Below are 56239 nucleotides of genomic sequence, written 5' to 3'. Positions count from 1 at the left end.
CCTTGGCCACTCGGCTCATGGCATCTGCGCCGACAAAGATGCCGGCGACGAAGATGGCAGAGGCGATGACGCCGAGCGGATTCAGCATGGCCAGCATAGCGACGACGATGCCCGCGTAGCCGTAGCCTGGCGACAGGTCGAGCGTCAGGTTGCCTTTGAGCCCGGAGACTTCGGAAAAACCCGCGAGAGCGGCCAATCCTCCCGAAAGCAACGCCGTCTTCATCAGAGTGCGGTCGACCAGAATTCCGACAAAACGTGCGCCCTCGGGATTGATGCCGACGGCGCGCATTTCGTAACCGAGAACCGTCTTTTTCATGACGATCCAGATGAGGACGGCCGAAGCAAGGGCGATGATGAAGCCATAGTGCAGGCGCTTGCCCTGGATAAGGCGCGGCAGTTGTGCTTCGGCAATGACCTTCTGCGATTGCGGCCAGCCGAGCCCCATCGGATCCTTGAGCACACCTTCGAGCAGCATCGACACGAACAGCAGGACGATGAAGTTAAGCAGCAACGTTGTGACCACCTCGTCGACGCCGAAACGCGTCTTCAGCACGGCTGGGCCGAGCAGAAGCAACGCGCCTGCGGCCATGACGGCGACCATAATTACCGGGATTAGAACAACCGAAGGCAGGGGCAGTGCGCCCGTTCCCAGCGCCACGGTGACGACACCACCGATGTAGAGTTGGGCTTCTGCGCCGATGTTCCAGAGCTTTGCCCGAAAGGCGACGGCGATCGCCAAACCCGTGAAGATCAGTGGCGTCGCCCGGGTCAAGGTCTCTAGGAATGCGAACTGTGAGCCGGCCGCCCCCTTCGCCACAAGATAGAAGACGGACAGTGGGGAAGCGCCGGCGGCGAGAACCAGTACCGACGTCAGCACCAGTGTGGTGCCTATGGCAGCCAGCGGAAACAGCAAGGTGATCGCCAGGGACAGCGCGGGTTTCGGTTCAAGCCGCATGATCGCCGCGCTCCCCGCTGTGGCCTGCCATCAGTTCCCCCAGTTCCCGAATGCTGCGTTCGCCCCTTGCAGAGGGTGTGGAAAGGCGCCCCTTGAACATAACGAAGATGCGGTCGGACAATGCCAGGACTTCTTCGAGATCTTCCGAAATGAGCAATATCGCGGCGCCCCGATCTCGCGCTAAGAGCAGCATGCGATGAACATAGGCGACGGCGCCGACATCGAGGCCGCGTGTCGGCTGACTTGCCAGGATGACCGCGGGGTCGGCATCAAGGGCCCGGCCGAGAATGAGCTTCTGCATGTTGCCGCCTGAGAGTAGGCGTATGCGTGCTTCGGGCGAAGGGCATTTGACGTCGTAGTCGGCAATGAGTTTCTCTGCGAAACGCCCGGCGGCTTTCCAATTCAGGAAGCCCATGCGGCTGAACCGAGGGCTTCGGTAGCGTTCGGCGATGACATTTTCCGTCACGCTCATGTCGCCGATGCTGCCGATAGCGTGGCGGTCTTCCGGAATGCGGGCCACGCCATGTGCGAGCGCGGCGCGCGGCGACCAGTCGGCGACGTCCCGTCCAGCGATGGAAATGCTGCCGTTGGTGGGACGCCGGATGCCGGCGATAAGGGCAGCAAGGACAGCCTGACCATTACCGGCGACGCCGGCAATTCCGGTGATTTCACCGGCTGTGAGGGTGAGCGATACTTTGTCGAGGCCCGCCCCGTTGTAGGCCGTTGCGGAGACCTGTTCAAGTGCCAGCAGCGGTGCTCCGAGCTTCAGCGGACTGACGTTGGCTGGCTTGACCTCTTTTCCAACCATGAGCGCTGCCAGTTCTTTGCGATCGGTCGAACCTGTTTCGCGCTCACCGACGAGCTGGCCGGAACGCAGAACCAGCACACGATCGCTCACAGCCATCACTTCGTGTAGTTTATGAGAGATAAAGATGATCGACAGGCCTTTGGCGACGAGCAGCTTCAGCGTCCGGAACAGTGCCTCAGTCTCGGCGGGGGTTAAGACAGCCGTCGGCTCGTCCATGATTAGGATTCGGGCTTCGCGATAAAGAGCCTTTAGAATCTCGACGCGCTGTCGCTCGCCGACTGAAAGGCTGGAGACGGTAGCTGTGGGGTCGACGGCGAGGCCGAAATCGGCGGACAATCGCTCGATGCGCCGTCGCGCGGCGGCCCGGTCGAGCCGCAGGCGCCAAATGCTCTGCGTGCCAAGCGCAATGTTTTCCTGCACCGTCATGTTGTCAGCAAGGGTGAAGTGCTGGTGAACCATGCCGACGCCGGCATCTATGGCAGCGCGCGGATCTCCCGGCGGCAGCGGCTTGCCAAATGCCTCGACGGTTCCTTCGTCGGCGACGTAGTGGCCGAACAGAATGTTCATCAGAGTCGTCTTGCCGGCGCCGTTCTCCCCGAGAAGTGCTATGACTTCGCCCTGCTTGAGTTCAAACGAAATGGCGTCGTTAGCCCTGAGTGGGCCGAAGCGCTTGCTGATGCGGGAAAGACGAAGGGCGGTTTTGCTAGACACGTCGGCGACCGGAAGAGGAGTTGTGGGGACTTCCTTTCCCGTCCAAGGAGAGAATGGTCGCTGTTGGCGAAGTGTAATTCCTGGTCCGCCACAGCCGACCACTTCTCCCATGAACGCGAGGAAGGAAGGCTAGGTCGACTTCGGCTCGGCGTCGTTGATCTCGACGGCGAACGAACCGTCCTTGATCATCTTTTCCTTTTCCGCGACCTTGACCTTGATGGCGTCCGGAACCTTGCTCTCAAAGGTGCCGAAAGGCGCCAGTGAACAGCCGCCGTTTTTCATGAAGGAATAGATGCCATAGTCGTCAGCCTTGAACGCGCCGGCCTTCACTTCGCTGATCGCCTTGTCTAGCGTCGGTTCGAAATGCCACAGTGCGGATGCGACAACGGTGTCCGGATAGTCCGCCTGGGTATCGATGACATTGCCGATGGCCAAGACCTTCTTCTCCTTGGCGGCGTCGGACACACCAAAACGTTCGGCATATAGCAAGTCCGCACCCCCATCGATCTGGGCGAAAGCGGTCTCTTTGGCCTTTGGCGGATCGAACCATGAGCCGATGAAGGCGACCTGGAATTTGGTGTCCGGGGCCACTTCCTTCACGCCGGCCATGAATGCATTCATCAGCCGGTTAACCTCTGGGATCGGATAGCCTCCCACCATGCCGATGTTCTTGGACTTCGTCATTGCGCCGGCGACAAGGCCGGACAGATAGGATGCGTCCTGGATATAGTTGTCGAAAACTGAGAAGTTCGGAATAGCGGCGTCGGGCTTGAAGCTCGAGCCCATCAGAAAGGCGACATCCGGGTAGTCTTTGGCAACCGTGCGGGCCGCATCCTCGACGCCGAAGACCTCGCCAAGGATCAACTTGTGACCCGCCTCGCAATACTCACGCATGACGCGCTCGTAATCGTTGTTCGCGGTGTTTTCCGAATAGACATATTCGATGTCACCGCGCTCCTTGGCTGCATTCGCTGCCTTGTGGATACGACTGACCCACTGCTGCTCGACCGGAACGGTGTAGATGGCCGCCACCTTTATCGGATCCGCAGCGAGCAGACGGCCCGGCAGACCCGTCGCCGCCACCACGGCGGAAGCGCCAGCAGCTTTGATCAGGGTTCTTCTGGAAATGGCAAAATTGAAGGAATCGCTTTGCATTAAGTTCCCCTCTGATTGATTGCGCGTTTGGCGCGCGTCTTTTTTACCACTTGGTCAATGTAGGGGAAGTTGGAGTTTGCAGCAATTGGGGTGTGGTACGCCATTCAACCGGATATGACGCAGCTTGCGCGACAAGCTCTGTGCAGTCTGAAGAAAGACGTGTCGCGTCTGAAGCCGCTAACCGATCATTCAACGCGACAAGTTGGAGGCCTCACTTGAAGACCGAGAGCCGTGCGTACTTTGGGCGCAGTTTCGAGCAACCGGTTTCTTGGTTGCGACCTGGGCGAACAAGTTCCAGTGCGACCGGCAAAGCAAGTGTGAGATCGGGCTGAAGTCGATCCACTGCAGCTGTGTCCAACGACGTCTTTCGCGCTTCTCTTTCAATAGCGAAGATGGTCTAAGGTCGTGGCTGGGAGACTTTTGAAGGGGCCAGGTCACCAGGATCATGCGTTTCCAGAGGCATGAGCAGTGGAGCCGGAAACTGGAGCTTCTATCCTGATAAAGAAGCGGAGGCGCGTGAATGTTTCTGATCGACCGTGAACTTGAGGCGCTCACCGTTTTTCGGCGCGAGCTGCACCGGCGGCCGGAAGTCTCGGGCGAGGAGCGGGAGACGGCGGATACGATCGTAAAGGCTCTGGCCGAGACGAAACCGGATGCGGTGATCACAGGTCTTGGCGGGCACGGAGTGGCGGCGATCTATGAGGGCCGAGAGCCAGGGCCGACGGTGATGGTGCGTGCCGAGCTCGACGGGTTGCCGATCGAGGAGATCTCGGAGATCGGCCATCGTTCGAAGATCAAGGGCAAGGGGCATCTCTGCGGCCATGACGGACATATGACGATTCTGATGGCGCTGGCCAAAGGGCTTGGACGCGAGCGCGCGGCGAGAGGCCGCGCGATCCTGATGTTCCAGCCGGCGGAGGAGAACGGCGCGGGTGCCGCGGCCGTGCTTGCCGATCCGAAATTTGCTGACATCAAGCCGGATCTGGTCTTCTCGCTGCACAATTTTCCGGGATTACGCTTTGGCCATGCGGCGCTGCGCTCAGGACCGGTAAATTGCGCCTCGCGCGGGATGCGGATCTTGCTTTTCGGCAAGACGGCGCATGCCTCGACGCCGGAGGACGGCATTGCGCCGACCTTTGCGATCGCCGCCTTGCTTTCCGGGCTGACCTCGCTTGGCAACAACGGGCCGCTTAACGAGGATTACACGCTGGTCACGGTGACGCATGCCCGCCTCGGCGAGGCGGCCTTCGGCATCAGCCCCGGCTATGCCGAGATTTGGGCGACGCTGCGCACACTGACCGACGAGCGCATGGCCGATCTTGTGGCCCGTGCCGAGGCGCTGGTTGCGAAAGAGGCCGGTGCTGCCGGCTTGAAGGTGGCGATCAGCTACGAGGACGTGTTCCACCAGTGCGGCAACGCGGACGCCGCCGTAAGCGCGCTGGAGCGCGCTATGGACGAGGAGGGCGTCAGCCACGATCGCGGCGAGGGCGTGCTGCCGATGAAGGGTTCGGAGGATTTCGGCCTTTTCGGGCGCGTGGCGCCTTCGGCGATGTTCTTTCTCGGCGCCGGCGAGAACCACGCGCGGCTGCACAATCCGGACTACGATTTTCCCGATGACCTGATCGGCATCGGCGCCAAGGTGTTCATGCGGGCGATCCGCAACGAACTGGGGTGAGCGCGCCGGACGGTCGCTTGCACGGCGGGCGCCGTGACGGCACTCTCTCACAGTGCGCAGTTCCGGAGAAGAGCCGTTTCACGTCGCGTCGGATGTGCATAGAGGAGGAGCAGGCGATGAGGCAGTCCAGCATTCGTGTCGCACTTTGCCTAGCGCTTGCCATCGCGGGGATGACCGCCGCTCAGGCGGCGGATACGCCGGCTGCCGACGCTGTTCCTGAGCCGCAGCAGACCGAGAATGCCAGCCTGCAAGACTTCATCAAGGCCAATCCGGATTGCCTGGAATTCACCGATCAATGCTCGCACTGCGTTATCGTTAATGGCATTGCCGAATGCTCGACGGCGGAGATCGCCTGCATCAAACGAGAGAACCAGTGCACGAGGCGGATCGCTAAATGATGCATCCTGCAAATAGGACGTCTTCACGAACTCGTCGCTCACTGATCCCTGAAGCGCGGCGCAAAGGACGCTGCGGAGACGGCGTGCCTCCGATTTCATCGGCGATGTCGAAGGTGGCTCGGGCATGGTCTGGGGCCCGTTGGGGTGGTACTATCCCGAGCTTGATCGCGCCTTGAATTCGTTTCAACGCAGGCCGTACGGAGTTGTAGGAATGTGGAAGCTAGGCTGAGCCCAATTCCGCCAGTCGCTCCTGACATACCAGCTCAACGAGTCGAAGAAGATGCTCCGTCCGCTCTAGAAGCCAACTGAGCCCTTCTTCGGTAATCTCAAAGTGCTTCGCGTAGCGGGCCTTCACATAGGCTTCGTTGAGAATGTTGTACCAGGCGGTAAAACGATGCTGGTCGCGCGGCCAGGCGTCGATCAGCCGCTGGTCGCGATCCTCGGCGAGACCGCGGAGAAACTTGATATTGTGCGACGGTGGGCTGTAATTGGTTAGTGTGAGGAGCAGGCAAGAATAGGCGGTCTCCACTGCCTGGTGCAAATTAAACGCTGCATGATTTCGCTGTTCGTCAGAAATGGCGTACCGTGCCAACTGACAAAAATACTTCGAGCTTGCACATTGTCTCTCGAAATGCTCCCTCGCCACCCTGAGCGCGTCGGCAGGCGAGAGTCGTTTCGGCTCGGCCAGAGGCCGGTCGTCGAGTTCGTAGAGCACGATGCCTTCGCGCTGGATATCAACGAAGAAATACTGTCCGTCCGCAAGGAAGTTGTTCACCTCCCGGGCGCCATGGACGATCAGCCCGACGGGCGTCGAGACTCCTTTGTCCCACATCAATCGGTCGGTCGCCTTCTCCCAGTATTCCGGTTCTGCGAGCTTCTTCGAATTGACGATGACGAGGATATCGTAATCGGAGCGATAGCCCTTCATCGTATGCGGTTCGTCAACAAAGTTGCCGCGGCCGTAGGAGCCGAAGAGGATGATTTTCAGGATCCGACCGCGCTTCTTGAAGTCGGCCGAGCCCCCCTCGAGCGCATCGGCAAACTCCTCGTGGATGATCTCCACGACGCGCGCAAGCTCGCGCTGCTTCTTCTCGGGAAGATGTTCCAGGCTCGTTTTCATACTCAACCGATAGGATAAAGACGATTCGCCGTCTACTGCAGCAATTTATGGGTTTCGTGCTATTAAAAAATAACAAATTGATCTAACTCCGCGATTAATGGATGATATGTGTCCTTGTAGACTGGCTTGCGTGGATGCAGAGGACAGGCGAATGGAAATCCGTCAGATGAGGTGTTTTGCAACCCTGGCCGAGGAGTTGCATTTCGGTCGCGCCGCGGCGACGCTCTCCATGGCACAGCCCGCCCTTAGCGTGCAGATACAAACGCTGGAAAAGGAGCTCGGCGTTCAGCTTCTCATCCGCTCTACGCGTCGTGTTCAACTGACAAAAGCCGGCGAAGTTTTTTACGAGCGGTGCATCAATGTTCTGCGGGAGATCGAAAACAGTTCCGCTATCGTCCGGGCTGTTGCGGGCAAGAATGTCGATCGGATCACCATCGGAACCATATATCCCGCGACCTTCGGTGTCTTGCCGCTTTTTCTGAACAAGCTCGGCAAGCGATTTCCCGATATTCAGATACACGTGAGCAGCGGTTCCACGGATGCAATCATCCGTGACCTGGAGAAGGGCCGCATCAACCTTGGCTTCATCCGGCCTGTCGAAAACATCGGATCGCTCCGTTGGCAGAGCATCGCCAACGAACGATATCTTCTGGCGGTGCCACTTGGCAGCCGGCTTGAGACGGCGGAGACCGTCACAATGGGCGATCTGAAACAGGAGCGGATCATCTCCTTTTCCCGCTCAAATCTATCTTACACGGAAAAGTACTTCTTCGAGCAGTTCAAAAAATTTGGCCTTCTCGATCAGGTTGCCTGTAGTTGCGATGACACGCTCTCCTTGGTTTCGCTGGTCGCGGCCGGGATGGGCGTAGGTTTCGTGCCGGAATGGACCAGAGATTTGCCCCACCAGTCGTTCCGGCTTCGGGAAGTGGAGGGGCTGGATTTTACGATCGGCATGGGGCTTGCTTGGAACAAAGAGGACCCGACCGCGAACCGTGAAGAGATCGTAGAAATTGCCCGCACGCTGGCGGCGGCATCAAGATCCCTTAAAGCTGTGGGCGACGACACCGGAAGAAACAACACCAAGCGCCCTCTGCCGGCGCATGGCGAGTAGATAGGTAGGTGGCAGCGTAGGCCGCCAGAGTTTGGCGACGACGGTGCTTGGACCTTCAAGGCGAGTTGTGACAAGCACAAACTCGCCGACTGCTTCCCAAAAGGTCCAGAATATCGCTGGTCCGAGTATTGTTTCAGTAAGACGAGAGGGCAAAAAAGGAGGAGAAGGTGAAGAGCTGGTTCCAGAAGCTAACTGATGTTTCCACCGTGGCGCGCACCAAGGAGATGTTCAATGAAGCGCTCACCGAGCTCGCGGAAGAACTCGGCTTCGAGTATTACGCCTACCTTAATCTTCAACCAATCGGAACATTCGCCGTTTCGAATTATCATCCCGAATGGCAGGATTGGTACTTCGCCAAAAGCTTCAACGAGATCGATCCTGTGATCCAGATTGCAAGGGCGACGATGAAGGCGTTCACTTGGTCTTCCGAAAATTCAAGGACTGTTAGATCGAGGCGCGTTCGGCAGTTTTATCTGGATGCCGCCGGTTTCGGTATTCGGTCGGGGATCACCATTCCAGTCGCGACTGCGTTCAGGCGTATAGCAATGCTGACCATGGCCTCACACAAGCCTTCCCTCTCGCTGAAAGGGGATGTCGATCCGGTAGCGGCCGCCATGGCGGTCGCCCAGCTTCATGTGCGGATCGAGCAAACGAACATTGAGCCTACAGCAAAACCGAGCATTGCCTTGACCACCAGACAGGCGCTTATGCTCAAGTGGGCGTCCGAGGGCAAATCCATGAGAGTAATCGCCGACATCGAGAACATGAGCTACTGGAACGTAAACTTCCACATGAATAATGCGCGCAGGAAGCTCAATGCCTACTCGCTTCCGCAGGCGACGGCTCTGGCGACGAAGCTAAAGCTGATTTGAAGCTCAGGCGCATCGCTGCCAAGCATCTGAAGTCGAGGTTTTGAGGACTGCAGATGGAACAGCACTGGCGCAAGCACAAGCTGCGACCGCTACTGGAAGAGCTGCGGCGCACGGCCAAGTGAATAAAGTACCTCTTGGGAACTTTCCTGTAAGTGAAAATCGCGATGCAGGCATTCGCCCGACGACCGGCGAAGAGCAGATCTGGATGCCGAGTTGAACTTTCGGCCCCAAACTAACGCCTTCTTGGAAGGTCGCGAAGGCGCTCGAAGTTGCTGCGCCGAGTGGTCAGCGTGCCGGCCGGTTCAACGCCGCCGTCGCATGCTGTCGTTAGTGTCGTAAAAGAATCACTAAGTTCCAGGTTTTTGCTGCTCGGGACTTAACCTCAGGCGATCGAAAACGTCCGGGCAGAACTCAAACTGCCTCGCAGTTCCTCGTCCCATCGAGTTCTTCACAATCGTTTCGGTCAATATGCCCCGCTCAATGAGAGGATCGATTGATTCCGCCACAGCATTGCGCGTCAAACCGGTAATTTGGCTTATATTCGAGAGCGTTAGCTTTTCATGGTTTTGATGCATCATATAGAGCACCGTCATCATTCCGACCTGCTTCAAACGCGATTGCGGCGTCTCTCCCTCAACCGGTTTGTCGAAAACTTCCTGCAGTGCGTAAGCCGAAAACAGCTGGCTCTGCCAATGGGCATTAAGTGCGCTTGTCATTTTTTATACTGTCAGATATATGATTGTAAAAAGCGTCGCGAGATTGCGCCGCTGTTAGGATTGCGCACAATCGCGTTAGTGAAGGTGGTGGCCATGAACAAGTCTCTTACACGGGCATTTGTCACTGCAGCCAGTTTAGCGCCATTCTATCTTGTTTTCGAGAGTAAAGCGCAGGCGGGCGAATGGGGGTGCCAGGTTATCCTGTGCCTTTCCAATCCGAGCGGTCCGACGCAATACGCGGAATGCCGGGCGCCAATCCACAGGCTCTGGCGCGCGCTTGCAAGAGGGCGCTCCTTTCCCACTTGCGGCAGCGTTGGGTTTCAGGCCTCGCGTCCTCGATACGACCCCTATTATTGCAATGACGGTTATCGCCTGACAACGCGGTATGGAGACCATGGGCTCGAAGCCAGTTGTATCTCGGCCACGCCACAGACCGTCTCGAACGCTGAATGCTACTCCAACGATGATCGGATGAACTCATCGGCAGCGTGGCGGCGGAGAGACGGCCGTACACAGTGTCAGCGCTATGTGACGACTCGACCAAACATCCGCCCCCAACCCCATTACATCGACGTGATCATCGACGGGGTTGGCAAGCAACGAGTGTGGTACTGAGCATGCCTGTTGCTTTCCTCGATTTGGCGCAAACGTGCGCACCCACAATTGCAAGCGAGACGCTCGCCGCCATCGTCAGCCTTGAAAGCCGGTTCGAACCTTTCGCCATCCGGGTCAACAGCGGCGCGACACTCTCGGTGCAGCCCACAACCAAGGTCAAGGCGATCGCAATCGCCACGTCATTGGCAGCCGAGCGGCACGACATACAGCTCGGCCTCGGCGGCATCGGCATGGAAGAACTCCGCCAGCTCAATCTTTCGATTTCAGATGCCTTCGACCCATGCCGCAACCTTCGGGCCACGGCGACCATTCTCGATGGGTACTACCGGCTGGCGGTGAAAGCGGGCGCGGACCCGAGCCGGGCCGAACAGGTGATGCTGCACTCCTACTACGGACGAAACGATCCATCTGTCGGGGCGATGGTCAGGTACGATGAGCAGGTCCGCCAGGAAGAAAGCCGGCTCGCCAGCACCATCACCACGCTCATGATCGAAGATGATGGACGGGAGAGGGAGCTCAACGAAGCGCCTCTTGTCGAGGCGATCGGCGATGCACGCAAGGACGAGGCCCTTGCCGATCAAACGGCGTCGGTGCCGTCCTGGGACGTTTTCAGATCGAGACGGAGGTCCTCCGTCCTCGTGTTTCAGAACAGTCATATGGAGGAGAGTGAATGACTTTCAGCGCCCGTATCCACCCGATCGCCGCATCCGCCGTAATGGCAATGGCCATCCTGGCATCCATGGTCGAACCTGCCTTCGCGCAGGCGGCCGGCATCGAGACCGTGCTGCAGAACATCGTCGAAATGCTGACAGGCAACATCGCCAAGCTTCTGGCCGTCATCGCGATCATCGTGATCTGCATAGCCTGGATGTTCGGCTACATGGATCTGAGGCGCGCAGGGTTCTGGATCATCGGCATTGGCGGCATCTTCGGCGCTACCGAACTCGTGAACACCATCGTCGGAAGCTGACGCCATGGCGAGTTTTCGGCCAATCCTTGAGGAAGACACGCTGTTCATCGCTTGCACCCGGCCGGCGATGATCGCTGGCGTGACGATGGAAGCCATGGGCATGAACATCATGCTGACGACCATTCTTTACATCGTCGCCGGCTCGATCGCCTACTTGGCTGTTGGCGTCGTCTTTCACCTCATTTTCCGCGCGCTCGTCAAACACGACCACAACATGTTCCGCATCTTGCTGGCTTGGGTGGACACACGCGGCCGGTCGCGCAACAGCGCCTTTTGGGGCGGAGCGACGCTTAGTCCCCTGAAGCTCGCCCGGAAATACGACGAAAGGGACCTCGGATTTGCCTAGCCTGACCACACTCAGATCTCGCGAACTCGGTCCGGAGACCTTCATCCCCTATGTCCGCCATGTCGACGTGTCGACGATCGCGCTCGATTCCCGGGCGCTGATGGTAATGATCGCGCTTGAAGGCGTCTCTTTCGAGACCGCGGATGTTCTCGACCTGAATGCTCTGCATCGGGACCTCAACACGCTCTATCGGAACATCGCCGACGAGCGGCTTGCCTTGTGGACTCATCTCATCCGCCGTCGCGACAACAGCTATCCGGAAGGCACGTTCACTACACCTTTCTCGGCGGCGCTCAATGATAAGTATCGCGCGCGCATGGTTGGGGAGGACCTGTTTCGCAACGACCTCTATCTGACGATCCTGTGGTCTCCGGCCCGCGATCCGTCCGACAAGGCGGCAAGGCTGCTGGCGCGCTTGCGTCGGGCACGTCAGGCCGGGGCCGAACTCGACGAGGAAGCCCTCAAGCAGCTCCGCGACAAGGTCATCGATGTCACAGCGGCGTTGAAACGCTTCGAACCGCGCGTGCTGTGCCTCTACGAACGTGACGGCCTGTTGTTCTCGGAGCCGAGCGAAGTGCTGCATCAGTTCGTCGGCGGCCGTCGGGAGCCGGTCCCGCTGACGGAGGGGCGTATCGCCTCGGCGATCTACTCGGATCGTGTCATTGTCGGCCGCGAGACAGTCGAGATCCGGCACGAGGCCGAAAGCCGCTTTGCCGGCATGCTGAGTTTTAAGGAATATCCGGCCAGAACTCGGACCGGCATGCTCGACGGTGTGCTCACTAGTCCCTTCGAACTGATCCTGACGCAATCCTTCTCCTTCGTCTCGAAGGCGGACGCCCGCGTGATCATGGGCCGCAAGCAAAACCAGATGGTCAGCAGTGGGGACAAGGCGGCCTCACAGATCGAGGAACTTGATGGGGCGATGGACGATCTGGAGTCCAATCGGTTCGTGCTAGGCGAGCACCACCTGTCGCTTTCCGTCTTTGCCCCATCGGTGAAGGAATTGACCGACAATCTCGCCAAGGCGCGCGCCAGCCTGACCGGTGGAGCCGCCGTCGTCGCGCGCGAGGATCTCGGCCTCGAGGCGGCCTGGTGGGCGCAACTACCAGGAAACTTCCGCTATCGCGCCCGGTCCGGCGCGATCACGTCGCGCAACTTCGCGGCGCTCGCACCATTCCACTCCTACCCGATCGGTCGGAAGCACGGCAATGAATGGGGACCTGCCGTCGCTCTTCTCAAGACGGCGTCGGGGTCACCGTACTACTTCAATTTCCATTATGGCGATCTCGGCAACACTTTCGTGTGCGGACCGTCCGGTGCCGGCAAGACCGTGCTTTTGAACTTCATGCTGTCGCAGCTGGAGAAACATGACCCGCATGTTGTGTTTTTCGATAAGGACAGGGGATCTGATCTCTACGTGCGCGCCGCCGGCGGCACCTATCTGCCGCTGAAGAATGGTGCCCCGACCGGGTGCGCTCCCCTGAAGGCACTGGAACCGACGCCGGACAACAAGGTGTTTCTCACGCGCTGGGTCGGCAGGCTTGTCGGCTCGGCAACACGGGAACTGACGGTGGCCGAACTCCGCGACATCGCCTCCGCGATCGACGGCCTTGCCGACTTGCCGGTGGAGCGCCGGACGATCGGCGCGCTCAGGACCTTCCTCAACAACGCCGATCCCGAAGGCATTGCCGCGCGGCTGCGGCGGTGGGAGAGAGGGGGGCCGCTCGGTTGGGTGTTCGATAACATCATTGAGGACATCGGCTTTGACGGCAAATTCGTCGGCTATGACATGACCGATTTCCTCGACAACGAGGAAATCCGCACGCCGCTGATGGCCTATCTCTTTCATCGGGTCGAGCAACTGATCGATGGCAGGCGCATCATCATCGTTATCGATGAGTTCTGGAAGGCGCTCCAGGATGAAGGGTTTCGCGATCTCGCACAGAACAAGCTCAAGACGATCCGCAAGCAGAACGGGCTTATGCTCTTTGCTACGCAGAGCCCGCGCGATGCGATCGTATCGCCGATCGCTCATACGATCATCGAGCAATGCCCGACGCAGATCTTCCTACCGAACTCCCGCAGTAACCACGCCGACTATGTCGACGGCTTCAAGCTCACCGAGCGGGAGTATGAACTCATTGCACGCGAGCTCTCCGTCGAGAGCCGCCGATTCATATTGAAGCAAGGACACAATAGCGTTGTCGCCGAACTGAACCTCAGCGGTTTCGACGACGAACTTACCATCCTCTCCGGCCGCACCGCGAATGTCGAACTCGCCGATGCCATCCGCACAGAAGTCGGCGACCGGCTCGCGGATTGGCTTCCGATTTTTCAGCAAAGAAGGAGATTGAGCTAATGGCTTTCTATCGAATTCACGGCGCGGCAATAGCCGCGGCGCTCATTCTCTGCGCCGGCACGGCAGCCGGGCAGGGAATCCCGGTGATCGACCGAACCGCGATCGCCAAGCACCTCGAGAGTATCGCCCAACTGAAAGCTCAGCTTGATGCGCTCAACCAGCAGATAGAGCAGGCGCAGCAGCTTTACGGCTCGCTCAACAAGATCACCGACATGGCGGATGTTGCCGGCGTCTTGAACGATCCTGCCGTTCGCAAGGCGCTGCCTGGGGACTTTAACGTCATCGAGGGACTGTTCAAGGGAAGCGCAACGGGCGTGTTCGGCGATACGGCCACAAAATTCCTTGAGGGTAATTCGACCTATCGGACCAGCGCAGAGGACTTCTACGCGCGGGAGCTTTCCCGCATTCAGAACAAGAATGCCGGGCAGATGAGCCTAGCGCAGCATATCTACGATGCCGCGGCCAAGCGCGTCGATGGCATTGACCAACTGCGCGAGAAGATTTCGACAGCGGCTGACGCCAAGGACATAGCCGACCTTCAGGCGCGACTTCAGGCGGAAACAGCTTTCCTCCAGGCCGATGTACTGCGCATGGAGGCCCTCCGAATGGTCCAGCAGGCACAGGCACAGGTCGACGAGCAGCGCGAGGTGGAGGACTGGCGCCGACGCATGGATGCAATGAAAGCTGCACTGCAATGAAGGGCCATATCGTTCTTCTCGCTGTCCTATTGGTCAGTTGCTCCGAGCGAGCCGAACGGACCTACACTGTCGACGAACTCATCGCCGACGAGGCTCTGCTGGCCGAAATCATGGCGGCGTGTGGCACCAACCCCGGTGAATTAGGAAATACCCCGAATTGTCAAAACGCAACGGCTGCAGATTTCAAGGCTAGCTTTCGACGCATGCGAAAAGCGCTTGGAGGCTGAGGCATGTATCAGGTCTTCGCCTTCGTCGACGAGCAGTTCAAGGCTCCGCTGGAGACCTTTATCTCCGACGGAACCTCGAACGTCTCCGAGTGGATCTCGGGCCCCCTGACGGCAGCGGTCACGCTCTACGTCGTGCTTTACGGCTATCTCGTGCTCCGCGGCTCGGTCCAGGAACCCATCCTCGACTTCGCATTTCGGACGATCAAGCTAGCCATCATCGCGACGCTGGTGACGGACGCCGACGAATACCAGACCTACGTCACCGACATTTTCTTCGACGTGTTGCCGCGTGAGATATCGCAGGCACTGAACACCGGCGCGGCGCCGAGCGCTACAACGTTCGACAGTCTGCTCGACAAGGGACAGGATTCAGCCATCGATATCTGGTCCCGTGCCACTTGGTCGTCGAGTATTGTGATGGGTATCGGTGGCGCAATGGTGATCGGCGCGAGCTTCACAGTAGCGGCGATCGGCTACGTTGTATCGCTTTATGCCCGGCTGGCGCTCGCCATCGTGCTCGCCATCGGTCCGATCTTCGTGGCCCTGGCAATGTTTCAGGCGACGCGGCGCTTCACCGAGGCGTGGCTGGGACAGCTTGCAAACTTCGTGATCCTCCAGGTGCTCGTCGTCGCCGTCGGCTCACTGCTGATCACCTGCATCGATACGACCTTCACGGCAATTCAAGGATATACCGACGTGCTGATGCGTCCCACCGCGCTCTGCGCCATCTGCCTCGCTGCCCTCTATGTCTTCTATCAGCTTCCGAACATCGCTTCGGCGCTTGCCGCCGGCGGCGCGTCGTTGACCTACGGCTACGGCGCTGCACGCGACGCCCACGAAAGCACGCTCGCCTGGGCGGCGTCCCATACCGCCCGTGCGGCCGGACGCGGTGTCCGGGCCATTGGTCGAACCTTCAGCTCGAAAGGCTCGGGCTCGTGACGCTTTTCGCACGAACAAGAAAAAGGCTCTTCAGGAATGATCAGAACATTTCCGCTGCTCTGCATGGCGGCTGCCTTAAGCGGCTGCGCATCGCTGACCTATCCGCTCCCAAATTGCGATGGCTATTCGCGCCGCCCCCTCAATCGCCCGATGTGGCAGTGGGAAGACAATAGCAACGTCAAACAGAAACAGTCCTATGCGGGACCGGCGACCTCTCAGTCCGTCGCCACCGCGTATGTCGAAGAGGGTAGGGATTCTTTCGCCTTTGCCCAGTTCGACGTCGACGCCTCCTATCGTCCATGCGGGGGCTGACGCGATGGTCTCCGGCGACGAACTCAAGACATACTTTGACAAGGCGCGGCGCTTCGACCAGGAACGCATGATCCAGGTCGAGCGCTCTTCACGCGTTGCCTGGTCCATTGCCGTCGCGGCAAGCATTCTCGCCGGCGCTTCGATCCTTGCCGTTGCCGGCCTCACGCCGTTGAAATCGGTCGAGCCGTTTGTCGTGCGGGTCGACAATTCGACAGGCATCGTTGATGTCGTCTCGGCGCTGACGTCGACGCCCGGCACCTATGACGAGGCCGTGACGAAATACTTCGCCGCGAAATACGTCCGCGCTCGCGAAGGCTACGTCTGGAGCGAGGCAGAGGAGAACTTCCGCTCAGTCGCGCTTCTCTCGACGCAGCCGGAGCAGGCTCGGTTCTCGGCCCTCTATCGCGGCAGCAATCCGGCGTCGCCGCAGAACACCTATGGGCGCGGCGCCACCGCACGCATCAGCATCGCATCGATCTCGCTGATAAATTCGCATGTCGTCTCCGTCCGCTACATGCGCACCATCACCCGCGGGGAAGAAGTCCGGACAACCCATTGGGTTGCGACGCTGACGTTCTCCTATGCAAACGCGCCGATGTCGTCGACGGATCGGCTGGTGAATCCGCTCGGTTTTGCCGTCAGTGAATACCGAGCCGATCCGGAGGCCATCAACTGATGCGGACTATTTTCATTGTTACTCTCCTCCTTACGGCGTCCGCCTCAACGGTATTTGCACTCGAAATTCCGCGCGGCGCAGCGCAGGACAGTCGTGTCCGCTTTGTCGATTACCAGCCCTACAACATCACTCGCATCATCGGCTCATTGCGTTCTTCGGTCCAGGTGGAGTTCGCGGCCGACGAGGAGATCGCCCATGTTGCGCTCGGCAACAGTGTAGCCTGGGAGGTCGCACCGGCAGGAAACATCCTGTTTCTCAAACCGCGGGAAAATCAGCCGGTCACCAATCTCTCTGTCGTCTCCACTCGGCGCGACGGCTCGACCCGAAGCTACCAAATGGAACTGATGGTGCGGGACGGAAAAGTGGAGGTGGGTCATAACACCTACTTCTACGTCAAGTACCGCTACCCGGCCGATGAAGCGCAGCGGCGCCGCCAAGCTGCGGCGGCGCGAGAGATCGCTGCTCAGTCGAAGGAGGCCGACAATGTCCTGGCCATTCATGAGGGCTATGGTGCTCGGAATTGGCGTTATTCGGCGCAGGGCTCCCAGGCGCTGGAGCCGCACTCGGTCTACGACAATGGCAAGGTTACGACATTTGCCTTCGTCGGCAATCAGGAAATACCCGCGATCTACATCGAGAACTCAGACGGTAGTGAAAGCCTGGTGCCGAAATCCGTCGACGGCAACCTTGTCCTGGCCCACGCGATTGGCCGGAAGTTCATCCTGCGGAGGGGACGGGACGTGCTCTGCGTCTTCAACGAGGCCTATGACCGCGTCGGTATCAACCCGGACACCAACACGACCTCGCCGTCGGTCGAGCGGGTCGTTCGGACTGAAGCCGGCGCGGCGCAATAGGAGACAGTCATGCTTGAGGAAGATGAAAACCGGATACCGGGGGAGCGCGGCGAAACGGTTCCCGGGGGGAGGATCGACAGCAATCCTGTCTTGAAGCGCGGCGCGGTTGCGCTGGCTGTTGTTACCTTTGTCGCTTTCGCCCTGTGGTCGATGAGCGGCGAGCACACTCCGACGGACAGAACCAGACCCGAGCGGGTTGTCATCCGGCAAACGGCGAATTTCGAGCCGGTCAAGGAGAAGATGGAGCCGGTCCAAGCCGTGCCGGAAGTGAAGCTGCCGACCCCGCTCGCCGCAGAGGAAGTGGAGGACGAAGATCCGCTGCTTGACTCGGCGCGCCGGTCGCCGGTCATCGCCTTCAGCGGTGGACAGAAGAACACAACGTCGCACCATGAGACCGCGGATCCGGCGGTGCCCGCGGACAGCCATTTCGTGCCGCTTGATGGAAGCATGGTGGGTCAGAACTCCGCCAACGCCGACGAACAGCGGTTCAACGGGCTGCTACGGCCGACCAGGCTTGAAGGCTCGCGCGCCGGCACGCTCGGCAATCGTAACTTCGTAGTTGCAATGGGATCGTCAATTCCGTGCGTATTGGAAACTGCCATGGCATCCGATCAGCCCGGCTTCACCAGCTGCGTAATCAACCGGGATGTTCTATCGGACAATGGTCGGGTTGTGCTAATGGAGAAAGGCACGCAAGTTGTTGGCGAATATCGGGGCGGCCTCCAGCGAGGACAGAAGCGTCTCTTCGTGCTCTGGAACCGCGCGAAAACCCCGAACGGCGTCATCGTCACCTTGGCCTCGCCGGCAACGGATGCGCTTGGCCGGGCGGGCGTGAATGGCTACGTCGACACTCACTGGTGGGAGCGGTTCGGGAGTGCGCTTCTCCTGTCCATCGTCGGCGATGCCACGAGCTACGCCAACAGTCGCCTGCGTAACAGTGACGTCGACGCTGAGAACACCACAAACGCAGGCCAGCAGGCGGCAGCCATCGCTGTCGAGCAATCGATCAACATTCCGCCAACGCTCAATAAGAACCAAGGCGAGCTTGTCTCGATCTTCGTCGCACGTGATCTCGACTTTTCCGGTGTTTACGGATTGCGCGTGATCGGGCCGAAAAACAAACTCCTTGACCGCGCGGTGCTGGGAGATGTCCGCCCGCGGTCGACGCGCGTGACGAAGTAGGGTGCGGGCGATGACCGAAGGTCCTGATGCGACGGTCGTTCGTGAACTGCTGTCTCCGTTAATGCCGTACCTTGACGACCCCTCGCTCTACGAAGTGATCGTCAATAGGCCAGGGCAGGTGCTGACAGAAGGCTCTGGTGGATGGCGGACCCATAATCTGCCGGGACTATCCTTTGAAAAGCTGATGCGTCTTGCCAGGGCCGTGGCTAGTCTTTCCCATCAATCCATCGATGAAACGCGGCCGATCCTGTCGGCAACACTGCCGGGGAATGAGCGAATCCAGATCGTCATCCCGCCTGCGACCACTCGGAACACGGTCAGCATCACCATCCGAAAGCCCTCGTCGGTCGCATTAAGTCTTGGCGACCTTGAGAAGGGTGGCTTGTTCACTGACATGGCGCCCGGCAGTCACATGGCCGGTGCGACGGACCGGAAACTCATCGATCTGCATCAGACGGGCGCGTGGGCCGAGTTCCTTCGCCAGGCGGTGCTGGCCCGGAAGAATATCGTCATCTCAGGAGCGACGGGGTCGGGGAAAACAACGCTCTCCAAGGCACTCATTCGTCATATTCCGGATGATGAGCGGGTCATCTCTATCGAAGACACGCCGGAACTCGTGATTCATCAGCCGAACCACGCGCGGTTATTCTATTCCAAGGGAGGTCAGGGGCTCGCCAAAGTCGGCGTGAAGGAGCTCCTGGAATCCTGTCTGCGCATGCGGCCCGATCGTATCCTACTGCAGGAACTGCGCGATGGGACGGCTTTCTATTACATCCGCAACGTGAACTCTGGGCATCCCGGCTCAATCACAACGGTGCACGCTGACTCCGCGAAACTGGCGTTTGAACAGTTGACCCTTCTGGTAAAGGAATCGGAAGGCGGACAATACCTGCAGCGCACCGACATTCGCGAACTCTTGAAAATCGCCATTGACGTCATCGTACAATGCAAGCGCATCGATGGGCAGTTTCGCGTAACGGAAGTCTATTTCAGGGCCCATTGACGAATAGATGTTTAGGAACGGTGCTGGAGCGACGACCTATTTCGTTAGGTCGTCATGTCGCACATTACCACACCACACGCTGCGCGGGATAAACATCTAATGCTGGCCAGTGATTTAAGGAACGTGCTTGAGGAGCTCTATAACGCGGGCGCCTATCGGGTGCCGGGAGATGAAATCTACTGGCCACCGGAACTGCACCCGGCGGTCTTTCGCGCCCTGAACATGCAATACATCACGCGAAGAGAGGTAGATGGCGGTCGCGTTGAATTCTCGCTGACACAAGCTGGCTACCAGGCGATCAATGCCGAGGTGCCTTGGTCCGTCATCCTGCGGCGGCGACTGCGACATTTTTTCCGCTTCGACAAAGGTCGCTAAGTATTCGCCTCCCTGCTGAAATCCGGAACGTTGATCGGGATCAAAGGAATAGGCCGCTCCAGGCATTAAGCTTCCTCTGGAGCTTGGAAGAGGAGGATCCCATGTTTCGCAATATTCTCATACCCACCGACGGCTCGCCCTTAGCAACAATCGCTGTCGATGCAGGCATAACCTTTGCAAAGGACGTCGGCGCACGAGTGAACATCCTTGCCGTTACCGAACCATTCCATCTCTATTCGGTCGATCCCGAGCAGTTGTCGAGCACGCGCACCGAATACGAGGCGCTGGCCAGCAAACATGCCGCGGAAATGCTCGCGGCTTTAGCGCGCAAGGCTGCGGCGGAAGGCGTGGAGTGCCAGACGGAGCAGGTCCGCAGCCACGAGGTCTACCGCGCAATCTGCGACCAGGCGATATACAAAGATGCCGATCTCATCATCATGGCGTCCCATGGTCGCAGTGGCGTCGGAAGCCTGATGCTCGGCAGCGTAGCTGCCAAGGTGCTGGCTCACTCCACGATACCGGTATTGATCTATCGCGCGAAGAAGTGAGGCGACGTCGCGCGACGCCTCGTTGATGTCCTACATACGCCGCCAACGCGTTGACGGCGTTCGACGAACCCCGACGAGGAGGGACGCGCTTTTCCATAATAGCAACGGCCCGGTGGTCTCTCGACCCCCGAGCCGTTCTTCATCATCCTTGGAAGGATAAGGCGCCCTCGTGGGCGCTGGAATTTGTTAGCCGTCGCTTGCCTTCGGGCGGCGGTGACCTTCGACAGCGGCGGCGGCAGCGCTAGCAGCGCCGAGAACTGCGAATGCACGACCGATGAAACCCTTGTGATAGGTTGTGGTAGTCATCTTCTTGCTCGCTTTCGTTTTCTCTTCGATGAAATAAAGATGAGGTCTGGTCGGTCTTTTTGCAATGCACAATGAAGCACCCCAGCCATGCAACGGAAGCACGCTGCTTCAACTTGGGACGAGTGGGCGTCGGACCGTCTGCCCTCTTGAGCCGGGTCTATGAAGTGGCGGGGGCTGAAGATGCCGGCTGCCGGAAAATACAACGGCTCGGTGGTCTCTCGACCCCGAGCCGTTCTATCCTTGGGAGGATAAGGCGCCCCTCGGGGCGCTGGAATATGTTAGCCGCGGCGCGTGTCCGGGAAGTTTCGCTTGCCTTCGGGCGGCGGTGACCTTCGACAGCGGCGGCGGCAGCGCTAGCAGCGCCGAGAACTGCGAATGCACGACCGATGAAACCCTTGTGATAAGTTGTGGTAGCCATCTTCTTGCTCGCTTTCGTTTTCTCTTTGATGAGCAAAAGATGGGGTCTGGCCAGTCTTATTGCAATGCACAATCGGGCAGGCCAGCCATGCAAAGGAAGCAGGCCCGGTCGGTTTTCAAACCTGACGGACCTGCGGATAGGCCTTGGGAGGAGGCGCTATGTCGACCGGGTCCGAAAGGGGTTCCGGACCCGATTGTTTTGGGGCTTAGTCTTCGTTGGCGGCGAGCTGCGCAAGGACTTCGCCGCGGCCGCGGGCGCGAAGGATGAGCGGTACGATCAGCGCTGCAGTTGCGATGATCAGGAGGCCTGCGGCAATCGGCGAGGTGAACAGGACCGAGTAGTCCCCTTGGCTGATCGCGAGCGCGCGGCGCAGCTGCTGTTCGGCGAGCGGGCCCAGGATCAGGCCGACGACGACAGGCGCGATCGGATATCCAAAGATGCGCATCGCGTAACCGAGCAGGCCGAAGGCGAGCAACATGCCGAGCTCGTAGACCGACGGGTTGGCCCCGATCGTGCCGAGCGTGGCAAACAGCAGGATGCCGGCATAGAGCCAAGGCTTCGGAACTGTCAGCAGCTTCACCCAAAGACCGATGAGCGGCAGGTTCAGAACCAGCAACATGAAGTTGGCGATCAGAAGGCTGGCGATCAGGCCCCAGACGAGCTGCGGATTGGTCGCAAACAGCAGCGGTCCGGGCTGGAGGCCATACTGCTGGAAGCCGGCAAGCATGATCGCCGCGGTTGCCGTGGTCGGCAGGCCAAGCGTCAGGAGCGGCACGAGCGTGCCAGCGGCCGAGGCGTTGTTGGCCGCTTCCGGACCGGCGACGCCTTCGATCGCGCCATTGCCGAATTCTTCCGGATGCTTCGTCAGACGCTTTTCGGTGGCGTAGGACAGGAAGGTGCCGATCTCAGCGCCGCCAGCCGGCATGGCGCCGATCGGGAAGCCGATGAGGGTACCGCGCAGCCACGCCTTCCAGGAGCGTGCCCAGTCGGCCGCATTCATCCATACAGAGCCACGGACGGCCTCGACCTTGTCGGGCCCCTTGTCGCCCTGTGCAGCGATGTAGAGCGTCTCGCCGATGGCGAACATGGCAACGGCGAGCGTCGTGACTTCGATGCCGTCAAGCAATTCGGGAACGCCAAAGGAAAGACGTGCCTGGCCGGTCAGTTGGTCGATGCCGATGACTGAAAGCGCCAGGCCGACAAACAGCGATGTCAGACCGCGAAGGGTGCTGTCGCCGAAGGCGGAGGAAACGGTGACAAAGGCGAGAACCATCAGCGCGAAATATTCGCGCGGACCGAAAACCAGGGCCAGCTTGACGATGTAAGGCGCGATGAAGGCAAGAGCAAGCGTGGCGATCAGGCCGGCGACGAAGGAGCCGATCGCGGCCGTTGCCAGTGCGGGCCCGCCGCGACCCGCCCTCGCCATCTTGTTGCCTTCGAGCGCAGTCACGATCGAGGCGCTTTCACCGGGCGTGTTCAACAGGATCGACGTGGTCGAGCCGCCATACATGCCGCCGTAATAGATGCCGGCAAACATGATCAGCGAGCCGCCGGGATCGAGACGGTAGGTGACCGGCAGCAGGAGCGCCACGGTCAGTGCCGGGCCGATGCCGGGCAGGACGCCGACCGCCGTGCCGAGCGTTACGCCGATCAGCGCGTAGAGCAGGTTCATTGGCTGCGCAGCAACCAGCAATCCCTGCATCAGGAATTCAAAAGTAGCCATGGTCGTCGGCCCTCTTAGAAGAACAGGCGTTCAAGCGGCCCCGCGGGCAGCGACAGGAGCAGCAGCTTGGCGAAGATCACCCACACGACAAAGCAGATCGCAATGCCGACGGGGAGCGAGAACCAAAGCTTGCGCTTGCCGAAACCGCGTGCGGTCAACGCGAACAGAATGCCGGTGGCGATCGAGAAGCCTGCAATGTTCAACAGCAGCATCTGGGCGGCAAGACCACCGACGATCCAGATAACCGGAGCGACTTCCTGGTGCTCACGCTCTGGAAAATCGCCGCGAAACGCTTCGATCGCGGTCCAGATCGCAAGGCCGAAAAGACAGCAGGCGATCGCATAGGGGACCGTCGTCGGCCCGACCTGGGAGTAGCCGGCAGCGCCCGTCAGGCGCGACACATCCCAGAAAATGAGTCCAGCGATAGCGGCGAGAACCACCGCGATGAAAAGCGCCGCCCGATCCGGGCGACGCGTTGCAGTTGAAGGGTGATGCCCCTTGATCATTTCACCAGTCCAATGTCCTTGAGAACGCCCTCGGTCGCCGCAACGTCCTTGTCGAGCTGGGCTTTGAACGCATCGCCGGCGAGATAGCTGTCCTGCCAGCCCTTGGTCTTCAGGACTTCCTGCCAGCCAGCGGACTTCGCGAGCTTCTCGATATCGGCCGAAACGGCGGCCTTCTGCTCGTCCGAGAGGCCAGGAGCGGCTGCGACCATGCGCCAGTTCTCGACGACGACGTCAACGCCCAATTCTTTCAGCGTTGGAGCATCGACGCCGGCAATGCGCTCGGCGCTGGAGACGGCGAGCAGGCGGAGCGTGCCGGCCTTGACCTGCGATTCGAACTCGCCGTAGCCCGAGATACCTGCGGTAACCTGGCTGCCGAGGATAGCAGCAAGCGCTTCACCGCCGCCGGAATAGGCGATGTAGTTGATTTTGGTCGGATCGACGCCGGCCGCCTTGGCGATCAGGCCAACGGCTATGTGGTCGGTACCGCCGGCCGAGCCGCCAGCCCAGGACACGGCGCCCGGATCCTTCTTCAGGGCTTCGACGAGGTCGCCCATGGTCTTGATGTCGGACGAGGCCGGAACGACGACCGCTTCGTATTCGCCGGTGAGACGCGCGATCGGCGTGACGTCCTTAAGAGTGACCGGGGACTTGTTGGTGAGGATTGCACCGACCATGACGTAGCCGCCGACGATCAGGGCGTTCGGGTTGCCCTTCTGCTGGCTTGCGAACTGGGCGAGACCGATGGTGCCGCCGGCGCCCGGCACGTTCTGAACCTGAACGTTGCCGGAGATGCCTTCCTGCTGCATGACCGTCTGCAGCGAACGCGCCGTCTGGTCCCAGCCGCCGCCCGGGTTTGCAGGTGCAATGATCGTGTAATCAGCGGCAACAGCCGGGAGCGACATCGCACCGGCGAGAATCGTTGCGAGGAAAATATGTTTCAAGGTCAGTCCTCCGTGAGGCGCGTTTTCACCGCGCACGTTGTTGCTGTGTGCGAACGGGAAGACGGCGACGGGCTCTTTCGACCCTTATCGCTTGACCGGATTGGTGGCTTCCTCCCAGTACGCAACCGGCGGCCCGCCTCCACGGGTGCCAGTGACCTTAAGGCACCATAGAAAGCTGACATTTAGCTGACATCAAGCCCCGAATGCGAAAATCCTGTCGCACGGTTTACGGAATTTTAGGTTCTCGCATGCGCTGACAGGCGATGTTGCCGGTTCCCGGCGTTCAAATTGAGCCAGGTCCCGACTGGATTTCGCGACGGGACCACGAATCGTTGCTCGGATATTGCCGCCAGTCGGCCCGAGCCTAGGTATGAGGAGCAACGCCGACAAAGGCGAAGACGGTTTGCACCGGCCCCGCCTGAAGGCGAGCTCCGGCAAGGATGATGGGAGAGTAAATACGATGGCAAAAGCGACGACCAAGGCGAAAAACGACGATGCGGCAGAAGCCGCCGCTTCTGCCTCCGGGCAGATTGACGCGAGGATCGCGGAACTTGGCGACTGGCGCGGTGCGACGCTTGCGAAGATACGCAAGATGATCAAGGAAGCGGATCCTGACGTCGTCGAGGAATGGAAATGGCGAGGCGTCCCGGTCTGGGAGCATGCCGGCATCATCTGTACCGGCGAGACCTATAAAGCGGTTGTGAAAATGACTTTCGCCAAGGGGGCAGCACTCGACGATCCGGCAGGTCTTTTCAATTCCAGCCTTGACGGCAATGTCCGGCGCGCCATCGATATCCACGAGGGCGAGGCGATCGACGAAGAGGCGTTGAAGGCGTTGGTGCTTGCTGCGGTCGAACTGAACCTTTCCGCGCAGGCCCTACGGTCCGGGCGTACGCGGAACAAGGCTTAAGCCTGAAGCTGGCGGGATTTGCGATCGGACCGGGAGCGCCGCGCTTCCGGTCCGTCGTCTTCAATGGAGCCTCAGAACCTCGTTCCATTTGGCAATCAGCCGTGAGCGCTTTACCTGATCGAGATAGACCATCAGTCCCGGGCTTACCGGGACGGGGCGCAACTGGCCGCCAAGCATCTCCTGCATGGTGTTGGCGGTATTTTCACCCGCGACCTCTGGGCTGACGGCCGGGATTTGCAACTCCCGGGCCATAATCGTCTGGCCTTCCTTCGACATGAAGAATTCAAGGTAGCGCCGGCCGAGGTCGGGGGAGGCGGCAGCTTGCGGGACGAGGCCGATGCGCGACATCACCACGGTATAATCCTTCGGCAGAACGATGCCGACATCCGGATGCCGTGCCGCCCAGTCCGCCGCATAGGATCCGAGGATGTTGTAGCCGAGCACGAAGCGGCCGTCGGCGACACGCTCGAGGATTGCTTCGCTCGTCGAGTAGAGTTTGACGCCGGCCGCCCCCATCGCCTGGATGACATCCCAGATATCGCCGAACTGTTCCTGGTCGCGCGACATGAAGAGGAAGCCGACGCCGGACCGCTCGATGTCATAGGTTCCGATCCTGCCGAAGACGGCCGCGCCCTGGCGCTTCAGGTAATCGACGAATTCCGCGCGCGTCGACGGCGGTTTCTCCTTGGTGAAGCTCGGCTTGTGATAGACGAAGACGGCAGGCTCGAAGGTCAGCGCATAAGCCGTGTTGCGCCAGTTGGCCCAGGCGGGCCAGCGGTCGCTCATCGGCAGGTCGCTGCGCTGGGCGTAACCGTCGTTGCTGAGCTTGACTTGCAGGTCCATGGCGGAAGAAAAGGCGAAGTCCGCCGTATTCATTCCGGCGTCGGTCTCCTTGATGATGCGGTCGTAGATTTCTCCGGTTAGCATGTCCTCATAGCGCACGGCAACGTCCGGATTGGCCCGCTGGAAACCGATGATCATCGGCTTTGCGAGCGGCTCGTCGAGTGATGAATAGACGACCAGCGTGCGCACGTCCGCTTTGCCGGAAAGGGCCGGGAATATGATAGGGGCCGCAAGGAGCAGCTGAGGACAAAGAGCAAAAAAAAGAAAAGAAATCAAGAACCGCATGAATCCACAATGCCTCAGTGTCGTACCGTTCACAAGCAAGGCGTCGGCGGATAAGGTGGTCGGGGGAGTGATGATAATTGCGTATCTTGCTTGTTGAGGACAACCAGGACCTGGCCGAGGGCCTGTCGGCGATCTTGCGCGGCAGTGGCTATGCCGTTGACGTCGTCAGTGACGGTGCGTCGGCGCATGCGGTGGCCGCCACCGAAACGTTCGATCTTGTCATTCTCGATCTCAATCTGCCGGAAATGGATGGCCTCGATGTGCTGAGGGCGATGCGTGCTCGCCAGAACCGCGCCGCGGTCTTGATCCTGACGGCAAGGGGCGCGCCCGAAGAGCGGATCAAGGGGCTCGACCTCGGCGCCGACGACTACATGATCAAACCTTTCGACGTCGGCGAGCTCGAAGCGCGCGTGCGCGTGCTCTTGCGCCGTCAGGCGGGCCTCAGGGCCTCGACCGTCAGTTACGGCAATGTGTCACTCGATCTCAACACCCGCAGCTTCTCGTCCGGCGGCGCGCCGATCGAGATCCCGGCGCGCGAGCTCGGACTTCTTGAGCTTCTGTTCATGCGTGCCGGCAAGGTGGTCGCCAAGGATGCGATCATGCAGTCGCTGACAGGGTTCGACGACGACTTGAGCTCCAACGCGATCGAGCAATATGTCAGCCGGCTGCGCAAGCGGCTCGCACCGCATGGGCTGACCGTGCGCACCGCCCGCGGCATCGGCTACTATCTCGACAAAGCGGCCGGGCCGGAATGAGGACGACGGTCTATTCCCTCCGCCGGCGGCTGCTTGGCTGGCTGTTGATCTCGACGGTAGTGATCGGGGTCATTGCACTGATGGATACCTATCGGGAGGCCGTGACGACCGCCAACGTCGTTTCCGATCGGGTGCTTGCCGGCTCGGCGCTGGCAATCGCCGAGCGCGTGGTCGTGGCGGAAGACGGGTCGCTCGAAGTCGACATCCCCTATGTCGCGCTGGAAATGCTGACGTCGGCCGCGCAGGACCGGGTGTTCTACCGGGTCGACGGCCCGCCCGGCCAGTTCATCACCGGCTACCAGACGCTGCCGTCGCTGGCGGAGGAGCCCGGCGCATCGACCACATTTGCGGATTCGATCTTCCGCGGCGAACCGATCCGCATTGCCGCCCTTCGCCGCTCCGCGTCAACCGGCATCAATTCCGTGCCCTTCGTGGTCACGGTTGCCGAAACGACAATTGCGCGCCGACATCTGGCGCAGACGATCCTGGTGCGGTCGGCGCTCCGCCTCGGCATGATGATAGCCGGTGCGGCGGTGATCGTCTGGATCGCGGTTACGTTTTCCTTGCGGCCGCTCTACCGATTGGGCGATGCGATTTCGGAGCGCAGTCCCGACGATCTGCATCCGATCGGCGAGAGGGTGCCGAACGAGGTTCAGGGCCTCGTCGATACCGTCAATTCCTTCATGGGGCGCTTGCAGTCGGCGCTTGATGCGCTTCGCAATTTTACCGGCAATGCCAGTCACCAGCTTCGCACGCCACTCGCCATCATCCGGACACAGCTCGCCTTGGCGCAGCGCGCCGGTTCTATAGAGGAGACGCATGGCGCGGTGAAAAAGGCCGACGAAGCGGTTGCCAGTGCCGAACGCATTCTGGGGCAGCTGCTGCTGATGGCGAAGATCGATGCTGCCGGCAAGGATGAGGCACGTTCGCTGGAGCGCATCGATTTGGTCGAACTGGTGCGGGAGATAACGGCAGAGCATGTGCCGGCGGCCGGCGACGCGGATATCGATCTCGGCTTTGACGGTGGTGGTGAGGCTTTCATCCGTGCCGAGCCGTTGCTCATCGGTGAACTGCTCAAGAACCTGATCGGCAACGCGCTGCTTTATGCCGGTCGCGGTGCAGAAGTGACGAGCCGTGTCTTTGCGCGGGACGGTTCGGTGTCGCTGGAGGTGGAGGATAACGGACCGGGCATTCGGCCGGAATTGCACGAGACGGTGCTCAGGCGTTTCGAGCGTGGCGGCAGTGACGCGCCCGGCTCAGGGCTCGGGCTGCCGATCGTCGAAGAGATTGCCGAGCTTTACGGCGCGACAACCAGCCTCAGTGAGGGGGCTGACGGCCGCGGCCTCAAGGTGACCATCCGCTTTCCAGAGGGCTAAGCACGAATAGGCTCAGCCCAGCGCCGCCAAATGCGGGCCGGTTGAGCGAAAGCCATCTGCGAGCGGTCGGGCGACACGCTCACGCGGCTGGGGCAATTCAGGTTTTTTGGGGTCTTGCTTAGCGGCCGCGGTGGCCGAAGAAGGAAGCTGTCTCGCGGGTCTGTACCCGCAGCATCGCGTTCCAAAGCTGAAGAACGAAACGCGGCTGAAACTGGCTCGCAAGCTTGCGCTGCGACAACATGGGAAGTCTCCAATAGTTTTGAACGCCTGTCTTATAGTGCATCGCCAAGGACTTTGCCAGAGCGCGTGCGCCGGGGCAGCCCTGCGCGCCAAGCATATGTGGAAAACGGCTTGAGCCTGGCGATATAGCCTTCTGAACAAAATAAAATGCCGGGATGACTTTCATCATCCCGGCCAGTTGGCTTCACTGGGAGGAGAGTATTGCTTTTGGGACTCAGGCCTTCTTGCGGTTCTTCTGTCGATAGACGTCGATCACGACAGCCGCGACGATGATCAGGCCCTTGACGATTTCCTGGTAGTAGGCGTCGACCCGAAGGAAGGTGAAGCCTGAGGTCATGACGCCAAGGATGATGGTGCCTATGACCGTGCCGGTGACCCGGCCGACGCCACCCGTCAGCGAGGTTCCGCCGATAACGGTCGCGGCGATCGCGTCGAGTTCGTACATGACGCCCATGCCGGCCTGTGCTGTCTGCGCACGGGCAGCCGTGACGACACCGGCGAGGCCCGCCAGCATGCCGGCGATGGCATAGACCTTGATCAAATGCGCCTCGACATTGATGCCGGAGACACGGGCTGCCTGCACATTGGCGCCGATCGCATAGGTGAACTTGCCGTAGCGAGTGTAGCGCAGCGCGATGTGGAAGATGAGCGCGACGACCAGGAAGACGATGACGGGCCAGATGCCGGTTCCGATGAAGTTGAACTGATCGGTGAGACCCGAGACCGGCTGGCCCTTGGTGTACCACTTGGAAATGCCGCGTGCCGAAACCATCATGCCGAGCGTGGCGATGAAGGGCGGGATCTTCGTGCGGGCAATCAGCTGGCCGTTGATAAAGCCGGCGAGTAGCCCGATGCCGATGCCAAGCCCGATCGGGACGATCGCCGGCATATCGGTCAAGGACGGATAGAGCGCGCGCGGCCAGGTGGAGGCCTGGGCGACGCTTGCCGAGATCATCGCCGTCATGCCGACGACGGAGCCGGAGGAAAGGTCGATGCCGCCCGTTATGATGACCTGGGTGACGCCGACGGCGATGATGCCAATCACGGACACTTGCAGGATCATGATCGTCAGGCGCTGCGGGTTCATGAGGAAGCTCTGGCCGACGAAAATCCAGCCGAGGATCTCATAGACCAGCGCGATGCCGATCAAGACCAGGAAGATGTTGAATTCAGGCGGCAAGCGGCGCCTTGTCCCTGAGAGCGGTGCGCTCGCTCCCTGTGCGGCGACATTGGTATCCATTTTCAGTCCTCCCTTTGGGGTCGTTTCCCGCTCAGCTCGCGGCGAGCTCCATGACCTTGATCTGGGTTGCTTCGGCCCTGTCGAGGAAGCCGGTGACGCGGCCCTCGTGCATGACCATGATGCGGTCGCTCATACCGAGCACTTCGGGCATCTCCGAAGAGATCATGATGACGGCGACGCCGTTGCGCGCGAGTTCGGTGACGAGACGGTGAATTTCCGCCTTGGCGCCGACATCAATGCCGCGTGTCGGCTCGTCGAGGATCAGGATGCGCGGGTTGGTGAGCAGCCAGCGGCCGATCAACACCTTCTGCTGGTTGCCGCCCGAGAGGTTCTCGATGCGCTCCTGCAGGTTCGGCGTCTTGACACGCAGCTTTCGGCTCATCTCTTCGCAGGCCGCAGTGACCTGTCTTTCGGTGACGAAGCCGCCCTTGACGAAGCGGTCCTGAAGCACGGCGATCTGCATGTTTTCGAGAATATCGAGGATCAGGAGACAGCCGGTGTCCTTGCGATCTTCCGTGAGAAACGCCATGCGGTTCCTGATCGCCGTGTTCGGACTGTCGATCGAAAGGGTCCTTCCGTCGATCGAAATCGTGCCGGAGCTTGCCGGGGTCACGCCGAAGAGGGTTTCAGCGACATTCGAGCGGCCGGAGCCGACGAGGCCGGCAAGCCCAAGGATTTCGCCGGCGCGGACGTCGAAGGAGACGTCGCGGAAGACGCCGTCAAGCGCCAGGTTCTTCACCGACAGCACGACGTCGCCGATCGGAACCTCCTCCTTCGGAAACATCTGGGTGATCTCGCGACCAACCATCATGCGGATGATGTCGTCGCGGGTAACGTCGCTTGAGGCGTGGGTGCCGATAAACTTGCCGTCGCGGAAAACCGAGAATTCGTCGGCGATCTCGAACAGCTCGTTCATCTTGTGGGTGATGTAGACGATGCCGATGCCCTGTTCGCGCAGATCCCGGATGATTTCGAAAAGGTGCGCGACCTCGCGCTCGGTCAGCGCAGACGTCGGCTCGTCCATGATCAACACGTCGGATTCGTAGGAGACCGCCTTGGCGATCTCGACCATCTGCCGGTTGGCCACCGACAAGTGACGCACTTCGATTTCAGGATCGATCTTGATTTTCAGGCGGTCGAAGAGACGCGCGGTTATGCGGTTCATTTCGCCGTGATCGACGAAGCCGAAGCGGTTCTTCGGTTCGCGGCGGATCCAGATATTCTCCGCCACGGTCATGAACGGCATCAGGTTCAGTTCCTGATGGATCATGGCGATGCCGTTTTCGAGCGCATCGAGCGGCGACTTCAGCCGGATTTCGACACCTTTAAGCTTCACGTCGCCCTTGTCGGGCGTGTAGATGCCGGCGAGGATCTTCATCAGCGTCGACTTGCCGGCGCCGTTTTCGCCCATCAGCGCATGGACCGTACCGCGCTTCAGCTTGAACTCGACATCGTCGAGCGCGACGACACCCGGGAATTCCTTGCGGATGCCTTCTGCAGAAAGAAGATATTCGGCTTTGGGTACCGCGCCGCTGGCGCGCACGGCTGCCATCGTTGTCGGACTGAGCGTCATGTTCCTTGCCTCCCCGTCGTTTCCGGCTGTCGCGGAAAGTCCTCGTCGCTGGCGGGTGACCAGCCCATTTTACCGCATGCGGCATCCATTGGACGCCGGCATTTGCTGACGGACCTGTATTTTAAAGGGGGAGCGCGGGTTTGCCCGCGCTCCCGACTGTGGCGATCAGTTCTTCGCCTGGTACTTGTCGAGGTTGTCCTTGGTGACGAGTTCGAAGGGAATGTAGACCTTCTTGTCGACCGCTTCGCCCTTTGCGAGCTTCAGCGCGGCGTCGACCGAGCCCTTGCCCTGGCCGGCGGCGTTCTGGAACACCGTGACGTCAAGGTCGCCGGCAGCCATGGCTGCCAGAGCGTCCTGCGTCGCGTCGATACCGCCGATGACGACGCTGTCCATCGAACGACCGGCGGCCTTTAGCGCCTGGATCGCGCCGATCGCCATTTCGTCGTTGTTGGAGATGACGGCGTCGAACTCAAGCCCGGCCGAAAGCCAGTTCGTCAAGAGGTCCGAGCCTTGCGTGCGCGACCAGTTGGCCGTCTGCTCCTCGACAATCTCAATGCCCTTGCACTGGTCGGTGGCAAGCACGTCGTGGATGTCCTTGGTGCGCATGCGGGCGGCCTGGTTGGACAGTTCGCCCATCATCACGACGGCCTTGCCCTTGCCGCCGAGCATCTTGCAGATTTCCTGCGTCTGCAGCGTGCCGGATTCCTGCTCGTTCGATGCCACGAAAGCCTGTTTTTCCGGCAGCGTGTCAACGTTGACCGGTTCGCGGTTGACGTAGACGAGCGGGATGCCGGCATCCGCTGCGATCTTTGACATGGCAGCCGTCGCATCGGTATCAACCGGGTTGACGATGATCGCGGTCACGCCGGCGGCGATGAAGTTCTGGATCTGACTCTGCTGCTTGGAGACGTCGTTCTGCGCGTCTTCGATCTGCAGTTCGACGCCATCGAGCGTCTTGGCGTAGTCGGACATGCCGTTGCGCAAGACCGTCAGGAAGTTGTCGTCGAAAAGGGCCATGGATACGCCGATGGTCTCGGCATGGGCTGCCGTCGACATCATCACAGCCAGCGCTGTGCTGAGCACGAATTTCTTCATTGTCTTTCTCCTCCACAATGGTGCCCGGCGACACCTTCTCCTGCCGGGGACGCAATGCCGGATTGCGCTCATTCATTTCAAAAGCGGCACTCCCGCTGCGCTTTTGAATAAAACGGAATAAACGAACCAGCAAATTGCGATTACGGAATATGTATTCCATTTTATACGGGCGCCGTCAAGGCCTGATGCGGCGCCCACTGTTGATTTGCCGGCCTCGCGCCGGGGGAGCTTAGATATGGCTTCGGATGTAATCCACGCTCTGTCCCACCGCGGCGGCGGGATCCGCCAATCCGTGGACTTCGGCGGCAAATGGCTCAAAGGAGAGTGGCCCTGCATAGCCCGCCGCGCGCAGGCGCCGAATCTGTCCGACGTTGTCGAGCAGGTCGCTCCGATCGACGAGGACGCGGTGCGAATCACGCAGGTTCGCCACCGCGACACGTTCATCCGCGACCCCGGAAATGTGGATGAGGCCGGTCATCTCAGGATAGATTGCAGGCTCGCCGGCGAGGTGGTGGTGGAACGTGTCGTGCACCAGGCGGAAGGTCTTCTCACCGTCGACGGCCTTGATGGCCTCAACAGCCTCCGTCTTCGAGCGCAACGAGCAGATCTCGAAGCCGAGCGGTTCGACGAGGCCGATGATTTCGGCCTTTTCGAGCATCGGCTTCAGTGCGGAAAGAGCTTTGCGAAGATTTGCCTGACGCTCGCCATCGGCCTGGCCCGTGCCATCGTTGACGGGAACTAGGACAAGGGCCTTGGCGCCGCAGTCGCGCGCATAGGCGATCAGTTCTTCGGCTTCGGCCTGACGGGTCTCGTTCCATTCGTTGAAACGTTGAAGGGCATTGATCGAGATGATCGTGATGCCGTGACGGCCGGCGAGGGCGGCGACATCCTTCGCCGGCGTGCCGTCCAGGATGGCGTTACCGGTGAGATCGTTGCGGATTTCGACAGAGGTCATGCCGAGCGATTTGGCGAGTTGGAAAAAGTCGCCAAGCGGTAGATTCGGCGTCGTCATGTGATTGAGGGCGAAGGGCAGGGCGGTCACGGGAATGTCTCCTCCAGTGGGGTGGCTATGGGTTATAAATGGAACGTTCATTCCATTTATAACCTTGCGGACAATTCACCAACTGTCGGAGCGCAGTCAAAGAGCACAGCGCGAAAAGGCCTTGCATTGCTGCAAGATTGTCTTTCGTCAGTGATGGAATTCTCTCATTCCTGCGTGGGTACCAAATTCTCTCTGACATGCTTCCCAGTGGTTAAGAGATCTCCGATCGCTCCTGGTTCAAGTTGGCAATTGCATTTCTGAAGGGGAGATGGTTTTTGGCCGGACGAAGTTGAGAATTTTAGCGGCTTGAGACAAAGGGATGAACGAGCTGGACGAAGTATCGCCAGAAACAACGCGCCCCTGGCACCCGAGATGGGGTTCCAGAATAGGGGCATCCTTTTTCGTGCACCAGGCATTCCCCTGGCTGCGGAACTACTTCGGGGATGCGCCGCTTCATTCGACGCTGTCATCTTCACTCGACGGGATCGTCTCTTGGGGCGGTCGGTTGCCGGCAAAGGCAGCTATCCGTATTGCACGCCTCAGAGGTCTGCCGCATTGGCACCTCGAAGATGGCTTTCTACGCTCCGTGGGTCTGGGCAAGGAAGGCAGTGTGCCGATTTCGATTGTTATCGACGACAAAGCGCTTCCGGTCGAAGCGGGTCGTGCCTCGCGTCTAGAGTTGTTGATCGCCGAAGCGGGTCGTACGGAGTTCACAAACACGGGTGCCGCCATCCGGGAGGCCCTGGTGGCGAACAAGCTTTCTAAATACAACAGCTTGCCCCACCATAGTCCGCGCATTGAACGCACTAACCGGCGCAGGGTGCTGCTCGTGGATCAAGTGTACGGGGATGTTTCCGTTGCAAAGGCGCTCGGATCGCCGGCGTCCTTTCATCGGATGTTGGATGATGCCCTCGCTAGCGGCGCTCAGTGCGTTGTTCGGACACATCCAGATGTGATCGCCGGCCATAGGCGCGGCTACATGACAGAGCGGGCTGCCAAAACGCCCGGGATCATCTTGATGGCGGACAAGGTCTCTGCCGCCTCAATCCTCGAAATCGTAGATGAGGTCTGGACGGTGTCCAGCCAAATGGGCTTCGATGCGCTTTTGCGGGGATTGCCTGTCCGTTGCTATGCAACGCCTTTTTATGCGGGCTGGGGTCTTACCGACGACCGATCGGGCAAGGCTTCGCAAAGCACCTTGCGTCGAAGGTCGGCGGCGCGCCCAACGCTCGATCAACTCACCTTTGCGGCTTTAAGTCTCTATCCAGTGTATCGCCATCCTGAGACATGGGTGCAGTTGGATACACTGGCGGCCATTGATTACCTTGTGAAAGAAATTGCACAGACGCGGCGCGAGGCGTAGCGCCGTCATTCTCATGAACCACCATCTGCCTAGATATTTTCCGGTGTGAAGAGGTCGAACGGCAAGAAGGTTTGCCCCGGCGCTCCGGTCGGGCCCTTGTCTATCGCCTGGATCATCAGGTTGATCGTTTCGCGCGCGAGGGCGGCCGTCGGGGTCGATATCGCCAGGGTCACGACATCGTCGCCAAGGGCCGCACGGGAATCCGGTGTCAGCTCGTTGACGACCGCGATCAGTTTTCCCTCAAGCTTTTCCTCGCGGATCGCCGAGATCGCCCCTTCCATGCCGCCGCCGCAGACATAAAAGCCGATCAGGTCCGGGTGGCGCTGCAGCAGATTGAGCGTAGCTTCATGGGTGATCTCGGCCGTGTCGAGGTTAACCATCGTATCCAGCACTTCGAAATCCGGCGCGTGCTCACGGAAATAGGAGCGAAAGCCAATTTCCCGAAGCTCGTGGCCGAGAAAGCGATGGCTGCCGACGAAGGCAGCGACCTTGCCGGGGCGTTTGGCCGCCTTGGTGATCATCCACGCGGCCGTGCGGCCGACCTTGTGATTGTTGAGGCCGACATAGCCCTCGCGAACGCCGGCGGCAAAATCCGAAAGCAGGGAGAAGACCGGAATGCCGCGTTCCTTGAGTTCTTCTATCGCGGTGGTCACGGCCGGGTAGTCGGGAGCGACGAGCGCAATGGCTTGGTTCCGCGTCGCAGCGGCCCGAAGCTTTTCCGTTATGGCCGATGGGGTGGAATTTGCCACGAAATCGACCTGGGCGAAGACGCGGGCATGCGACAGCGACAGTGCCGCGTTTTCGATTTCCTTCGCAACCGTTTGATAGAAGGCCTGCTCCGGCTTTTGCAGCACAAAGCCAAGCCTGTATTGCGGCAGGTCCTCAAAGACGCGCTGCCGGATCAAGCCCACGGCGTGATAGCCGATTGATTTAGCAGCCTCATAGACCCGGCGCGCGGTCTCCTCACGCACGGGATGGCGCCCGTTGAGTACGCGGTCGACGGTGGCGACGCTGACGCCGGCAGTGCGCGCAAGGTCGGCAATGGTCGGACGGTTGCTCATCGTGGCTCCTGATAGGTTTGTATCACGCGTGAAATGCGGGTTATGACAACATTTGAAAGAATATTTCATTGCTGCATTGAGACCTGGCAAAAGTCAACCTATCGTCATTGCACGACATAAGACGTCTCCGGCCAGATCGGGTCGGACCGCGGGGAGGAGCGCAAATGACGATGATGCCGACGAAGCGAGACTACAGCCTGCTTGGCCGGGATGCCCAGGCGGCGGTCGCCAACGGTCTCTCGGCCGCAGAGTGGTATCACACCGACATTCCGCGCAAGCAGATGAAGGAACTGATGAAGCGCGAGGATGGGCCGGCCATCCGCGACACTGCGATCTGGCTCGGTTGTCTCGTTCTGTTCGGTGCACTCGGCATCACCCTCTGGGGCACGTGGTGGGCCGTTCCGTTCTTCCTTGCCTATGGCGTTCTCTACGGTTCCGCCTCCGATAGCCGCTGGCATGAATGCGGCCATGGCACGGCGTTCAAGACGATGTGGATGAACGATGCCGTCTACCAGATCGCCTGCTTCATGATCATGCGCAATCCGGTCACTTGGCGCTGGAGCCACACGCGTCACCATACGGATACGGTGATCGTCGGCCGGGATCCCGAAATCGCGGTCATGCGGCCGCCGGATCTCCTGCGCCTCGTCCTCAATTTCTTCGGTGTGCTCGACGTTTGGCACGCGATGATCGACATGGTGCGCAACACGTTCGGCATCATCAGCGCCGAGGAAGCGACTTTCATCCCTGAAATGGAGCAGCCGAAGGCGATCCTGGTCGCGCGCATCTGGTTTGCGATCTATGCCGCGACGATTGCCGCCTGTTTCTATCTCGGTTCGATCCTGCCGCTGATGCTGATCGGTCTGCCGAGGCTCTATGGCGCCTGGCACCATGTGCTGACTGGGTTGCTGCAGCATGGCGGTCTTGCCGACAACGTGACCGACCATCGGCTGAACAGCCGCACAGTCTACATGAACCCGGTGAGCCGCTTCGTCTATTGGAACATGAACTACCATGTGGAACACCACATGTTCCCGATGGTGCCTTATCACGCGCTGCCGAAGCTGCACGCCATGATCAAGCATGATCTGCCGGAGCCGAACCCGTCGATGCTGGACGGCTACCGCGAAATGATCCCGGCCTTTCTGCGACAGTTGCGGAACGAAGATTACTTCCTGAAGCGCAAGTTGCCGGCGACCGCGAAGCCCTACCGGGAAGAGTTTCACAGGGATGCGATCGTGCACGCAGCCGAATAACCGACGAATGCCAGGAAATGGGAGGAAGTCATGAGCGGAAACTGGGTTGAGGTCTGCGCAGCGGACGAAATCGATGAGGAAGATGTGATCCGTTTCGATCACGGCGGACGCACCTTTGCGGTCTACCGCAGCCCCGACGACGAATATTTCGCGACCGACGGGCTTTGCACGCACGAGCACATCCATCTCGCCGACGGTTTGGTCATGGACGACATCATCGAATGTCCAAAGCACAACGGCCGCTTTAACTACAAGACCGGCCAGGCCAAGGGCGCTCCCGTGTGCGTCAACCTGAAGACCTATCCCGTGAAGGTCGAGGCCGGAAGCGTGTTCATCGCGCTCGGCTGAAGCCGCTCTCGATAGGATTGGGCTCGCCGCGGCGGGCAGGGAGGTTGAGATGGGTTCCATCGTCATCGTGGGCGCCGGCGAATGTGGCGCAAGGGCCGCCTTTGCCCTCAGGGAAAAGCAATACGACGGTAAGATCACACTGATCGGCGCGGAACCGCATCTTCCCTATGAGCGGCCGCCTCTTTCGAAGGAAGGGCTCAAGGCAGAGGTCGCGCCGAAATATGTCGCTGATGCCGAGCGCTATGCGGCAGCAGCGATCGAAGTCCTGACGGATATCCCGGTCATGGCCATCGATCGCGCCGAAAAGCGCGTGACGCTCGCAGACGGAAGCAGCATCGCCTATGACCGGCTGTTGTTGACGACCGGTGCCCGGGCGCGAACCATCGCCGGTATAGATGAGGTGTCACGCCGCATCCGCACGCTTAGAACCCATGCCGATTCTGAAGAGATCCGCCGCGAACTTTCGCCCGGTCGCAAGCTTGCGATCATCGGCGGTGGCTTCATCGGTCTGGAGCTTGCCGCAACGGCGCGCCGGCTCGGTGCTGCCGTGGCGCTTATCGAAGGGTTGCCGCGCATCCTTTCGCGCGGCGTGCCGGAGGAGATCGCCGCAATCGTTGCCGCGCGGCATCGAGCAGAAGGCGTCGACATACGATGCAACGCGAAGATCGAACGTATCGACGCGGACGAACGCCGTGCGCGCGTCGTTCTCGCCGGCGGCGAGACAATTGAGGCCGATCTCGTCGTCGTTGGCATCGGCGCGGTCCCGAACACGGACCTTGCAGCAGTCGCCGGCCTTTCGATCGAGAACGGCATTGCGGTCGACGCAACGCTTCAAACCAGCGACCCGGATATCTACGCCGCTGGCGATTGCTGCTCGTTCCCGCTCTGTCACTATGGTGATCGTCGGATACGTCTTGAGGCGTGGCGCAATGCGCAGGATCAGGGGACGCTCGTTGCCGGCAATCTGCTCGGCGGGGGCGAGGCGATCACCAGCGTGCCGTGGTTCTGGTCCGACCAGTATGATCTGACACTGCAGATCGCGGGGCTTGCTGAGGGTACTGCAACGACCGTGCGGCGCGAACTTACCGACGACGCCTTCATTCTTTTTCATCTCGACGATACCGGTCGGCTGCTTGCGGCCTCCGGCATCGGACCGGGCAATGCGGTCGCGCGCGACATTCGGCTTGCCGAAATGCTGATTGCAGCCGCAAAGCGGCCGGACCCGCAAGCGCTCATCTCGCCCGATACCAAGCTCAAAGCACTCCTCGCCGCCTAGCGTGAGCGGCAAATCTCGTCCTGTTTCCATCCGGAGCCTTCTCATGAAAAGCCACCGTCCGACCGTTGCCGATCTCTTGTCGATGAAGGGCAAGCGCCAGCTCACCATGCTGCGCGTCGAGACGCTGGATGAAGCCGAAGCGGCAGAAGCCGCCGGCATCGACCTCGTTTCGGTTCCCCCGACGCTCTTAGGACCGGAGTTTCGCGAGGTGGCGCCCACCTGCTTTGCCTTTCCGGGGCTCGAATATGGCGACTACGTCACGGCGGAAGAGTACATGCGTGCGGCCTTCAAGGCGCTGAAGGCCGGCGGCGATGCGGTCTACTGTGCTGCCGGGCTTTCGACCGTCCGGCTGATGCGAGAGGAGGGCATTCCCGTCTGCGGCCATGTGGGCCTCATCCCATCCAAAGCCACCTGGACCGGCGGCTTCCGTGCTGTCGGCAAGACGGCCGCGACTGCACTCGAGATCTGGCGGCAGGTCAAGGCGCTCGAGGAAGCCGGCGCCTTCGCTGCAGAAATCGAGGTCGTACCGGGAGAAGTTGCAGCACCGATCAGTGCCAGAACTTCGATGCTGATGCTCTCGATGGGGGCAGGCTGCGGCTGCGACGCCCAATATCTGTTTGCCGCCGACGTGCTCGGCAGCAATCGCGGCCACGTGCCACGCCATGCCAAGACATACCGCAACTTTGCCGCCGAATACGACCGGCTTCAGCGCGAACGGATCGCCGCGTTCACGGAGTTTGCCGAGGATGTGCACTCGGGCAGGTATCCGCAGGAGGGCCACCTCGTCGGCATTGACGGCGCAGAATTGCGCGCATTTCTGGCCGAGTTTGAGCGCGGCTAAAGCTGTACGCCTTGCGCGGAAGAGGGTGCTTGATATAGTCCACACACCAGTTCAACTTTTCTTTCCGCGACGGATCACGATTTGAGCGCCCTTCTTCAGGACAGTCTCACCTTTGTCGGCTTGCTGGCCGCGATTTATGCAGCGACGGTGGCGCTGTACTTCATCCTCGGCTACGGCATCACCTGGCTCAACGACCGCAACCCCGAGCGCCGCATCCAAAAGGGGCGGCGCGGCGAGAAGCGCAAGGCCATCGAGATCCGCCAGAGCATGGCCTCGATCCTCGTGACCTGCACGTCGGTCGCGATAGGGCTTTTCGTCCAGTACAAGGGATGGACGCTGTTCTCGCCTTGGGAGTTCAGCTGGTGGACGGCCATTCCGCTGTTCGTGCTCTGCATGGTGCTCTTCGACGCCTGGTTCTATTTCGCCCACCGGCTGCTGCACACCAAGCTCTTCTATAAGTACCATCTCCTGCATCACCGCAGTGTCGCGCCGACGGCCTGGAGCAACGACTCGATCGGCTTAGTTGATACCGCTATGAGCCAGGGCTACTATGCCGTCATCACGTTTCTCGTGCCGTTCCCGCCGATCATCCTTCTGACCCACCGCCTGTTCGATCAGATCAACGGCACCTTCGGCCACGCCGGCTTCGAATATTTCGCCTCACGCACGGCGCGGTATCCTTCGCCAATGCTTTGCACGACCTATCACGACCAGCACCACGCCGAATTCAAGTACAACTACGCGAACTATTTCTCGTTCTGGGACCGCGTGATGGGCACGGTCGCGCCGAACTATGATCGGCGGGTGGAGGCTTTTGAGGGCGAGGCACCGGCGATCAGAATGTCAAAGGTTCCCGGAATTCATGTTGTCGAATGAGGAGCCGCGCAACCCAGAGTCGCACTGCTCCCACTTAGAGAGAATGCCAATTGGCGTCTGTCTCATCGGTTTGGGATCGATCGGGCCTTGAATTCGCCAAACGGCTCAGGTTCGGTAACTCCAACGACGTACCTCTGACCACTCGTTTTTAGTTCCGGATGAATACTTTGCGTCCGGCGCCCAACAACAAGACGTATTGTCCTCTGTTCGAGGAGGGACGCGCGAATCGACGGAGATAACAGCTTTATTATGCCGCGCAGAAAAGCCTTCTTCTTCGGCTTCAAACCTTGGAAAGATGAGGTTCCGAATTGGTTTCCTGATCTTGAATGCACTGTGCTAAGCCGCAAGGCGCCCACAATGCTGATCCACGGTTGGCCTTTTCGATTACTTCTCTACAAGAAGCCTGAAGTCTATGTTTGGGGTTTCAAATATTGGCCGTTTTTGAAGATATTCTGCGGTATCTGTGGAATTCCATTTTTTCATGTTGAGGATGGCTTCCTTCGCTCGGTGGCGCTCGGTGCCCATAGATCTCCACCCGCATCGCTCATTGTTGACTCACGTACCATGCACTACGATGCGCGGAATGCCTCTGATCTTGAACTTATCCTCGAGACATACGATTTCGCTTCAGACAAAGCCCTAATGGAGCGAGCGGAAAAGTGTATAGAACTGTTGCTCAATTTTCGAGTGAGCAAGTACAACTTGGGCAGACGCCTGACTCTCGATGCTGTTCTCGGGAAAAAGGAGAGGCCGCGTATCTTGGTTATTGGACAGGTGGAAACTGATGCCGCAGTAAAGTACGGTTGTGATCGGCCCCTAACCAATAACGATCTCGTTCGGCTTGCCGCAGCCGAAAACCCGAACGCGCAGATCGTCTACAAGCCGCACCCTGAGGTATTGCATCGCACCCGCGCTTGGGTTTCAGACCCGGCGGCCGTCGCTGACATCTGTGAGGTGTTGATTGATGACATAGCGCCAGCGGAAGCGTTCGAGGGAGTCGATCGAGTGTATACAATCAGCTCGCTTATGGGTTTTGAAGCCCTTCTTCGTGGGATCGCGGTGACGTGCTACGGTTTGCCGTTCTATGCTGGTTGGGGCGTAACCGACGATAGGCTGCGCACTTCGCGCCGAACCAAGCTCCGCTCTGTGCAGGAGATATTTGCTGCAGCGTACATACTACGATCTCGCTACTTCGTGAGTTCTCAGCCCTCCGAAATGGAGGCTGTACTCCAATGGTTGCATGACGCAACTGAAGCCGCCCGGGTCCGAGCTTTGACGGACAATGAAGGTCCAGGGCTGAGTTCTTTGTCCACCAACTGATCTCTTTACTGACGCAGCCAATTGCCTTTGATGCCGCAAATGTCTAAGGACAGCGTAGCGTCATTACTGGCAAGTGCATCGGTGTGGCCCAATCCAAGTACGGCATACGCCGGAGTAACCGAAGACCAACAGGATCCTGAATATGACAAACGAAATTAAAGTGATTGCGGAAATCGGCTGCAACCACATGGGTAGCATGGACATTGCCAAGGAACTCATACGTGTTGCCGCAAAGATCTGCGGCGCCCACGTCGCCAAATTTCAGAAGCGTCACAACCGAGAGCTGCTGACTCCGGAAGAGTATGATCGGCCGCACCCCGTTCCTGCCAATTCGTATGGTGCGACCTACGGCGAGCATCGTGAGTTTCTTGAGTTTTCTGTTGGTCAGCATCGGGAACTGCGCGAAGAGTGCCAGGCGATGGGGATCGACTATTCAACTTCCGTGTGGGATCTTACGTCTGCGCAGGAGATCGCCGCTCTGAAACCTAATCTGATAAAGTTGCCGTCCGCAACAAATCAGCATTATGTGCTTCAGGAGTTCCTCTGCAAGAACTTTGATGGAGAGATCCATGTCTCTACCGGAATGACCACGCATGAAGAAACTGACCGGCTCGTAGAGTTTTACGAAAAGCGTGGGCGCGCCAAAGATCTGGTTCTCTATGCGTGCACGTCGGGCTATCCGGTGGCCTTTGCCGATATTTGTGTGCTTGAGATTAACCGATTGCAGGAACGCTACGGTGACAAAGTTAAGTCGATTGGCTTTTCTGGCCATCACCTGGGGATCGCCGCAGACGTCGCCGCGATGACGGCGGGGATCATTGGTCGAAATGTTTATGGCAAAGGGGACTTTGAGTACGTAGAGCGTCATTTCACGCTGGACCGCACTTGGAAGGGGACCGATCACGCCGCAAGTCTTGAGCCTGACGGGTTGCGCCGTCTCTGCCGCGATTTGAAGAATGTGAGCAAGGCGGTGACGTACAAGGGAAAAGAAATGCTCGACGTCGAGCTGGTCCAACGTGACAAGCTGAAATGGCGCGAAGAAAAGCACGGCGGGCAAATTCGGCAAATTTCGTGATGCAAGTTGTCGCCGTAATTCCAGCTCGGGGAGGTTCTGTTGGCCTCCCTGGCAAGAACACACGATATTTGAATGGGGTGCCCTTGGTAGGGCGCGCCGTTTTGGCTGCTATTGAGTCGAAATTCGTGTCCAACGTCTACGTTTCATCCGACTCATCGGAGATACTCGAGGTAGCGAAACGTTTCGGCGCTACTGCTATCACCCGCCCGCCCGCGCTATCAAATTCCACCGCAAGTTCTGAATCGGCACTAATACATGCCTTGCGTGAGATTGAAGGCATGACGGGGACGATGCCGGATGTGCTCGTTTTCATTCAATGCACCTCACCGTTTACCACTCCCGAGCAAATCGATGCTGTTGTATCGGAACTTTTAAATCGCGGGGCTGCGAGCGCCTTCGCCGCGATTGAGGATCACGGCTTCATTTGGCAAGTAGCTAGCGATGGAACAGCGATCGGTCTTACACACAATCATGCGGAACCGCGTCAACGGCGACAGGATATGATACCGCGCTACAGAGAGACGGGAGCCATCTATGCTGTTCGCGTACCTGAGTTCTTGGCTACCGAGCAAAGGTTCTGCGGCGTAACAGTTCTTGTCCCGGTCGCTATGCCGCCAATTGAAATTGATACGGCTGAGGATTGGGTAATCGCTGAAGCCTATGCCGAGATCCATGACTTGCAGCGAACCATACCGAAGAGGACGATTAGGGCGCTTGTCACGGACTTCGACGGCGTACATACGGATGACCGAGTGCTTGTTAACCAAGACGGTACGGAGGCGGTTCGTTGCAGTCGTAGTGATGGTATGGGCATTGAATTTCTTCGGAATCGGGGAGTTAAAACACTCATTCTGTCTCGTGAGAAAAATCCCGTAGTGAGCGCACGTGCGGCCAAGCTTCAGATGGATGTTTTGCATCATGTTCACAATAAGTTGCCAGCGCTTGACGCTTGGCGCGCTGAAAACCGCCTCGAGTGGACGGAGATAGCGTACGTCGGCAATGATGTTAATGATCTGGATTGCATGAAAGCTTGCGGGCTAAGTTTCGCTCCATCTGACGCCCATACTGAGGCTAAGGCTGTAGCAACACTCGTGCTTGGAAAGGCTGGTGGAAACGGCGCCCTGAGGGAAGTTAGTGAGTTGCTCACCTCGCAAAAGCTGATCGGGTAATCGCATGCGTGTCCTGGCGCTTGCGTCGTACGATTCATTTCTTAATACTGCTAGATTGATCTCGCCGTATTTTGAGCGTTCAGGTTGCACCGTAGAGCTGGCTTTGGTGCAAGCACGGCGACAGACCCAGATTAGCGGTAAGCAAGTCGAGCAGTATGTTGGCGGGACGAAAGTCCGTTGGATCGACATTGAAAGTTTCTGCGTTACCCACGAGGTCGCCGACTACGACATTCTCCTTTCCTGTCTGGAGGGCTTATCGACTAGGCGGCTCATGCACCACCTGGTCCAGCTAGGTGACCGACGTCCATTGGTAATTTCTTGCTATCCTGGTCTCGTTCTTCGATATGCGCTTGATGGCTTTTCCATGCGCACCGGGAGCGACCTGCTTTGGCTGAATTGTCAAGCAGATGCCGAATCATATGCTGCAATGTGTAGTTCCTTTCGTGTCGATGCCAGCAATGCGCGAGTTTTCGGGCTTGGCGCTTTGCTTGAACCTGTGACGCGGCCACTACTGGCGTCCGGACCAGTCGTCTTTTTCGAGCAGGCGGTCATACCGCGATATCATGCTGAAAGAGAATTCTTGGCTGCAGAACTAGTTCGATTGGCCAAACGTTTCCCGAAAACGAACTTTGTCGTAAAGCCGCGCACGGCGACGAAGGAAGCAAGTTTGCATCGATCGTGGCATCCGATCGAACCACTTCTCAGGGCGGCCGCACAGTCGCAAGGGGGATGGCCTAGCAATCTCGCGCTCACTAGTGAAAAGGCATCGACGCTCCTCGCGACGGCCTCCCACTGTCTCACCGTGTGTTCCACCGTCGCAGCTGAGGCGATACACGCGGGAATTCCAACGGCTGTGATCGGTGACTTTGGGGCGCACGAGGAGTACGGCCTACAATACTTCTTTGGCTCGGGCATAATTCGAACTTTCACCGAACTGCAGTTCCCGTTCGTCAGCAAGCCTGACGCGGAATGGAAGGCACGCTTTATTGCGGATCCCAATACAGTCATTGACCGTCTGGTGAACGAGGCGATTGGTTTGGCTGCTGCGCCTCGAGTTCCCCTGATGCAGAGACCTCAACGCGCTGAGATGTCGCCAGAGTTAAGGGCTCACCTCATGCGACGAGAAGGTACTTCGGGTGTACTTGCGCGTACGTTCAAATCTCAAAGGAAACCTTTGGGGTCGGGGATGCTTGCGTCCATCGCCAAGTTTTGGCAGCAGTTGCTTTGCTTGGTTACCTAGTGTGTCCGCCTACTGACGCGAGCGTCAGAGACCGAGTCCGATCAGTTTGGAGGATTCGATGCTTGTCGAATCCAAAGCACGGACGGGCGTTGGGCAGCGTTCTCGTCGCTAGATCAACAGCGAACCTGTGCGTGGCCGGGCCAGATCTGATGTCATCAGCCTATGCTCAACTGCTAGTGCGGCAGCGGCCATGGACTTAGAACACGCACGAGGGGAGAAAAGGGTGAAGTTATGCTGTTCGAGCAAACGAGTATTCCGGAAGTTGTCTTAATCACGCCTAATAGAATGGAAGACGAACGCGGCTATTTTTCTGAGACGTTCCGCTCCGACCAATTTGAAGCCAACATTGGCTCGTTCGCATTTGTGCAAGAGAATCTCTCGTACTCGCGAAAGGCTGGTACGGTGCGCGGTTTACATTACCAACTCGCGCCGCATGCTCAAGGAAAACTCGTTTCTTGCCCGGCAGGTGCGCTTTGGGATGTGGCAGTTGATTTGCGCCATGGATCGCCGACGTTCGGGCGGTTTGTAGCCGCTGAACTCTCTGACGAAAACGGTCGCCAACTTTGGATTCCGCCGGGATTTGCTCATGGCTTTTGCACGCTCAAACCCGAAACCACAATCTGTTACAAAGTGACCGCATATTACAAACAGGAGGTTGAGCGCGGGCTATTTTGGAATGATCCCGCACTCGAGATTACGTGGCCAACATCGATTGCCGAAGCTGTCGTGTCAGACAAGGACAAGAAGCAACCGCGGTTGAACGAGCTATATGCGAACTTCGCATAAGTCGCATGGAATTTTTATTACAATCGTCTGTCAAAAAGGATCGTAATAACGCATGCGTATTCTTGTTACCGGAGGAGCAGGTTTTATCGGATCTGCGGTCGTTCGCCATCTTATTGTCGACAAGGGATACGACGTACTCAATCTCGACAGTCTAACCTATGCAGCAACGCTCGGCTCGCTTAAGCCAGTAAAAAACAATCCGAGGTATCGTTTTCAAAAAGCTGATGTACGCGACGGCCTTGCGATCGCAAGCGCGTTCTCCGAGTTCAGGCCAAATCGCGTCATGCACCTCGCGGCAGAAAGCCACGTAGATCGCTCAATAACCGGGGCGAGAGATTTTGTCGAAACGAACGTCCTCGGTACCTTCAATATGCTGGAGTGTGCGAGGAATTATTGGGAATCTCTGAAGCCCGCAGAGCGAACCGAATTTCGGTTCATTCATGTCTCTACCGACGAAGTCTACGGCTCATTAGCCGATGGCGACTTGTTCTCTGAGACGACCCGCTACGATCCAAGTTCTCCTTACTCCGCAACTAAGGCAGCATCTGACCATTTGGTGAAGGCGTGGGCGCGAACCTATGGCCTGCCGATATTGATATCCAATTGTTCAAACAATTTCGGACCCTATCACTTTCCCGAGAAGCTCGTTCCATTGGCAATCTTGAATGCGATCGAAGGAAAGCCAATTTCCGTCTACGGCGACGGTCGACATGTCCGCGACTGGTTGTTTGTTGAAGACCATGCTCGCGCGCTCGACCTCATCGCCGGGCGCGGCCGAACAGGAGAATCCTACAATATTGGCGGCCGCAATGAACGGCAGAACATCGATGTTGTGAGATCCATCTGCTCCATAGTAGATTCGCTCATTCCCGCACGCCGCCCGCGCGAAGAATTGATTCGCTTTGTCCAGGACAGGCCCGGCCATGATATGCGCTACGCGATCGATGGGTCTAAGCTGCAGACGGAGCTCGGTTGGGCGCCACTGGAATCTTTTGAGAGCGGGCTCAGAAGAACCATAGAATGGTATCTGGGGAATGAATGGTGGTGGGGGCCACTGCGTAAGAACTATGACGGTGCGCGCCTTGGTTTGACCACGCCAGGAGATGCCACATGAGCCCGCCCATTCGCTTTCTCGTGACAGGGTTGACTGGTCAGGTGGTCCAGGCGCTTCTCGAAACTGGACGCGAACAACCAGAGATTGCGATTATTGCGCTGGGTAGGCCGCAGCTCGACTTGATGAATACCAAAAGTATAGTGGGTGTCCTGAAAGAATGTTCTCCGGACATAGTCGTGTCCGCCGCCGCCTACACATCGGTTGATCTCGCCGAGAGCGACCGCGTAGCGGCTTTCAAGGTGAATTCGGAGGCACCGAGAGAGTTGGCTGTTGCTGCTAGCGATATGCGGGTCCCGATAATCCATCTGTCCACCGACTATGTATTCGATGGGACCAAAAATACGCCATACGTCGAAACCGACACTGCTGTTCCGCTAGGGGTCTACGGTCAGAGCAAATTGCAGGGCGAGAAACTCATCAGTGCCGTCATGGATGATCACGTGATTCTAAGGACGGCCTGGGTGTATAGCCCTTTTGGCAGAAGCTTTATGCGGACAATACTAGACCATGCAAGAACTCGAAAAGAGCTGCTTGTTGTCGACGATCAGGTGGGCAATCCAACATCTGCTCTCGATCTGGCGAGGGAGATATTTAGGGTCGGAAAAAACCTGCTGAACTCCCGGGACCGTGAGCTTAGAGGTACATTTCATTTGACCGCGACAGGTGATGCGAGTTGGGCAGACTTCGCTGAGGAAATCCTTAAGGCGTCCCGAGCCATTGATGGGCCGTCTGCGGAAGTCAGGCGCATCTCAGCTGCGGACTACCCTACGCCGGCGCGTCGTCCCTCTAATTCTCGCCTGTGTTCGAGGAAAATACAGGATCATCATGGGATTCGTTTGCCAGTTTGGAGTGCTTCGGTAAGTGCGTCAGTATGCCGTCTATTGCAGCATGTATAGAACGAAGAGGTTCAAATGAAGGGTATCATTCTCGCAGGCGGAAGTGGAACTCGGCTGCATCCAATGACGTTGGTTAGCTCGAAACAGCTCCTCCCGGTTTATGATAAGCCCATGATATACTATCCGTTATCCACATTGATGCTGGCTGGTATCCGAGATATACTTATCATTACGACACCGCGGGACCTGCCGCTCTTTCAGAGCTTGCTAGGTGATGGGGCAAAGTGGGGTATTTCGCTTTCATACGCGGAACAGCAGTCACCTGATGGGCTAGCGCAGGCTTATGTGATCGGTGCAGATTTCGTTTCCGGCCATCCTTCGTGTCTGATTCTAGGAGATAATATTTTCTATGGGCACGGGATCACGCAACTCTTTAAAAGCGCCATGGAACGTCAGAGCGGCGCAACGGTTTTTGCCTACCACGTGAGCAATCCTGAACGGTACGGCGTTGTCGAGTTCGATGGTGCGATGAAGGCAATTGCGATTGACGAAAAACCCAGTCGGCCCCGTTCTAACTGGGCCGTGACAGGACTCTATTTCTACGACAACGAAGTCGTAGACATAGCGGCAAACCTGCGTCCCTCCCTCCGAGGCGAGCTCGAAATAACGGATGTAAACCGAAGCTACCTAGAACGTGGAAAGTTGCACGTTGAGCGAATAGGGCGAGGCTACGCTTGGCTGGATACGGGCACTCCCGACAGTCTGCTGGAGGCATCGGAGTTCGTAGCAACATTAGAACGTCGACAAGGTTTCAAAGTTGCGTGTCCAGAAGAGATTGCTTATCGGTTAGGCTTTATTAATTCGCGAGAACTGACGTCCCTTGCAGATCGCTACGGGAACAGTGCGTATGGCCTGTATCTGGCGAACGTGGTACAAAATATCTAAAAAAGCGCGCTTTCTGGCGGTTCAGTTTCGGCGTTAGCCCGGGGCCTTGGAGTATAAAGTTGGTGATTGGATGGAAGAGACCAGCAGTCCAGCAGCATGCGGACGCAGTTGACCTTGCAACCGGTCTGGCGTCCGAGGTCGGCCTGTATACGTTCGCGTTTCGAATCACTGACTGGAAGAAGCCTTTTCTAAAGCGCTATTTTCCTGACCGCTGTTTTTACTTTGTTTCAAGTGATTCCAGCGAAGCAGATTTGGCCGCGGCGCTTGCGAATTATGCGGTCAACAGGTCTGAATTTCTCGTTTGGGGGGGCGAGCTCCCCGAGGCAGCTAAAGCGATCGCAAAACGGCACGACATCAGTGTGACTTTCATCGAAGACGGCTTTCTTCGCTCAGCGCGCCCGAGTGCCAGCAGAAGTCATCCGTTGTCCCTGACGCTCGACAGCAAGGCTCCTTATTTTAGTTGTCGCGAAGCTTCGGATCTTGAGATCTTGTTCAAAGAGTATGACTTTGAGGGAGATGAGGCGCTCTTGGCCCGTGCACGCGAGGGGATTAAGCTTCTGTGTAGAAGCGGCGTCAGCAAATACAACGGTCGGAAGCAGATCAGTGCGGAGGACGTGTACGGAGAAAAGACTCGCAAACGAGTCCTTGTCATTGGGCAAGTTGAGGACGACGCGTCGATCCGAGAAGGTTGCTTGAGTCCCATAACAAACCACGACCTGGTACGGCTTGCTGCAGTTGAACAGAATGGTGCCCAGATCCTATACAGGCCGCATCCTGACGTCTTAAGCCGCGTCCGTGTTGCTAAGTCCGATCCTGCTGAAGTAGCGCATCTGTGTGAGCTTGTCACAGAAAGCCTGCCGATCTCGGAAGCTTTACGCACCGTAGATCACGTTTATACAATCACGTCACTCGTTGGGTTCGAAGCGTTGCTGCGCGGTGTTCAGGTGACGGTCGCGGGTTGCCCCTTTTACTCCGGCTGGGGCTTGACGGATGATCGCCAACCAAGTCCGCGTCGCGGGCGGAACCTAAGTATTGAGGCACTCTTCGCCGGGGCCTATCTGCTCTACCCTCGGTATTTTGATCCAGAGACTGGAGAGCAGACCTCCTTCGAGGCGACCGTCGAAGGAATAAAGCAGCAGCTTAGCTGTTCGAGCCGACGATCTGCTTCCGGTTCTCGGTGGCGTGCTTGGGGGCCTTACGGAATGCTAGGTTGGCGTCATATGTTGACCCCATTCGTGGCCTCGCTTGTGCGTAAATTCGGGAGTGATCGTGATTTCGAAGATTTCCGCGCCGACCCGATTGGCTTCTTTCGGAGCCTCTCGGACCCTAGATTGAGAGCAGTCGGTCGCGTTCTGTATCCTTTCGGGTGAACGATAAGATTGGGGCGTTTGACGCAGCCTCGACATGAACCGCACTATGAAGTAAGCCTTTATATGAGAACTTTGTGACACCTCTGGGTTCACACCATTCAAATGAAACTGAGAAGCGGGATGATTCGGTTCGAACACGCGACAAAGTATGCCCGCGCGAAGGGAATCAAGAAACCTATCATTAGGGATGCTTCGCTTACCCTCCACCGCGGCAAGAGCGTCGGGCTACTCGGGCGCAATGGAGCGGGAAAGTCGACATTGTTGCGCCTAGTTGCTGGCGCGATCAAGCTTGACCAGGGGCGAATTGTGCGACAAGGGAAAATCTCATGGCCGCTAGGTTTCGCTGGCAGTTTTCAAGGTTCTATGACCGGTGAGCAGAATGTCCGGTTCGTGGCCCGCATTTACGGCGTGGATTCCGCTGAGTTGATCGACTATGTCGAAGATTTCGCCGAGCTCGGTTCATTCTTTAAAGCGCCAGTCGGAACGTACTCATCGGGAATGAAGGCACGGCTCGCTTTCGGCCTGAGCATGGGTGTTAATTTTGACTACTATCTTGTTGATGAAATTACGGCCGTCGGTGACTCAAACTTTAAGAAAAAGTGTCATGCTGTCTTTGAAACGAAGCTAAAAGGGGCAGATGTGATCATGGTATCGCACAGTACCGGCACGATCCGCGACTATTGCGATTGCGGAGTTGTCCTGGAAAAAGGCGCGCTGAGCTACTACGACGATGTCGAGGACGCAATTCGCGCGCACGACAACAACATGAAGGGAAATTAAATGGCGGCCAAAGACGATGCTATCGCGAAACCTCAACTCGCACTAGCCGCTAATCAGTCTCCTACTTCGATGCCATCCCCGAAAACTGCCGAGAGGAACAAGGGGATAGCATTACTTGAAGGACTTCTGCGCGAACAAAGTGTGCCGACGACGCGACTTCCGGAAGGCCGCGCGCGATTATTGCCACTTGATGAGTCTGAGTTGCCGCTGGGGTCGAATTGGGCCTGGTTCAAAAAATATCAGCTTCGGCACACTATACTTGGAATTTCGTTCCTTCTTCTTGTTGCGCTGCCATCAGCGATGGTATCGTTGTACATGGCTTTCTTTGCTGCCGATCAGTATCATAGTTCAGCATCCTTCTCTGTGAGAAGCATTGACGCAGGCGGAGCCACCGATATTTTAGGGATGTTTACGCAGGCTTCGAGTGGCAGCACCGTTTCCGACAGCTATATCCTAATGGACTATATAATGAGTGAGCGAGTTGTCGCTGCGGCGGATCAGAGATTTAATCTTGAGAAGATCTACGCCACTCGAGGTCTCGATTACTTCTATGGCATTGGTTCCAATTTAGCTGTCGAGGATAAGCTCGAGTATTGGAAAGAAATGGTCGCGGTCAATTTCGATCACGCCTCAGGCATTATTCAGGTCACAGTCAAAGCATTCGAGCCAAAACAAGCTCAAGCGATCACCCAGTTTATTGTTGAAAACAGCGATAATCTAGTAAATGGACTTTCGCTTGCAGCTCGCAACGATGTCCTCAGAGCCACGCAAGACGAAGTGTTAGCTAGCGAGGCACGGCTTGGTCGGGCGCGTGTTGCTCTCCGTCACTATCGGGACAAGTCACAGGAAATTAGCCCGGAAGAGGAGGCGAAACTCGCTGTCCAGCTTATAGCTTCCCTAGAGCAACAACGGACGCAGCTTAACGCCGATCTAGTCACCGCAAGAAATCAAATGGGCGAGTCCACACCGAGGATTCGACTTCTGAAGACGCGAATCGGTAGCATTGAACAGCAGCTTTCTGTTGAGCGGCAGCGGTTGGGAACAGGTGAGAGACGGGTTGGGGCGGATGCCTTAAGCGCTCACGACGTTGCGGGCCGGATTGCCGAGTTTGAAGAACTGGAAACGGAACGCGAGTTTGCTGAGCGCGCCTATACAGCCTCGTTGGCTTCACTTGAGAAGGCACGGATTGAAGCAAACAATCGCCAGCGCTATCTTGCGTTGTTTATCGAACCAACGCTTTCCGAACTGGCGCAGTATCCTACACGGTTCATGAGCGCTTTGCTTGTCACACTTGGATTGCTCTTCGCTTGGGGGATTGGTGTGATGAGTTATTACAATATTCGTGATCGTGCTTGAAGTACTAAGGCGTGTTGTGTTTCGTACGGCTCCGTACACGGAGCCTTGAAGCAGTTTCTGCATTCTGCGAAGGAAAACAGCGTTTCCTTCGCGAGCACCTCATGAATATGAACGGGCCGCCCAACGAGGGATGCCATGGATAACACAGTTCGCGAACTTGCGTCATCTAAACTGGCCTACCGTTTGCTTTCACGGCAATGCAAGGACCGCGCGTCCCTCCCAGCCCGACGTTTGTTGCTTTTGAGGCGACCGGGCGGTATTCCAAGGAGGCAAGCCTCGTACCGGCGCCGGTACAAGCGACAAGGGACTTATTGAGTCAAGTCAAAAAAGCGGGTATCTGCGGGCGGACTCTTTCTGATAGGCCCAAGAGCATGCGGGGATTGTATGAACATAGATCAATTGATCGCCAAGCTCGAACAAGCTGAACAAGCCGAGCGGGTATTTGACGCGGCGATTGGCTCCATCCTGGGGTGGCGTCAAAAAGTCGAGTACGTTAAAACAGACCCGAACGGTGAGCCTGCCAAGAAAGTCTTTTGGGTCGTTCCGTCGGGCGAAAATCCAGGAATTGTACCGCCTTTCACAACATCGATCGACGCCGCTGTCGAATTGATGGAGGCGGTCGCGCCGAACGATCGCTGGGGTGTGAGCACTATTGGCGGAACTGGTACCGCGTTTGTGGGCACAGGCGCCTATTGTCATGCCCCGACCGCCGCAATGGCTCTTTGTATAGCATCGCTGAAGGCGAAATCGAACCTTGACAATCAGGTCAAATCCTGAATTTGGGGGGGGGGCTAGCGCGAACCTGATAGGATCGATCATTCTGGTTGAACGGCAAGGGAAGGGGCCAGCTTGGAGAGGGGCGTGCGTGTGAGGGGCTGACACCGGCCACGGCGCTGTGCATCGCCGCACTCAGGTTACTACGCCAGAACAAAAAGCAGTGGCAGTTGCCACAGCTCGGACGTTCAATTGCGCTTAACTTCTCCCTATCACAGAATACTTTTTTGGATCTGCCTGGCGCTTTGAGATATGGCCAGTCAGGAATTGTGATGGCTTCACAGATTGGAACGACAGTGGAACTTGTCAAGCAACATATTCGATCGACATTTTCCCTTATGGTGCGTGAAATGTCTACACGATATGGAGGCAAGCCTGGTGGATACCTTTGGGCCTTGATTGACCCCGTTGCCCATATCGCTTTGTTAAGCGTTGTTTTTGGTACGATCGCACGCGCGCCTGCACTTGGCAGCAGCTTCATGTTGTTCTTTGCAACAGGCTACCTGCCACTTTTGGCATACAATAGCATGACATCGTTTGTTGCCGGCGCCGTCCGTGCAAATCGCGCCCTGCTAAACTATCCAGTGGTAGCGCCAGCGGATACAGTTGCTGCGCGATTTATTGTCCAAGCGCTCACGACCGCATTCATTTGTTTCCTAGTGCTGGGATTGATCTCTGTCGAGGATCATCGTTCAGTGTTCGCCGGATTGGAATACTCGATTGTATTCTTTTCTATATTCGTAGCAATGTTATTGGGATTGGGAGTTGGTATGGCAAACATCGCCTTGTTCGCTCGATCGCCCTTGTATGAGCAAATTTACTCCATTGTCACAAAGCCACTTTTTCTTATTTCGGGTGTCTTTTTCTTGGCGGACTCCATTCCGCAACCGTTTCGAGGAATACTGCTGCTGAACCCGATAGCGCATATAATAATGTGGTTCCGATCCGGTGTTTACTCAGAATACCGTGCTGTTAGCCTTGACGTTTCATATGCGCTGCAGTGTGCCTTTGTAGCATTTTTTCTGGGGGTCTTGCTTTTCACCTTTTCAGCATCCCACCTCCGCGAAGAAAAAAACTGACACGATGTACGTCGGTGATAGGACGGTGGCCTAGCGGCAAGCTCGCCTTTTGGGTGGAGGAGGCTATTGCGAGGAGCCTAGTCCACAATTCACGGGCTCGGGCGATCTCCGGGCGTCGATGCTCGCTTGTCCGCAGTGCAGCTTCTTCTCCGTTGCAGGATGCAGTAGATACTTCAGGGCTGCCGGATATGAGACGTACCCCTCCGGTGACGGCCGCCTTGCTGAGTTAGGCTGAAGGCTGCAAGTCCTAGTGCAATCACTAGGGGTAGTCCTATGACGAAGCATCAGATTGAGGTCATTACGCCGGTCAAGCGGCGCCGGCGCTGGACCCGGGAGGAGAAGGACCGCCCGATCGGCGTCGGCGATCCCGACCGAGCCGCCGGCCCCTCGCTCGCGCGAGAAAGCAAGCATGGTGATGATCGAACGATCGAACTCGGCGGTGGCCGTCACCTGCGGGTCGAGAGCGACATCCATACCGAAGCCTTGGCCTGGATCCTCGATGTGTCGGAGCGGCGATGATCCGTAAGCGATGATCCCGGTCCCGCGCGGGGTGAAGGTGTGGCTGGCGACAGGCTATACCGACATGCGGAGAGGCTTTCCTGGCATGTCGTTGATGGGGCAGGAGACGTTGAAGCGCGATCCGATGAGCGGCCATCGAATCTGGCAGGGCGACGGTCGAGCGTATGGCGAGGCTCTGGGAAATCGAGGAAACCGTCCGCGGCCAAAGTCCCGAAGCTCGTGTCGCAGCGCGTCAGGAAAGTCCGGCGGTGATCGTCCGTGACCTCTTCAGAGTCTGGCAGGCGACCCTGGCGCGGTGTCGGGAAAATCCAAACTCGCGGAAGCTCTCCGGTATTGTTGGTTTCCGCGCGGAACTGAGCCGGTTAGGCGCATAATTTCCATTGAGAATTGAGCCATGTGAACCTTCCCCTCAACGCGGTGAGCGACGGGGGCAACGGAGTGATCCACATGGGACTTTTAAACATCATCCGTCGGATGGCACTGCGCGAGAAGCTGTCGGTTCGCGAGATCAGCCGACGAACCGGATTGTCGCGCAACACGATCGCGAAGTACTTGAGCGCTGGCACGATCGAACCGAAGTTCGCGATACCAGAGCGACCAAGCAAGCTCGATCCTTTTGCCGATAAACTGGCCGGCTGGCTGAAGACCGAGGCCGGGAAGTCGCGCAAGCAGCGTCGAACGTTGAAGCAGGTTCACGCCGATCTGGTGGCTCTTGGCTTTGCCGGCTCTTATGGCCGGGTGGCCGCTTTCGCCCGTGATTGGCGGGCTGATCGGCAGCGTGAGCAGCAGACGACGGGCCGCGGCATATTCGTTCCGCTGTCTTTCCGCCCAGGTGAGGCATTCCAGTTCGATTGGAGCGAGGACTATGCCGTCATAGGCGTGAGCGTCCGGCGAAGGCATTTTAGCTTGGTTGAGAGGCCGAGATTATAGGTCGCGTTTCATCTCGTCTGCCATAACGCGTTCGACCACATCCGGAT

At 58.4% G+C, this 56239-nt stretch carries 57 protein-coding genes and 3 pseudogenes (1 of these 60 cut by a window edge); 45 read left to right on the top strand and 15 right to left on the bottom strand.

Annotated elements, in window-relative coordinates; translation table 11 throughout:
• The 3 genes in view from ASD63_RS18540 to ASD63_RS18530 are tightly spaced (at most 18 nt apart) and all read right to left on the bottom strand, a layout consistent with a single transcriptional unit that may run on beyond the window.
• Window positions 1-955, bottom strand: partial view of an ABC transporter permease gene (locus tag ASD63_RS18540; RefSeq protein ID WP_060529687.1) — the 5' portion only. 95 nt of this gene lie to the left of the window's left edge; 955 of the gene's 1050 nt are visible here — the first part of the coding sequence; the start codon lies at window positions 953-955; its stop codon lies beyond the left edge, outside the window.
• Window positions 945-2585: an ABC transporter ATP-binding protein gene (locus ASD63_RS18535; protein ID WP_244497262.1), complete on the bottom strand. Its 1641-nt coding sequence runs from the start codon at window positions 2583-2585 to the stop codon at window positions 945-947. Before ASD63_RS18535 ends, ASD63_RS18540 begins: the two co-directional genes overlap by 11 nt.
• A gap of 18 nt (window positions 2586-2603) precedes the next feature.
• Window positions 2604-3629, bottom strand: a complete 1026-nt coding sequence (locus ASD63_RS18530; protein ID WP_034800184.1) for a BMP family protein — start codon at window positions 3627-3629, stop codon at window positions 2604-2606.
• A 520-nt stretch (window positions 3630-4149) separates the two neighbouring features.
• Here ASD63_RS18530 and ASD63_RS18525 point away from each other — a divergent pair.
• Window positions 4150-5304: an amidohydrolase gene (locus ASD63_RS18525; RefSeq protein ID WP_060529685.1), complete on the top strand. Its 1155-nt coding sequence runs from the start codon at window positions 4150-4152 to the stop codon at window positions 5302-5304.
• Between the two features lie 116 nt (window positions 5305-5420).
• Entirely contained in the window at window positions 5421-5702 is a 282-nt protein-coding gene (locus ASD63_RS18520) for a hypothetical protein (RefSeq protein ID WP_034800276.1), read from the top strand.
• A gap of 220 nt (window positions 5703-5922) precedes the next feature.
• On the opposite strand, the gene ASD63_RS18515 is transcribed toward ASD63_RS18520, so the two are convergent.
• On the bottom strand, window positions 5923-6822 hold the full coding sequence (locus ASD63_RS18515) for a nucleotidyltransferase and HEPN domain-containing protein (RefSeq protein WP_060529684.1): 900 nt from the start codon (window positions 6820-6822) through the stop codon (window positions 5923-5925).
• 151 nt (window positions 6823-6973) lie between these two features.
• On the opposite strand from ASD63_RS18515, the gene ASD63_RS18510 reads away from it, so the two are divergent.
• Window positions 6974-7933 (top strand): LysR family transcriptional regulator, encoded by a 960-nt coding sequence (locus ASD63_RS18510; protein WP_082572928.1) that lies wholly within the window; start codon window positions 6974-6976, stop codon window positions 7931-7933.
• A 167-nt stretch (window positions 7934-8100) separates the two neighbouring features.
• Complete coding sequence (locus tag ASD63_RS18505; protein ID WP_234824538.1) at window positions 8101-8805, top strand: autoinducer binding domain-containing protein; 705 nt, start codon at window positions 8101-8103, stop codon at window positions 8803-8805.
• A 347-nt stretch (window positions 8806-9152) separates the two neighbouring features.
• On the opposite strand, the gene ASD63_RS18500 is transcribed toward ASD63_RS18505, so the two are convergent.
• The gene (locus tag ASD63_RS18500; protein WP_060529683.1) at window positions 9153-9521 is read right to left on the bottom strand and encodes a hypothetical protein; all 369 of its coding nucleotides are present in this window, start codon (window positions 9519-9521) and stop codon (window positions 9153-9155) included.
• 93 nt (window positions 9522-9614) lie between these two features.
• Between ASD63_RS18500 and ASD63_RS36230 the strand changes: the two genes are divergently transcribed.
• From ASD63_RS36230 to ASD63_RS18430, 15 genes are all read left to right on the top strand, one after another.
• On the top strand, window positions 9615-10136 hold the full coding sequence (locus tag ASD63_RS36230; RefSeq protein ID WP_082572927.1) for a hypothetical protein: 522 nt from the start codon (window positions 9615-9617) through the stop codon (window positions 10134-10136).
• Window positions 10137-10138: 2 nt separating this feature from the next.
• Window positions 10139-10810, top strand: coding sequence for a lytic transglycosylase domain-containing protein (locus tag ASD63_RS18495; RefSeq protein WP_060529682.1), 672 nt, complete (start codon window positions 10139-10141; stop codon window positions 10808-10810).
• Window positions 10807-11106 (top strand): TrbC/VirB2 family protein, encoded by a 300-nt coding sequence (locus tag ASD63_RS18490; protein ID WP_060529681.1) that lies wholly within the window; start codon window positions 10807-10809, stop codon window positions 11104-11106. Before ASD63_RS18495 ends, ASD63_RS18490 begins: the two co-directional genes overlap by 4 nt.
• A 4-nt stretch (window positions 11107-11110) precedes the next feature.
• Entirely contained in the window at window positions 11111-11452 is a 342-nt protein-coding gene (locus tag ASD63_RS18485; RefSeq protein ID WP_060529680.1) for a type IV secretion system protein VirB3, read from the top strand.
• Complete coding sequence (locus ASD63_RS18480; RefSeq protein WP_060529679.1) at window positions 11445-13811, top strand: VirB4 family type IV secretion system protein; 2367 nt, start codon at window positions 11445-11447, stop codon at window positions 13809-13811. Before ASD63_RS18485 ends, ASD63_RS18480 begins: the two co-directional genes overlap by 8 nt.
• Complete coding sequence (gene virB5, locus ASD63_RS18475; RefSeq protein ID WP_060529678.1) at window positions 13811-14509, top strand: P-type DNA transfer protein VirB5; 699 nt, start codon at window positions 13811-13813, stop codon at window positions 14507-14509. Before ASD63_RS18480 ends, virB5 begins: the two co-directional genes overlap by 1 nt.
• Window positions 14506-14736: an EexN family lipoprotein gene (locus ASD63_RS18470; RefSeq protein WP_060529677.1), complete on the top strand. Its 231-nt coding sequence runs from the start codon at window positions 14506-14508 to the stop codon at window positions 14734-14736. Before virB5 ends, ASD63_RS18470 begins: the two co-directional genes overlap by 4 nt.
• 3 nt (window positions 14737-14739) lie before the next feature.
• Complete coding sequence (locus ASD63_RS18465; protein WP_060529676.1) at window positions 14740-15675, top strand: type IV secretion system protein; 936 nt, start codon at window positions 14740-14742, stop codon at window positions 15673-15675.
• 36 nt (window positions 15676-15711) lie between these two features.
• Complete coding sequence (locus tag ASD63_RS36225; protein WP_060529675.1) at window positions 15712-15987, top strand: hypothetical protein; 276 nt, start codon at window positions 15712-15714, stop codon at window positions 15985-15987.
• Window positions 15988-15991: 4 nt separating this feature from the next.
• Window positions 15992-16663, top strand: coding sequence for a virB8 family protein (locus ASD63_RS18455; protein ID WP_060529674.1), 672 nt, complete (start codon window positions 15992-15994; stop codon window positions 16661-16663).
• On the top strand, window positions 16663-17517 hold the full coding sequence (gene virB9 / locus ASD63_RS18450; RefSeq protein ID WP_060529673.1) for a P-type conjugative transfer protein VirB9: 855 nt from the start codon (window positions 16663-16665) through the stop codon (window positions 17515-17517). Before ASD63_RS18455 ends, virB9 begins: the two co-directional genes overlap by 1 nt.
• Before the next feature lie 9 nt (window positions 17518-17526).
• Window positions 17527-18699: a type IV secretion system protein VirB10 gene (virB10, locus tag ASD63_RS18445; protein ID WP_060529672.1), complete on the top strand. Its 1173-nt coding sequence runs from the start codon at window positions 17527-17529 to the stop codon at window positions 18697-18699.
• A 10-nt stretch (window positions 18700-18709) separates the two neighbouring features.
• Complete coding sequence (virB11, locus tag ASD63_RS18440; RefSeq protein ID WP_060529701.1) at window positions 18710-19702, top strand: P-type DNA transfer ATPase VirB11; 993 nt, start codon at window positions 18710-18712, stop codon at window positions 19700-19702.
• Window positions 19703-19801: 99 nt separating this feature from the next.
• Window positions 19802-20077 (top strand): hypothetical protein, encoded by a 276-nt coding sequence (locus ASD63_RS18435; RefSeq protein WP_060529671.1) that lies wholly within the window; start codon window positions 19802-19804, stop codon window positions 20075-20077.
• Between the two features lie 101 nt (window positions 20078-20178).
• Window positions 20179-20625: a universal stress protein gene (locus tag ASD63_RS18430; protein ID WP_060529669.1), complete on the top strand. Its 447-nt coding sequence runs from the start codon at window positions 20179-20181 to the stop codon at window positions 20623-20625.
• A gap of 929 nt (window positions 20626-21554) precedes the next feature.
• Here ASD63_RS18430 and ASD63_RS18420 read toward each other — a convergent pair.
• Genes ASD63_RS18420 through ASD63_RS18410 form a run of 3 tightly spaced genes read right to left on the bottom strand, consistent with a single transcriptional unit; the run spans window position 21555 to window position 24519 of the window.
• The gene (locus tag ASD63_RS18420) at window positions 21555-23072 is read right to left on the bottom strand and encodes a tripartite tricarboxylate transporter permease (RefSeq protein WP_060529666.1); all 1518 of its coding nucleotides are present in this window, start codon (window positions 23070-23072) and stop codon (window positions 21555-21557) included.
• 14 nt (window positions 23073-23086) lie between these two features.
• Window positions 23087-23578 (bottom strand): tripartite tricarboxylate transporter TctB family protein, encoded by a 492-nt coding sequence (locus ASD63_RS18415; protein ID WP_034800575.1) that lies wholly within the window; start codon window positions 23576-23578, stop codon window positions 23087-23089.
• On the bottom strand, window positions 23575-24519 hold the full coding sequence (locus ASD63_RS18410; protein ID WP_060529664.1) for a tripartite tricarboxylate transporter substrate binding protein: 945 nt from the start codon (window positions 24517-24519) through the stop codon (window positions 23575-23577). Before ASD63_RS18410 ends, ASD63_RS18415 begins: the two co-directional genes overlap by 4 nt.
• Window positions 24520-24979: 460 nt before the next feature.
• Between ASD63_RS18410 and ASD63_RS18405 the strand changes: the two genes are divergently transcribed.
• A complete protein-coding gene (locus ASD63_RS18405; RefSeq protein ID WP_060529662.1) occupies window positions 24980-25429 on the top strand; it encodes a DUF1801 domain-containing protein in 450 nt (149 codons plus the stop codon).
• 60 nt (window positions 25430-25489) lie between these two features.
• Here the strand turns inward: ASD63_RS18405 and ASD63_RS18400 are convergent, their stop codons facing one another.
• A complete protein-coding gene (locus tag ASD63_RS18400) occupies window positions 25490-26557 on the bottom strand; it encodes an ABC transporter substrate-binding protein (RefSeq protein ID WP_060529660.1) in 1068 nt (355 codons plus the stop codon).
• Between the two features lie 77 nt (window positions 26558-26634).
• Between ASD63_RS18400 and ASD63_RS18395 the strand changes: the two genes are divergently transcribed.
• The gene (locus ASD63_RS18395) at window positions 26635-27312 is read left to right on the top strand and encodes a response regulator transcription factor (protein WP_034800583.1); all 678 of its coding nucleotides are present in this window, start codon (window positions 26635-26637) and stop codon (window positions 27310-27312) included.
• A complete protein-coding gene (locus ASD63_RS18390) occupies window positions 27309-28688 on the top strand; it encodes a sensor histidine kinase (RefSeq protein ID WP_060529659.1) in 1380 nt (459 codons plus the stop codon). Before ASD63_RS18395 ends, ASD63_RS18390 begins: the two co-directional genes overlap by 4 nt.
• A gap of 118 nt (window positions 28689-28806) precedes the next feature.
• Here ASD63_RS18390 and ASD63_RS36655 read toward each other — a convergent pair whose 3' ends face one another.
• The 5 genes from ASD63_RS36655 to ASD63_RS18365 form a co-directional block, all read right to left on the bottom strand.
• A complete protein-coding gene (locus ASD63_RS36655; RefSeq protein ID WP_255381084.1) occupies window positions 28807-28929 on the bottom strand; it encodes a hypothetical protein in 123 nt (40 codons plus the stop codon).
• Window positions 28930-29142: 213 nt separating this feature from the next.
• On the bottom strand, window positions 29143-30168 hold the full coding sequence (locus ASD63_RS18380) for an ABC transporter permease (RefSeq protein WP_034800589.1): 1026 nt from the start codon (window positions 30166-30168) through the stop codon (window positions 29143-29145).
• Window positions 30169-30199: 31 nt separating this feature from the next.
• Complete coding sequence (locus ASD63_RS18375; RefSeq protein WP_060529658.1) at window positions 30200-31741, bottom strand: sugar ABC transporter ATP-binding protein; 1542 nt, start codon at window positions 31739-31741, stop codon at window positions 30200-30202.
• Between the two features lie 165 nt (window positions 31742-31906).
• The gene (locus tag ASD63_RS18370; protein ID WP_060529657.1) at window positions 31907-32836 is read right to left on the bottom strand and encodes a sugar ABC transporter substrate-binding protein; all 930 of its coding nucleotides are present in this window, start codon (window positions 32834-32836) and stop codon (window positions 31907-31909) included.
• A gap of 229 nt (window positions 32837-33065) precedes the next feature.
• A complete protein-coding gene (locus ASD63_RS18365; protein WP_060529656.1) occupies window positions 33066-33878 on the bottom strand; it encodes a TIM barrel protein in 813 nt (270 codons plus the stop codon).
• A 319-nt stretch (window positions 33879-34197) separates the two neighbouring features.
• Between ASD63_RS18365 and ASD63_RS18360 the strand changes: the two genes are divergently transcribed.
• A complete protein-coding gene (locus ASD63_RS18360) occupies window positions 34198-35241 on the top strand; it encodes a capsular biosynthesis protein (RefSeq protein WP_060529655.1) in 1044 nt (347 codons plus the stop codon).
• A gap of 29 nt (window positions 35242-35270) precedes the next feature.
• On the opposite strand, the gene ASD63_RS18355 is transcribed toward ASD63_RS18360, so the two are convergent.
• Window positions 35271-36302: a LacI family DNA-binding transcriptional regulator gene (locus ASD63_RS18355; protein WP_060529654.1), complete on the bottom strand. Its 1032-nt coding sequence runs from the start codon at window positions 36300-36302 to the stop codon at window positions 35271-35273.
• Window positions 36303-36466: 164 nt separating this feature from the next.
• Here ASD63_RS18355 and ASD63_RS18350 point away from each other — a divergent pair, with 164 nt between their 5' ends.
• The 22 genes and pseudogenes from ASD63_RS18350 to ASD63_RS18255 all read left to right on the top strand — a co-directional run.
• A complete protein-coding gene (locus ASD63_RS18350; RefSeq protein WP_060529653.1) occupies window positions 36467-37558 on the top strand; it encodes a fatty acid desaturase family protein in 1092 nt (363 codons plus the stop codon).
• A gap of 30 nt (window positions 37559-37588) precedes the next feature.
• Entirely contained in the window at window positions 37589-37906 is a 318-nt protein-coding gene (locus tag ASD63_RS18345; RefSeq protein ID WP_034800605.1) for a MocE family 2Fe-2S type ferredoxin, read from the top strand.
• A 49-nt stretch (window positions 37907-37955) separates the two neighbouring features.
• Window positions 37956-39182 carry an FAD-dependent oxidoreductase gene (locus tag ASD63_RS18340; protein ID WP_034800606.1) on the top strand — a complete coding sequence of 409 codons (1227 nt, stop codon included), beginning with the start codon at window positions 37956-37958 and terminating at the stop codon, window positions 39180-39182.
• A gap of 43 nt (window positions 39183-39225) precedes the next feature.
• On the top strand, window positions 39226-40023 hold the full coding sequence (locus ASD63_RS18335; protein WP_034800608.1) for a 3-methyl-2-oxobutanoate hydroxymethyltransferase: 798 nt from the start codon (window positions 39226-39228) through the stop codon (window positions 40021-40023).
• Between the two features lie 81 nt (window positions 40024-40104).
• Window positions 40105-40899, top strand: a complete 795-nt coding sequence (locus ASD63_RS18330; RefSeq protein WP_034800610.1) for a sterol desaturase family protein — start codon at window positions 40105-40107, stop codon at window positions 40897-40899.
• A 249-nt stretch (window positions 40900-41148) separates the two neighbouring features.
• Window positions 41149-42219, top strand: coding sequence for a capsular biosynthesis protein (locus tag ASD63_RS18325; protein ID WP_051659553.1), 1071 nt, complete (start codon window positions 41149-41151; stop codon window positions 42217-42219).
• A 142-nt stretch (window positions 42220-42361) separates the two neighbouring features.
• Complete coding sequence (locus ASD63_RS18320; RefSeq protein WP_034800612.1) at window positions 42362-43294, top strand: N-acetylneuraminate synthase family protein; 933 nt, start codon at window positions 42362-42364, stop codon at window positions 43292-43294.
• Window positions 43249-44463: an acylneuraminate cytidylyltransferase gene (locus ASD63_RS18315; RefSeq protein ID WP_335668938.1), complete on the top strand. Its 1215-nt coding sequence runs from the start codon at window positions 43249-43251 to the stop codon at window positions 44461-44463. The genes ASD63_RS18320 and ASD63_RS18315 overlap by 46 nt, the downstream gene beginning before the upstream one ends.
• Window positions 44464-44467: 4 nt before the next feature.
• The gene (locus ASD63_RS18310) at window positions 44468-45703 is read left to right on the top strand and encodes a DUF6716 putative glycosyltransferase (RefSeq protein WP_034800616.1); all 1236 of its coding nucleotides are present in this window, start codon (window positions 44468-44470) and stop codon (window positions 45701-45703) included.
• Between the two features lie 231 nt (window positions 45704-45934).
• Window positions 45935-46489 (top strand): dTDP-4-dehydrorhamnose 3,5-epimerase, encoded by a 555-nt coding sequence (gene rfbC, locus ASD63_RS18305; protein ID WP_060529652.1) that lies wholly within the window; start codon window positions 45935-45937, stop codon window positions 46487-46489.
• Window positions 46490-46541: 52 nt separating this feature from the next.
• Entirely contained in the window at window positions 46542-47603 is a 1062-nt protein-coding gene (gene rfbB / locus ASD63_RS18300) for a dTDP-glucose 4,6-dehydratase (RefSeq protein ID WP_034800620.1), read from the top strand.
• Window positions 47600-48499 (top strand): dTDP-4-dehydrorhamnose reductase, encoded by a 900-nt coding sequence (gene rfbD, locus ASD63_RS18295; protein ID WP_234798776.1) that lies wholly within the window; start codon window positions 47600-47602, stop codon window positions 48497-48499. Before rfbB ends, rfbD begins: the two co-directional genes overlap by 4 nt.
• Window positions 48500-48514: 15 nt before the next feature.
• Window positions 48515-49384 (top strand): glucose-1-phosphate thymidylyltransferase RfbA, encoded by an 870-nt coding sequence (gene rfbA / locus ASD63_RS18290; RefSeq protein WP_034800622.1) that lies wholly within the window; start codon window positions 48515-48517, stop codon window positions 49382-49384.
• A 143-nt stretch (window positions 49385-49527) separates the two neighbouring features.
• The gene (locus ASD63_RS18285) at window positions 49528-50754 is read left to right on the top strand and encodes a capsular polysaccharide biosynthesis protein (RefSeq protein WP_082572934.1); all 1227 of its coding nucleotides are present in this window, start codon (window positions 49528-49530) and stop codon (window positions 50752-50754) included.
• Between the two features lie 120 nt (window positions 50755-50874).
• Complete coding sequence (locus ASD63_RS18280) at window positions 50875-51534, top strand: ATP-binding cassette domain-containing protein (RefSeq protein WP_034800624.1); 660 nt, start codon at window positions 50875-50877, stop codon at window positions 51532-51534.
• On the top strand, window positions 51535-52890 hold the full coding sequence (locus ASD63_RS18275) for a hypothetical protein (protein WP_060529651.1): 1356 nt from the start codon (window positions 51535-51537) through the stop codon (window positions 52888-52890). It begins immediately after the preceding gene.
• Window positions 52891-53274: 384 nt separating this feature from the next.
• Entirely contained in the window at window positions 53275-53667 is a 393-nt protein-coding gene (locus ASD63_RS18270) for a hypothetical protein (RefSeq protein WP_034800628.1), read from the top strand.
• Window positions 53668-53936: 269 nt separating this feature from the next.
• Entirely contained in the window at window positions 53937-54743 is an 807-nt protein-coding gene (locus ASD63_RS18265; protein ID WP_051659554.1) for an ABC transporter permease, read from the top strand.
• 273 nt (window positions 54744-55016) lie between these two features.
• Window positions 55017-55262, top strand: coding sequence for a hypothetical protein (locus tag ASD63_RS18260; protein ID WP_034800630.1), 246 nt, complete (start codon window positions 55017-55019; stop codon window positions 55260-55262).
• 10 nt (window positions 55263-55272) lie between these two features.
• A pseudogene (locus ASD63_RS36650) lies at window positions 55273-55386 on the top strand (IS66 family insertion sequence element accessory protein TnpB); the annotation flags it as partial.
• 28 nt (window positions 55387-55414) lie between these two features.
• Window positions 55415-55596: pseudogene (locus ASD63_RS36215) on the top strand (transposase); the annotation flags it as partial.
• 113 nt (window positions 55597-55709) lie between these two features.
• A pseudogene (locus ASD63_RS18255) lies at window positions 55710-56141 on the top strand (IS21 family transposase); the annotation flags it as partial.
• Between the last annotated feature and the right edge of the window lie 98 nt (window positions 56142-56239).

Origin of the sequence: Ensifer sp. Root558, from assembly GCF_001427045.1 — a bacterium.
In the GTDB taxonomy this organism is placed as follows: Bacteria; Pseudomonadota; Alphaproteobacteria; order Rhizobiales; family Rhizobiaceae; genus Ensifer; species Ensifer adhaerens.
This window is presented reverse-complemented; position numbering and strand designations above follow the sequence as displayed.

Excerpts from the sequence above, each read along its gene's own strand:
- ASD63_RS18360 (WP_060529655.1), top strand. The coding sequence starts at position 34,198 with ATGAACGAGCTGGACGAAGTATCGCCAGAAACAACGCGCCCCTGGCAC.
- ASD63_RS18345 (WP_034800605.1), top strand. The coding sequence starts at position 37,589 with ATGAGCGGAAACTGGGTTGAGGTCTGCGCAGCGGACGAAATCGATGAG.
- ASD63_RS18390 (WP_060529659.1), top strand. The coding sequence starts at position 27,309 with ATGAGGACGACGGTCTATTCCCTCCGCCGGCGGCTGCTTGGCTGGCTG.
- ASD63_RS18465 (WP_060529676.1), top strand. The coding sequence starts at position 14,740 with ATGTATCAGGTCTTCGCCTTCGTCGACGAGCAGTTCAAGGCTCCGCTG.
- ASD63_RS18420 (WP_060529666.1), bottom strand. The coding sequence starts at position 23,072 with ATGGCTACTTTTGAATTCCTGATGCAGGGATTGCTGGTTGCTGCGCAG.
- ASD63_RS18315 (WP_335668938.1), top strand. The coding sequence starts at position 43,249 with ATGGCGCGAAGAAAAGCACGGCGGGCAAATTCGGCAAATTTCGTGATG.
- ASD63_RS18510 (WP_082572928.1), top strand. The coding sequence starts at position 6,974 with ATGGAAATCCGTCAGATGAGGTGTTTTGCAACCCTGGCCGAGGAGTTG.
- ASD63_RS18405 (WP_060529662.1), top strand. The coding sequence starts at position 24,980 with ATGGCAAAAGCGACGACCAAGGCGAAAAACGACGATGCGGCAGAAGCC.
- ASD63_RS18325 (WP_051659553.1), top strand. The coding sequence starts at position 41,149 with ATGCCGCGCAGAAAAGCCTTCTTCTTCGGCTTCAAACCTTGGAAAGAT.
- ASD63_RS18430 (WP_060529669.1), top strand. The coding sequence starts at position 20,179 with ATGTTTCGCAATATTCTCATACCCACCGACGGCTCGCCCTTAGCAACA.
- ASD63_RS36655 (WP_255381084.1), bottom strand. The coding sequence starts at position 28,929 with ATGTTGTCGCAGCGCAAGCTTGCGAGCCAGTTTCAGCCGCGTTTCGTT.
- rfbD (WP_234798776.1), top strand. The coding sequence starts at position 47,600 with ATGAGCCCGCCCATTCGCTTTCTCGTGACAGGGTTGACTGGTCAGGTG.
- rfbA (WP_034800622.1), top strand. The coding sequence starts at position 48,515 with ATGAAGGGTATCATTCTCGCAGGCGGAAGTGGAACTCGGCTGCATCCA.
- ASD63_RS18535 (WP_244497262.1), bottom strand. The coding sequence starts at position 2,585 with ATGGGAGAAGTGGTCGGCTGTGGCGGACCAGGAATTACACTTCGCCAA.
- ASD63_RS18470 (WP_060529677.1), top strand. The coding sequence starts at position 14,506 with ATGAAGGGCCATATCGTTCTTCTCGCTGTCCTATTGGTCAGTTGCTCC.
- ASD63_RS18270 (WP_034800628.1), top strand. The coding sequence starts at position 53,275 with ATGAACATAGATCAATTGATCGCCAAGCTCGAACAAGCTGAACAAGCC.
- ASD63_RS18400 (WP_060529660.1), bottom strand. The coding sequence starts at position 26,557 with ATGCGGTTCTTGATTTCTTTTCTTTTTTTTGCTCTTTGTCCTCAGCTG.
- ASD63_RS36225 (WP_060529675.1), top strand. The coding sequence starts at position 15,712 with ATGATCAGAACATTTCCGCTGCTCTGCATGGCGGCTGCCTTAAGCGGC.
- ASD63_RS18520 (WP_034800276.1), top strand. The coding sequence starts at position 5,421 with ATGAGGCAGTCCAGCATTCGTGTCGCACTTTGCCTAGCGCTTGCCATC.
- ASD63_RS18525 (WP_060529685.1), top strand. The coding sequence starts at position 4,150 with ATGTTTCTGATCGACCGTGAACTTGAGGCGCTCACCGTTTTTCGGCGC.
- ASD63_RS18515 (WP_060529684.1), bottom strand. The coding sequence starts at position 6,822 with ATGAAAACGAGCCTGGAACATCTTCCCGAGAAGAAGCAGCGCGAGCTT.
- ASD63_RS18370 (WP_060529657.1), bottom strand. The coding sequence starts at position 32,836 with ATGAAGAAATTCGTGCTCAGCACAGCGCTGGCTGTGATGATGTCGACG.
- ASD63_RS18375 (WP_060529658.1), bottom strand. The coding sequence starts at position 31,741 with ATGACGCTCAGTCCGACAACGATGGCAGCCGTGCGCGCCAGCGGCGCG.
- ASD63_RS18320 (WP_034800612.1), top strand. The coding sequence starts at position 42,362 with ATGACAAACGAAATTAAAGTGATTGCGGAAATCGGCTGCAACCACATG.
- ASD63_RS18490 (WP_060529681.1), top strand. The coding sequence starts at position 10,807 with ATGACTTTCAGCGCCCGTATCCACCCGATCGCCGCATCCGCCGTAATG.
- ASD63_RS18260 (WP_034800630.1), top strand. The coding sequence starts at position 55,017 with ATGACGAAGCATCAGATTGAGGTCATTACGCCGGTCAAGCGGCGCCGG.
- ASD63_RS36230 (WP_082572927.1), top strand. The coding sequence starts at position 9,615 with ATGAACAAGTCTCTTACACGGGCATTTGTCACTGCAGCCAGTTTAGCG.
- ASD63_RS18280 (WP_034800624.1), top strand. The coding sequence starts at position 50,875 with ATGATTCGGTTCGAACACGCGACAAAGTATGCCCGCGCGAAGGGAATC.
- ASD63_RS18380 (WP_034800589.1), bottom strand. The coding sequence starts at position 30,168 with ATGGATACCAATGTCGCCGCACAGGGAGCGAGCGCACCGCTCTCAGGG.
- ASD63_RS18335 (WP_034800608.1), top strand. The coding sequence starts at position 39,226 with ATGAAAAGCCACCGTCCGACCGTTGCCGATCTCTTGTCGATGAAGGGC.
- virB5 (WP_060529678.1), top strand. The coding sequence starts at position 13,811 with ATGGCTTTCTATCGAATTCACGGCGCGGCAATAGCCGCGGCGCTCATT.
- ASD63_RS18495 (WP_060529682.1), top strand. The coding sequence starts at position 10,139 with ATGCCTGTTGCTTTCCTCGATTTGGCGCAAACGTGCGCACCCACAATT.
- ASD63_RS18500 (WP_060529683.1), bottom strand. The coding sequence starts at position 9,521 with ATGACAAGCGCACTTAATGCCCATTGGCAGAGCCAGCTGTTTTCGGCT.
- virB9 (WP_060529673.1), top strand. The coding sequence starts at position 16,663 with ATGCGGACTATTTTCATTGTTACTCTCCTCCTTACGGCGTCCGCCTCA.
- rfbC (WP_060529652.1), top strand. The coding sequence starts at position 45,935 with ATGCTGTTCGAGCAAACGAGTATTCCGGAAGTTGTCTTAATCACGCCT.
- ASD63_RS18415 (WP_034800575.1), bottom strand. The coding sequence starts at position 23,578 with ATGATCAAGGGGCATCACCCTTCAACTGCAACGCGTCGCCCGGATCGG.
- ASD63_RS18265 (WP_051659554.1), top strand. The coding sequence starts at position 53,937 with ATGGCTTCACAGATTGGAACGACAGTGGAACTTGTCAAGCAACATATT.
- rfbB (WP_034800620.1), top strand. The coding sequence starts at position 46,542 with ATGCGTATTCTTGTTACCGGAGGAGCAGGTTTTATCGGATCTGCGGTC.
- virB10 (WP_060529672.1), top strand. The coding sequence starts at position 17,527 with ATGCTTGAGGAAGATGAAAACCGGATACCGGGGGAGCGCGGCGAAACG.
- ASD63_RS18435 (WP_060529671.1), top strand. The coding sequence starts at position 19,802 with ATGCTGGCCAGTGATTTAAGGAACGTGCTTGAGGAGCTCTATAACGCG.
- ASD63_RS18455 (WP_060529674.1), top strand. The coding sequence starts at position 15,992 with ATGGTCTCCGGCGACGAACTCAAGACATACTTTGACAAGGCGCGGCGC.
- virB11 (WP_060529701.1), top strand. The coding sequence starts at position 18,710 with ATGACCGAAGGTCCTGATGCGACGGTCGTTCGTGAACTGCTGTCTCCG.
- ASD63_RS18350 (WP_060529653.1), top strand. The coding sequence starts at position 36,467 with ATGACGATGATGCCGACGAAGCGAGACTACAGCCTGCTTGGCCGGGAT.
- ASD63_RS18485 (WP_060529680.1), top strand. The coding sequence starts at position 11,111 with ATGGCGAGTTTTCGGCCAATCCTTGAGGAAGACACGCTGTTCATCGCT.
- ASD63_RS18355 (WP_060529654.1), bottom strand. The coding sequence starts at position 36,302 with ATGAGCAACCGTCCGACCATTGCCGACCTTGCGCGCACTGCCGGCGTC.
- ASD63_RS18340 (WP_034800606.1), top strand. The coding sequence starts at position 37,956 with ATGGGTTCCATCGTCATCGTGGGCGCCGGCGAATGTGGCGCAAGGGCC.
- ASD63_RS18275 (WP_060529651.1), top strand. The coding sequence starts at position 51,535 with ATGGCGGCCAAAGACGATGCTATCGCGAAACCTCAACTCGCACTAGCC.
- ASD63_RS18530 (WP_034800184.1), bottom strand. The coding sequence starts at position 3,629 with ATGCAAAGCGATTCCTTCAATTTTGCCATTTCCAGAAGAACCCTGATC.
- ASD63_RS18310 (WP_034800616.1), top strand. The coding sequence starts at position 44,468 with ATGCGTGTCCTGGCGCTTGCGTCGTACGATTCATTTCTTAATACTGCT.